The sequence below is a fragment of the Halarchaeum nitratireducens genome (assembly GCF_014647155.1).
GTDB lineage: Archaea > Halobacteriota > Halobacteria > Halobacteriales > Halobacteriaceae > Halarchaeum > Halarchaeum nitratireducens.
In genome coordinates, this window is record NZ_BMOQ01000001.1 from 332,571 (window position 1) to 383,999 (window position 51,429).

At 69.8% G+C, this 51,429-nt stretch carries 62 protein-coding genes and 3 tRNA genes (2 of these 65 running past the window's edge); 38 read left to right on the forward strand and 27 right to left on the reverse strand.

Annotated elements, in window-relative coordinates; genetic code table 11:
* On the reverse strand, positions 1-434 hold the beginning of the coding sequence (locus IEX91_RS01720) for an alcohol dehydrogenase (protein WP_229772758.1). The gene continues 583 nt to the left of window position 1, outside the view; 434 of the gene's 1,017 nt are visible here — the first part of the coding sequence; the start codon lies at positions 432-434; its stop codon lies beyond the left edge, outside the window.
* 165 nt (positions 435-599) lie between these two features.
* Here IEX91_RS01720 and IEX91_RS01725 point away from each other — a divergent pair, with 165 nt between their 5' ends.
* The 7 genes from IEX91_RS01725 to IEX91_RS01755 all read left to right on the forward strand — a co-directional run bounded on the left by IEX91_RS01725 (position 600) and on the right by IEX91_RS01755 (position 5,949).
* Entirely contained in the window at positions 600-2,246 is a 1,647-nt protein-coding gene (locus IEX91_RS01725; protein ID WP_188876760.1) for a CTP synthase, read from the forward strand.
* Entirely contained in the window at positions 2,246-3,163 is a 918-nt protein-coding gene (guaA, locus tag IEX91_RS01730; protein ID WP_188876761.1) for a glutamine-hydrolyzing GMP synthase, read from the forward strand. The genes IEX91_RS01725 and guaA overlap by 1 nt, the downstream gene beginning before the upstream one ends.
* Before the next feature lie 219 nt (positions 3,164-3,382).
* Complete coding sequence (locus IEX91_RS01735; protein ID WP_188876762.1) at positions 3,383-3,697, forward strand: cupin domain-containing protein; 315 nt, start codon at positions 3,383-3,385, stop codon at positions 3,695-3,697.
* Between the two features lie 43 nt (positions 3,698-3,740).
* Positions 3,741-4,976, forward strand: a complete 1,236-nt coding sequence (locus tag IEX91_RS01740) for a cation:proton antiporter (protein ID WP_188876763.1) — start codon at positions 3,741-3,743, stop codon at positions 4,974-4,976.
* A gap of 114 nt (positions 4,977-5,090) precedes the next feature.
* Positions 5,091-5,258 carry a hypothetical protein gene (locus IEX91_RS01745; protein ID WP_188876764.1) on the forward strand — a complete coding sequence of 56 codons (168 nt, stop codon included), beginning with the start codon at positions 5,091-5,093 and terminating at the stop codon, positions 5,256-5,258.
* Positions 5,259-5,312: 54 nt separating this feature from the next.
* Positions 5,313-5,639 (forward strand): DUF7126 family protein, encoded by a 327-nt coding sequence (locus IEX91_RS01750; protein ID WP_188876765.1) that lies wholly within the window; start codon positions 5,313-5,315, stop codon positions 5,637-5,639.
* A gap of 1 nt (position 5,640) precedes the next feature.
* Positions 5,641-5,949, forward strand: a complete 309-nt coding sequence (locus IEX91_RS01755) for a hypothetical protein (protein WP_188876766.1) — start codon at positions 5,641-5,643, stop codon at positions 5,947-5,949.
* On the opposite strand, the gene IEX91_RS01760 is transcribed toward IEX91_RS01755, so the two are convergent.
* The 3 genes from IEX91_RS01760 to IEX91_RS01770 are packed head-to-tail and all read right to left on the reverse strand — an operon-like array spanning position 5,939 to position 7,683.
* Entirely contained in the window at positions 5,939-6,232 is a 294-nt protein-coding gene (locus IEX91_RS01760; protein WP_188876767.1) for a hypothetical protein, read from the reverse strand. The genes IEX91_RS01755 and IEX91_RS01760 overlap by 11 nt on opposite strands.
* A 30-nt stretch (positions 6,233-6,262) precedes the next feature.
* Complete coding sequence (locus tag IEX91_RS01765) at positions 6,263-6,991, reverse strand: 5-formyltetrahydrofolate cyclo-ligase (protein WP_188876768.1); 729 nt, start codon at positions 6,989-6,991, stop codon at positions 6,263-6,265.
* Positions 6,988-7,683, reverse strand: a complete 696-nt coding sequence (locus IEX91_RS01770) for a MogA/MoaB family molybdenum cofactor biosynthesis protein (RefSeq protein ID WP_188876769.1) — start codon at positions 7,681-7,683, stop codon at positions 6,988-6,990. Before IEX91_RS01770 ends, IEX91_RS01765 begins: the two co-directional genes overlap by 4 nt.
* A gap of 84 nt (positions 7,684-7,767) precedes the next feature.
* On the opposite strand from IEX91_RS01770, the gene IEX91_RS01775 reads away from it, so the two are divergent.
* Positions 7,768-8,031 carry a hypothetical protein gene (locus IEX91_RS01775; protein WP_188876770.1) on the forward strand — a complete coding sequence of 88 codons (264 nt, stop codon included), beginning with the start codon at positions 7,768-7,770 and terminating at the stop codon, positions 8,029-8,031.
* Between the two features lie 152 nt (positions 8,032-8,183).
* Here IEX91_RS01775 and IEX91_RS01780 read toward each other — a convergent pair whose 3' ends face one another.
* Positions 8,184-8,807 (reverse strand): isopentenyl-diphosphate Delta-isomerase, encoded by a 624-nt coding sequence (locus IEX91_RS01780; RefSeq protein WP_188876771.1) that lies wholly within the window; start codon positions 8,805-8,807, stop codon positions 8,184-8,186.
* A 189-nt stretch (positions 8,808-8,996) separates the two neighbouring features.
* On the opposite strand from IEX91_RS01780, the gene IEX91_RS01785 reads away from it, so the two are divergent.
* Entirely contained in the window at positions 8,997-9,812 is an 816-nt protein-coding gene (locus IEX91_RS01785) for a hypothetical protein (protein ID WP_188876772.1), read from the forward strand.
* Here the strand turns inward: IEX91_RS01785 and IEX91_RS01790 are convergent.
* Genes IEX91_RS01790 through IEX91_RS01805 form a run of 4 tightly spaced genes read right to left on the reverse strand, consistent with a single transcriptional unit; the run spans position 9,809 to position 13,075 of the window.
* Positions 9,809-10,774, reverse strand: a complete 966-nt coding sequence (locus IEX91_RS01790; protein WP_188876773.1) for an amino acid ABC transporter permease — start codon at positions 10,772-10,774, stop codon at positions 9,809-9,811. The two genes, IEX91_RS01785 and IEX91_RS01790, sit on opposite strands and share 4 nt — an antisense overlap.
* Positions 10,775-11,536 carry an amino acid ABC transporter ATP-binding protein gene (locus IEX91_RS01795; RefSeq protein ID WP_188876775.1) on the reverse strand — a complete coding sequence of 254 codons (762 nt, stop codon included), beginning with the start codon at positions 11,534-11,536 and terminating at the stop codon, positions 10,775-10,777.
* Positions 11,533-12,219: an amino acid ABC transporter permease gene (locus IEX91_RS01800; protein WP_188876776.1), complete on the reverse strand. Its 687-nt coding sequence runs from the start codon at positions 12,217-12,219 to the stop codon at positions 11,533-11,535. The genes IEX91_RS01795 and IEX91_RS01800 overlap by 4 nt, the downstream gene beginning before the upstream one ends.
* 4 nt (positions 12,220-12,223) lie before the next feature.
* Positions 12,224-13,075, reverse strand: a complete 852-nt coding sequence (locus IEX91_RS01805; RefSeq protein ID WP_188876777.1) for a transporter substrate-binding domain-containing protein — start codon at positions 13,073-13,075, stop codon at positions 12,224-12,226.
* 157 nt (positions 13,076-13,232) lie between these two features.
* Here IEX91_RS01805 and IEX91_RS01810 point away from each other — a divergent pair, with 157 nt between their 5' ends.
* Positions 13,233-15,494, forward strand: a complete 2,262-nt coding sequence (locus tag IEX91_RS01810; protein ID WP_188876778.1) for an NADP-dependent malic enzyme — start codon at positions 13,233-13,235, stop codon at positions 15,492-15,494.
* Between the two features lie 63 nt (positions 15,495-15,557).
* On the opposite strand, the gene IEX91_RS01815 is transcribed toward IEX91_RS01810, so the two are convergent.
* The gene (locus tag IEX91_RS01815; RefSeq protein WP_188876779.1) at positions 15,558-16,178 is read right to left on the reverse strand and encodes a ribonuclease H; all 621 of its coding nucleotides are present in this window, start codon (positions 16,176-16,178) and stop codon (positions 15,558-15,560) included.
* Positions 16,179-16,259: 81 nt separating this feature from the next.
* Here IEX91_RS01815 and IEX91_RS01820 point away from each other — a divergent pair, with 81 nt between their 5' ends.
* Together IEX91_RS01820 and IEX91_RS01825 are read left to right on the forward strand one after the other, a co-directional pair.
* A complete protein-coding gene (locus IEX91_RS01820) occupies positions 16,260-16,772 on the forward strand; it encodes a CBS domain-containing protein (RefSeq protein WP_188876780.1) in 513 nt (170 codons plus the stop codon).
* 72 nt (positions 16,773-16,844) lie between these two features.
* The gene (locus IEX91_RS01825) at positions 16,845-17,795 is read left to right on the forward strand and encodes a DMT family transporter (RefSeq protein ID WP_188876781.1); all 951 of its coding nucleotides are present in this window, start codon (positions 16,845-16,847) and stop codon (positions 17,793-17,795) included.
* Between the two features lie 38 nt (positions 17,796-17,833).
* Here IEX91_RS01825 and IEX91_RS01830 read toward each other — a convergent pair whose 3' ends face one another.
* Entirely contained in the window at positions 17,834-18,076 is a 243-nt protein-coding gene (locus IEX91_RS01830; RefSeq protein WP_188876782.1) for a hypothetical protein, read from the reverse strand.
* Positions 18,077-18,310: 234 nt separating this feature from the next.
* Here IEX91_RS01830 and IEX91_RS01835 point away from each other — a divergent pair, with 234 nt between their 5' ends.
* The gene (locus IEX91_RS01835; protein ID WP_188876783.1) at positions 18,311-18,736 is read left to right on the forward strand and encodes a hypothetical protein; all 426 of its coding nucleotides are present in this window, start codon (positions 18,311-18,313) and stop codon (positions 18,734-18,736) included.
* A gap of 248 nt (positions 18,737-18,984) precedes the next feature.
* Here IEX91_RS01835 and IEX91_RS01840 read toward each other — a convergent pair whose 3' ends face one another.
* Together IEX91_RS01840 and IEX91_RS01845 are read right to left on the reverse strand one after the other, a co-directional pair.
* Positions 18,985-19,131: a hypothetical protein gene (locus IEX91_RS01840; protein WP_188876784.1), complete on the reverse strand. Its 147-nt coding sequence runs from the start codon at positions 19,129-19,131 to the stop codon at positions 18,985-18,987.
* A gap of 189 nt (positions 19,132-19,320) precedes the next feature.
* Positions 19,321-19,473, reverse strand: a tRNA-Met gene (locus tag IEX91_RS01845).
* Between the two features lie 114 nt (positions 19,474-19,587).
* On the opposite strand from IEX91_RS01845, the gene IEX91_RS01850 reads away from it, so the two are divergent.
* Positions 19,588-20,829 carry a DUF7115 domain-containing protein gene (locus IEX91_RS01850; RefSeq protein WP_188876785.1) on the forward strand — a complete coding sequence of 414 codons (1,242 nt, stop codon included), beginning with the start codon at positions 19,588-19,590 and terminating at the stop codon, positions 20,827-20,829.
* Here IEX91_RS01850 and IEX91_RS16690 read toward each other — a convergent pair.
* Positions 20,813-21,475, reverse strand: coding sequence for a DUF5830 family protein (locus IEX91_RS16690; protein WP_407647936.1), 663 nt, complete (start codon positions 21,473-21,475; stop codon positions 20,813-20,815). The two genes, IEX91_RS01850 and IEX91_RS16690, sit on opposite strands and share 17 nt — an antisense overlap.
* 84 nt (positions 21,476-21,559) lie before the next feature.
* Here IEX91_RS16690 and IEX91_RS01860 point away from each other — a divergent pair, with 84 nt between their 5' ends.
* Positions 21,560-22,201, forward strand: a complete 642-nt coding sequence (locus IEX91_RS01860) for a TVP38/TMEM64 family protein (protein WP_188876786.1) — start codon at positions 21,560-21,562, stop codon at positions 22,199-22,201.
* Positions 22,202-22,225: 24 nt separating this feature from the next.
* On the opposite strand, the gene IEX91_RS01865 is transcribed toward IEX91_RS01860, so the two are convergent.
* Together IEX91_RS01865 and IEX91_RS01870 are read right to left on the reverse strand one after the other, a co-directional pair.
* Entirely contained in the window at positions 22,226-22,381 is a 156-nt protein-coding gene (locus tag IEX91_RS01865; RefSeq protein ID WP_188876787.1) for an HVO_2523 family zinc finger protein, read from the reverse strand.
* Between the two features lie 135 nt (positions 22,382-22,516).
* Positions 22,517-25,672 carry an adenosylcobalamin-dependent ribonucleoside-diphosphate reductase gene (locus IEX91_RS01870; RefSeq protein WP_188876788.1) on the reverse strand — a complete coding sequence of 1,052 codons (3,156 nt, stop codon included), beginning with the start codon at positions 25,670-25,672 and terminating at the stop codon, positions 22,517-22,519.
* Positions 25,673-26,068: 396 nt separating this feature from the next.
* On the opposite strand from IEX91_RS01870, the gene IEX91_RS01875 reads away from it, so the two are divergent.
* Positions 26,069-26,263 (forward strand): hypothetical protein, encoded by a 195-nt coding sequence (locus IEX91_RS01875; protein ID WP_188876789.1) that lies wholly within the window; start codon positions 26,069-26,071, stop codon positions 26,261-26,263.
* A gap of 3 nt (positions 26,264-26,266) precedes the next feature.
* Here the strand turns inward: IEX91_RS01875 and trpG are convergent, their stop codons facing one another.
* Genes trpG through trpD form a run of 4 tightly spaced genes read right to left on the reverse strand, consistent with a single transcriptional unit; the run spans position 26,267 to position 30,100 of the window.
* On the reverse strand, positions 26,267-26,848 hold the full coding sequence (gene trpG, locus IEX91_RS01880; RefSeq protein WP_188876790.1) for an anthranilate synthase component II: 582 nt from the start codon (positions 26,846-26,848) through the stop codon (positions 26,267-26,269).
* The gene (gene trpE, locus IEX91_RS01885) at positions 26,845-28,425 is read right to left on the reverse strand and encodes an anthranilate synthase component I (RefSeq protein ID WP_188876791.1); all 1,581 of its coding nucleotides are present in this window, start codon (positions 28,423-28,425) and stop codon (positions 26,845-26,847) included. Before trpE ends, trpG begins: the two co-directional genes overlap by 4 nt.
* Complete coding sequence (locus IEX91_RS01890) at positions 28,425-29,090, reverse strand: phosphoribosylanthranilate isomerase (protein ID WP_188876792.1); 666 nt, start codon at positions 29,088-29,090, stop codon at positions 28,425-28,427. The genes trpE and IEX91_RS01890 overlap by 1 nt, the downstream gene beginning before the upstream one ends.
* A gap of 2 nt (positions 29,091-29,092) precedes the next feature.
* On the reverse strand, positions 29,093-30,100 hold the full coding sequence (gene trpD / locus IEX91_RS01895; RefSeq protein ID WP_188876793.1) for an anthranilate phosphoribosyltransferase: 1,008 nt from the start codon (positions 30,098-30,100) through the stop codon (positions 29,093-29,095).
* Between the two features lie 170 nt (positions 30,101-30,270).
* Here trpD and IEX91_RS01900 point away from each other — a divergent pair.
* The 3 genes from IEX91_RS01900 to IEX91_RS01910 all read left to right on the forward strand — a co-directional run bounded on the left by IEX91_RS01900 (position 30,271) and on the right by IEX91_RS01910 (position 32,568).
* Positions 30,271-30,345: transfer RNA gene (locus IEX91_RS01900), tRNA-Val, on the forward strand.
* A gap of 397 nt (positions 30,346-30,742) precedes the next feature.
* Positions 30,743-31,159 carry a hypothetical protein gene (locus IEX91_RS01905; RefSeq protein WP_188876795.1) on the forward strand — a complete coding sequence of 139 codons (417 nt, stop codon included), beginning with the start codon at positions 30,743-30,745 and terminating at the stop codon, positions 31,157-31,159.
* Positions 31,160-31,410: 251 nt separating this feature from the next.
* Entirely contained in the window at positions 31,411-32,568 is a 1,158-nt protein-coding gene (locus IEX91_RS01910; RefSeq protein ID WP_188876796.1) for a CBS domain-containing protein, read from the forward strand.
* On the opposite strand, the gene radB is transcribed toward IEX91_RS01910, so the two are convergent.
* Positions 32,565-33,263, reverse strand: a complete 699-nt coding sequence (gene radB / locus IEX91_RS01915; RefSeq protein ID WP_188876797.1) for a DNA repair and recombination protein RadB — start codon at positions 33,261-33,263, stop codon at positions 32,565-32,567. The genes IEX91_RS01910 and radB overlap by 4 nt on opposite strands.
* Positions 33,264-33,368: 105 nt before the next feature.
* Between radB and IEX91_RS01920 the strand changes: the two genes are divergently transcribed.
* Positions 33,369-34,091: a hypothetical protein gene (locus tag IEX91_RS01920; RefSeq protein WP_188876798.1), complete on the forward strand. Its 723-nt coding sequence runs from the start codon at positions 33,369-33,371 to the stop codon at positions 34,089-34,091.
* A gap of 27 nt (positions 34,092-34,118) precedes the next feature.
* Here the strand turns inward: IEX91_RS01920 and larC are convergent, their stop codons facing one another.
* Positions 34,119-35,480 (reverse strand): nickel pincer cofactor biosynthesis protein LarC, encoded by a 1,362-nt coding sequence (gene larC / locus IEX91_RS01925; RefSeq protein ID WP_188876799.1) that lies wholly within the window; start codon positions 35,478-35,480, stop codon positions 34,119-34,121.
* Between the two features lie 174 nt (positions 35,481-35,654).
* On the opposite strand from larC, the gene IEX91_RS01930 reads away from it, so the two are divergent.
* Positions 35,655-37,880 carry a CDC48 family AAA ATPase gene (locus IEX91_RS01930; protein ID WP_188876800.1) on the forward strand — a complete coding sequence of 742 codons (2,226 nt, stop codon included), beginning with the start codon at positions 35,655-35,657 and terminating at the stop codon, positions 37,878-37,880.
* A gap of 338 nt (positions 37,881-38,218) precedes the next feature.
* On the opposite strand, the gene IEX91_RS01935 is transcribed toward IEX91_RS01930, so the two are convergent.
* Positions 38,219-38,590 carry a 30S ribosomal protein S8e gene (locus IEX91_RS01935; RefSeq protein WP_188876801.1) on the reverse strand — a complete coding sequence of 124 codons (372 nt, stop codon included), beginning with the start codon at positions 38,588-38,590 and terminating at the stop codon, positions 38,219-38,221.
* An 88-nt stretch (positions 38,591-38,678) separates the two neighbouring features.
* On the opposite strand from IEX91_RS01935, the gene IEX91_RS01940 reads away from it, so the two are divergent.
* The 3 genes from IEX91_RS01940 to pyrF are packed head-to-tail and all read left to right on the forward strand — an operon-like array spanning position 38,679 to position 40,337.
* Positions 38,679-39,119 (forward strand): DUF2240 family protein, encoded by a 441-nt coding sequence (locus IEX91_RS01940; protein WP_188876802.1) that lies wholly within the window; start codon positions 38,679-38,681, stop codon positions 39,117-39,119.
* Positions 39,120-39,512 (forward strand): hypothetical protein, encoded by a 393-nt coding sequence (locus tag IEX91_RS01945; protein ID WP_188876803.1) that lies wholly within the window; start codon positions 39,120-39,122, stop codon positions 39,510-39,512.
* A gap of 24 nt (positions 39,513-39,536) precedes the next feature.
* Positions 39,537-40,337: an orotidine-5'-phosphate decarboxylase gene (gene pyrF, locus IEX91_RS01950; RefSeq protein ID WP_188876804.1), complete on the forward strand. Its 801-nt coding sequence runs from the start codon at positions 39,537-39,539 to the stop codon at positions 40,335-40,337.
* A 115-nt stretch (positions 40,338-40,452) separates the two neighbouring features.
* On the opposite strand, the gene IEX91_RS01955 is transcribed toward pyrF, so the two are convergent.
* Positions 40,453-40,635, reverse strand: coding sequence for a hypothetical protein (locus IEX91_RS01955; protein WP_188876805.1), 183 nt, complete (start codon positions 40,633-40,635; stop codon positions 40,453-40,455).
* Between the two features lie 160 nt (positions 40,636-40,795).
* Between IEX91_RS01955 and IEX91_RS01960 the strand changes: the two genes are divergently transcribed.
* Complete coding sequence (locus tag IEX91_RS01960) at positions 40,796-42,394, forward strand: GTPBP1 family GTP-binding protein (protein ID WP_188876806.1); 1,599 nt, start codon at positions 40,796-40,798, stop codon at positions 42,392-42,394.
* 27 nt (positions 42,395-42,421) lie between these two features.
* Here the strand turns inward: IEX91_RS01960 and mch are convergent, their stop codons facing one another.
* A complete protein-coding gene (mch, locus tag IEX91_RS01965; protein WP_188876807.1) occupies positions 42,422-43,357 on the reverse strand; it encodes a methenyltetrahydromethanopterin cyclohydrolase in 936 nt (311 codons plus the stop codon).
* 85 nt (positions 43,358-43,442) lie between these two features.
* Between mch and IEX91_RS01970 the strand changes: the two genes are divergently transcribed.
* A complete protein-coding gene (locus tag IEX91_RS01970) occupies positions 43,443-43,919 on the forward strand; it encodes a DUF3237 domain-containing protein (protein ID WP_188876809.1) in 477 nt (158 codons plus the stop codon).
* Between the two features lie 67 nt (positions 43,920-43,986).
* On the opposite strand, the gene IEX91_RS01975 is transcribed toward IEX91_RS01970, so the two are convergent.
* Positions 43,987-44,301 carry an MTH1187 family thiamine-binding protein gene (locus IEX91_RS01975; protein WP_188876810.1) on the reverse strand — a complete coding sequence of 105 codons (315 nt, stop codon included), beginning with the start codon at positions 44,299-44,301 and terminating at the stop codon, positions 43,987-43,989.
* 193 nt (positions 44,302-44,494) lie between these two features.
* Positions 44,495-44,565 (reverse strand) — tRNA-Gly (locus IEX91_RS01980).
* A 211-nt stretch (positions 44,566-44,776) separates the two neighbouring features.
* Between IEX91_RS01980 and IEX91_RS01985 the strand changes: the two genes are divergently transcribed.
* The 12 genes in view from IEX91_RS01985 to IEX91_RS02040 are tightly spaced (at most 4 nt apart) and all read left to right on the forward strand, a layout consistent with a single transcriptional unit that may run on beyond the window.
* A complete protein-coding gene (locus tag IEX91_RS01985; protein ID WP_188876811.1) occupies positions 44,777-45,628 on the forward strand; it encodes a putative RNA uridine N3 methyltransferase in 852 nt (283 codons plus the stop codon).
* A 4-nt stretch (positions 45,629-45,632) separates the two neighbouring features.
* Positions 45,633-46,652, forward strand: coding sequence for a 50S ribosomal protein L3 (locus tag IEX91_RS01990; RefSeq protein ID WP_188876812.1), 1,020 nt, complete (start codon positions 45,633-45,635; stop codon positions 46,650-46,652).
* 3 nt (positions 46,653-46,655) lie between these two features.
* Positions 46,656-47,408, forward strand: a complete 753-nt coding sequence (gene rpl4p, locus IEX91_RS01995; protein WP_188876813.1) for a 50S ribosomal protein L4 — start codon at positions 46,656-46,658, stop codon at positions 47,406-47,408.
* Entirely contained in the window at positions 47,405-47,659 is a 255-nt protein-coding gene (locus tag IEX91_RS02000) for a 50S ribosomal protein L23 (protein ID WP_188876814.1), read from the forward strand. The genes rpl4p and IEX91_RS02000 overlap by 4 nt, the downstream gene beginning before the upstream one ends.
* A gap of 2 nt (positions 47,660-47,661) precedes the next feature.
* Positions 47,662-48,378: a 50S ribosomal protein L2 gene (locus tag IEX91_RS02005; RefSeq protein ID WP_188876815.1), complete on the forward strand. Its 717-nt coding sequence runs from the start codon at positions 47,662-47,664 to the stop codon at positions 48,376-48,378.
* 3 nt (positions 48,379-48,381) lie between these two features.
* Positions 48,382-48,804 (forward strand): 30S ribosomal protein S19, encoded by a 423-nt coding sequence (locus tag IEX91_RS02010; protein ID WP_188876816.1) that lies wholly within the window; start codon positions 48,382-48,384, stop codon positions 48,802-48,804.
* Positions 48,805-48,807: 3 nt separating this feature from the next.
* Positions 48,808-49,266, forward strand: coding sequence for a 50S ribosomal protein L22 (locus IEX91_RS02015; protein WP_188876817.1), 459 nt, complete (start codon positions 48,808-48,810; stop codon positions 49,264-49,266).
* A 1-nt stretch (position 49,267) separates the two neighbouring features.
* Positions 49,268-50,242 (forward strand): 30S ribosomal protein S3, encoded by a 975-nt coding sequence (locus IEX91_RS02020; RefSeq protein WP_188876818.1) that lies wholly within the window; start codon positions 49,268-49,270, stop codon positions 50,240-50,242.
* Entirely contained in the window at positions 50,242-50,451 is a 210-nt protein-coding gene (rpmC, locus tag IEX91_RS02025; protein WP_188876819.1) for a 50S ribosomal protein L29, read from the forward strand. Before IEX91_RS02020 ends, rpmC begins: the two co-directional genes overlap by 1 nt.
* Complete coding sequence (locus IEX91_RS02030) at positions 50,451-50,858, forward strand: ribonuclease P protein component 1 (protein WP_245332938.1); 408 nt, start codon at positions 50,451-50,453, stop codon at positions 50,856-50,858. The genes rpmC and IEX91_RS02030 overlap by 1 nt, the downstream gene beginning before the upstream one ends.
* The gene (locus IEX91_RS02035; protein ID WP_188876820.1) at positions 50,849-51,175 is read left to right on the forward strand and encodes a 30S ribosomal protein S17; all 327 of its coding nucleotides are present in this window, start codon (positions 50,849-50,851) and stop codon (positions 51,173-51,175) included. The genes IEX91_RS02030 and IEX91_RS02035 overlap by 10 nt, the downstream gene beginning before the upstream one ends.
* Positions 51,175-51,429, forward strand: partial view of a 50S ribosomal protein L14 gene (locus IEX91_RS02040; protein WP_188876821.1) — the 5' portion only. 144 nt of this gene lie beyond the right edge of the window; the window shows 255 of its 399 coding nt (coding positions 1-255); its start codon is at positions 51,175-51,177; its stop codon lies off the right edge, out of view. The genes IEX91_RS02035 and IEX91_RS02040 overlap by 1 nt, the downstream gene beginning before the upstream one ends.

The following is a 51,429-nucleotide window of genomic DNA, read 5'->3' on the forward strand; positions in this document are numbered from 1 at the left end:
TCCGCGGCGTCGAGTTCGTCCGGGACGGCCGCGAGCGCCTCGTGGGGGGCGACGGTGTACTCCGCGTAGCCGCCGTCGAAGTCGAGGCCGGTCACCTTGGCGTGCTCACAGTTGATGAAGTCGCCGCGGCGACAGGCCTCGCAGGTGAAGCAGTGACCGCCGTGCCAGCCGACGCCGACGCGTTCGCCCTCCTCCCACTCCGTGACGTCGTCGCCGACGGCGTCGACGCGTCCGACGACCTCGTGACCGGGAACGCGGGGATACTCGATGCGCGGGTAGAGCCCTTCCTTCGTCATCTCGTCGCTGTGACAGACGCCGCAGGCCTCGACTGCGACGCGGACCTCGTCGCTGTCGGGCTCCGGGACCGGCTTCTCGACGACGTCGAAGTCGGCCTCCGCCTCCGGAACCTCGACCGCGCGCATGGTGTCGTTCATACCTGAGGGGTCGGGCGGCGCGCTGTTAGTGTTGCGGCTACGGGCACTACGGACCGCCTTCGGTGGACGAACGTCCGTCGAACGAGTTATTCGGTGGCGTGGCATATCGTCGCACGACGCGGACGCCTCCGAAACCGTTTTGACCGTTTCGGCCGCAGACGCGGTATGCCGCAGGAGACCGGATACGACCCCGATCTGGGGAACAAGTTCGTCTTCGTCACCGGCGGCGTGATGTCCGGCCTCGGGAAGGGCATCACCGCCGCGAGCCTCGGTCGCCTCCTCACGAACGCGGGCTTCGACGTCACCGCCGTCAAGGTCGACCCGTACCTCAACGTGGACGCGGGCACCATGAACCCCTATCAGCACGGCGAGGTGTACGTGCTCAAAGACGGCGGCGAGGTCGACCTCGACCTGGGGAACTACGAGCGCTTCCTCGACGTCGACATGACCTCCGATCACAACGTCACGACCGGGAAGGTCTACCAGGAGGTCATCGAGCGCGAACGCGCCGGCGACTACCTCGGGAAGACGGTACAGGTCATCCCGCACGTCACCGACGACATCAAGCGCCGGATCCGCGAGGCCGCCGAGGGGACGGACGTCTGTATCGTCGAGATCGGCGGGACGGTCGGCGACATCGAGGGGATGCCCTACCTCGAGGCCTTACGACAGTTCAGCCACGAGCAGGACGAGGAGGACCTCCTCTTCACGCACGTCACGCTCGTTCCGAACTCGAAGAACGGCGAGCAGAAGACGAAGCCCACGCAACACTCGGTGAAGGAACTCCGGAGTATCGGCCTCCAGCCGGACATCCTCGTCGGGCGAAACCCCGAGAAGCTCGCGGACGACGTCCGCGAGAAGATCGCGCTCTTCTGCGACGTCCCCACCGAGGCCGTCTTCTCCAACCCCGACGTCGAGGACATCTATCACGTCCCGCTCGTCCTCGAAGACGAGGGTCTCGACGAGTACGTCATGGAGCGCCTCGCCATCGCCGAGGACGCCCTCCCCGCCGCCGAGCGCTCCACCGAGTGGCGCGACATCGTCACCCGGGACGCGACGGGTGAGGTCGACGTCGCCCTCGTGGGGAAGTACGCCCTCGAGGACGCCTACATCTCGATTCACGAGTCGCTCAAGCACGCCGGCCTGGAGAAACAGGTCGACGTGAACGTCCAGTGGGTGGACGCCGACGAAATGGGCGACGAGCACGAGGAGCGCCTGCGGACCGCCGACGGCGTCGTCGTCCCCGGCGGCTTCGGGGCACGCGGCACCGCCGGGAAGCTCGACGCGGTCCGCTACGCCCGCGAGCACGACGTCCCCTTCCTCGGGCTCTGTCTGGGCTTCCAGCTCGCCGTCGTCGAGCACGCACGCAACGTCCTCGGCCTGGAGGGCGCCCACTCCGCCGAGATCGACCAGGACACGCCCCATCCCGTCATCGACCTCCTGCCCGAGCAGTACGACCTGGAGGACCTCGGCGGCACGATGCGCCTCGGCGCGCACGTCACCGAGATCGACGAGGGCACGCTCGCCGAGCGCGTGTACGGTGCCACCGAGTGCACGGAGCGCCACCGCCACCGCTACGAGGTCAACCCCGAGTACATCGAGCGCCTCACCGCCGACGACCTCACCTTCTCCGGGCACGCCGGCAACCGCATGGAGATCGTCGAGCGCGAGGACCACCCGTTCTTCCTCGGGACGCAGTTCCACCCCGAGTTCCGCTCCCGGCCGAGCCGGGCGAGCCCGCCCTTCGTGGGCTTCCTCGACGCCGTCATGGAGCGCGCGGACGTCGCCGCGGGCACGGAGGTGACGCAGTAATGGTCGACGTCGAATCCTTCGTCGACGACGCGAAAGCGGAGATCCGCGAGGAGCTCGGCGACTCGACGGCGATCATCGCGCTCTCCGGCGGCGTCGACTCCTCGACGGCGGCCGCGCTCGCCTACGAGGCCGTCGGCGAACAGCTCGTCCCCGTCTACGTCGACACCGGCCTGATGCGCAAGGGCGAGACCGAGGAGATCGAGGAGGTCTTCGGCTACATGGAGCGCCTCCGCGTCGTCGACGCGACCGAGCGGTACCTCGACGAGCTCGAGGGCGTCACCGACCCCGAGGAGAAGCGCCACGTCATCGGCGAGCAGTTCATCCGGGAGTTCGAGACCGTCGCCGAGGAGGTGGACGCCGACTACCTCGTACAGGGCACCATCTACCCCGACCGCATCGAAAGCGAGGGGAACATCAAGTCCCATCACAACGTCGGCGGGCTCCCCGACGTCGTCGACTTCGACGGCCTCATCGAACCCCTGCGCGACCTCTACAAGGACGAGGTCCGGGAGGTCGCGCGCCACCTCGGCCTCGAGGAGATCATCAGCGAACGGATGCCGTTCCCCGGGCCCGGCCTCGCCGTCCGCGTCGTCGGCGAAGTCACCCCCGAGAAGGTTCGCGTCGCCCGCGAGGCGACCGCCATCGTCGAGGACGAACTCGAGGAGTACGACCCGTGGCAGGCGTTCGCCGCCGTCCTCGGCCGCGCGACGGGCGTGAAGGGCGACAACCGCGTCCACGGCCACGTCGTCGCCGTCCGCTCCGTCGAGAGCCGCGACGGCATGACCGCGCGCGCCCAAGAGCTCGACTGGGAGACCCTCCAGCGCCTCCAGAGTCGGATCACCGGCACCGTCGAGGACTGCTCGCGCGTCGTCTACGACGTCACCCACAAGCCGCCGGCGACCATCGAGTACGAGTAAGCACCGCCTTTTTCCCTCGTCGGGTTTCCTCGGGCCTTCGGCTCCTGCGGGGACCCCCTCCTCGCACACACACGGTCCGCGTGAACGGAGCGAACGCGGGGTCGGCGAGACCGTCGGTTTCGCAGAGGGGAAAACGGCCGCGAGCGCTCCGCGACCGCGTTACCGACTCCGTTACCGGCGTCCGCCACGTCTTTCTTCTCACCCCGCGACGACTCGCGTATGGACCGCTACGACGACGTCGACACCGACGCCGGCGACGGCGAGGTCGTGACGACCGAACTCCACTACTCGCCCGACGTGCTCGTGAAGGCGTTCGCGCTCGGTCCCGGCGCGGCGGTCGACCCCCACGAGCACCCCGGGCAGACGAACGTCTTCCACGTCCTCGAAGGCGACCTCGTCGTCGTTCGCGGGGACGAGGAGGAGCGCGTCGGCGCGCCCGCCGTCGTCCCCTTCGAGCGCGGCGTCCCGCACGGCGCGCGCAACGAGAGCGACGAGGTCGCGGTGTTCACGGCGACGATGGGGCCGATGGAGTGAGCGAGCCACCACCTTTGATAGCGGTCGCGCCGCTCCCGTCGGTATGACCGGCGCCCCCGATCCGCTGCTCGGCGTGCTCGCGACGCTGACGCTCGTGCTCGTCGCCGCGCACGGCCTCGGCGCGCTCGCCGCGCGCGTCGGGTTCGCGCCCGTCGTCGGCGAACTCCTCACCGGTCTCGTCCTCGGCCCCGCGGCACTCGGCCTGCTCGCGCCCGCGCTCACGGGCCTCGTCGTCCCGATTCCGGCGTGGCTGGACGTTCTCGCGTCGCTCGGCCTCGTCCTCCTGCTCCTCCTCGCCGGCACTGAGGTCGACGTCGCGGCGCTCAGGCGCCACGCGTCCGCGACGGCCGCCGTCGCCGCCGGCGGGTTCGTCGTGCCGTTCGTCGCCGGCATCGGCGTCACCCTCCTCTTGCCCCCGGACGCCCTGCCGGCGGGCGTCTCGTCGCTCGCGGTCTCGCTCGTCGTCGGGACGGCGCTCGCAGTCTCCGCCGTCCCCGTCACCATCCGCGTTCTCGTCGACTTGGACGCGCTCGACCGCCCGGTCGGCCAGCGAACCCTCGCGATCGCCGCCGTCGTCGACGCCGTCGGCTGGCTCGTCTTCTCCGTCGTCGCGGACGCCGTCCGAACGGGCGGCGTCGACGCGCTCCGGGTCGGTCGCACGCTCCTCGTCCTCGCCGGCTTCGTCCTGCTCGCCGCGACGGTCGGCCGGCGCGTCGTCGACGTCCTCCTCGAACGGGCGGCACGCGCACGCTCGCCCGCGCTCTCCCAGTTCTCCGCCGTCGTCCTCGTCGGGTTCGCGACGACGGCCGCCGGCCTCGCCGTCGCCGTCGAAGCCGTCGTCGGCGCGTTCACCGCAGGGGTGCTCGCCGGCCGCCGCCTTGACGAAGCGGCCGGCCGCGTCCTTCACGTCGTCGCGCTCGGCCTGCTCGCCCCGCTCTTCTTCGCCACCGCCGGCCTCCGCGTCGACGTCGGGACGCTCCTCACGCCCGGCGCCGCCGGCGTCGCCGCCCTCCTACTCGTCGTCGCCGTCGCCTCGAAAGCCGCCGGCGTCGCGCTCGGCGGCGCGCTCGCTGGCCTCTCGCGCGCCGAAATCGCTTGCCTCGCGGTCGGCCTGAACGCCCGCGGCGCGATGGAGATCGTCATCGCAAGCCTCGGCCTCGCGCTCGGCGTCCTCAGCCCGACGCTCTACGCCGCCATCGTCGTCGTCGCCGTCGCGACGTCCGTGGCGATGCCGCCGCTCCTCCGCCGCGCGCTCGTGCGTCTCCCCGCCGACGCGTAGGCTCGCGGCGCGCCTCGCTCCGGCCGTAACGTCCGTTGTCCCGAGACGCGCACGGCCGCCCGTACGGGAGCGTCGGAGACCGATACCGCGTCGGTCGACGCTCCGACCGACCACGTGCTCACGCAGGAGGAAGTGCCCGGCGGTGCGCTCGTCTTCCCCGCCATCACCGCCGTCGACCACGTCCGCTTCCTCTGCCTCGCCGTGGTCGGGGCTGCCATCGGCGGCTCGGTCTCCGTCGCGCTCCTCAAGTACGGCTACGCCCTCCGCGGCCCCCGCGAGTGACCGGCCGCATCGCGTACTCGCCACCTTCTTAGGCGCTCGCGTCTATCCCCGTGCATGAACGTCGTTATCGTCGGTCCCGACCGCGGCCTCGGCGACGCCCTCGCCGCGCGCGGTGCAAGCGTCACCCGCCTCGAAGGCGTCGCGTCGGGCGAACGCCTCCGCGAGGTCGGCATCGAGGACGCCGACCTGCTCGTCGTCACGGACGTCGGCGAAGCCACCGCGATCCCCGTCGCCCTCGAAACGAACCCCGACCTCCGCACCGTGGCGTACACGGACGACTCCGTCCCCGAGTTCGTCCGCGGGCAACTCGACTTCGCCGTCGATCCGGCCGTCCTCCCCGTCGAGGCCATCGCGGAGGAACTCACGCCGACGCTCGGCTGAGATGGTCTCGCTCCCGTCGCTCCCGCGGCCGTCGGCGCTTCCGTCGCGCCCCACGCTCCCGCGAGTGCCGCGGCCGTCCCGTTCCGACCTCGCGGCTGCGCTCCGCTCGCTCCCCCGACTGTCGCTCTCGTCTCTCACGCGTGCCGCGTCACGACCCGGTACGCGCCTGCGCCCGTCCGCCGAGACCGTCGACGCGACGCTCGCGCTCGCCGCGCTCGGTGCCGGCGTCGGCGTCGTCGCCACGGCCGTCTACACGGCCGCGCGGGCCGTGTTGCCGCTCGCCCTGCTCCGCGGTCTCCTCACCCCGTGAACGACGGGAGCGGGACCGCGATCGGCCGCTCGGCGTCCGTCGGCGTGCCGTTCACGTCCGCCGCGTACGGGCTGACGTGCTCCCAGCAGACGAACGTCGAGACGCGCCCCGCCTCGTAGAGGTAGAAGTCGGCACCGGCGGGACAGACCACGCACCGCGGCGCGTCGTCCAGCGCGGCGAGCGCCGCGTCGCGGACGGCGCGCGCGGCCGGGCCGGGCCCGTCCGCCCCTCCACCCGTCGCGTTCTCCGCCCCGTCTGTCCCGCCCGCGCCGTCCGAGGACATACCGCACACTTCGGCGGCCTGACTGATAAACTATCGGTCGCTCTCGGCCGCCAGCTCCGCGAGAATCGGGATCTCGGCGCGGTCCTCGTCGCTCACGGCGTCCCAGTCGACCCCCACCGGGCGGGCGTACGGCGTGTCGGTGTCGACCGTGCGCTCGGGCGTGACGACGAGGTCCATCGGGACGTCGTGGTCGGCTACCGGCCACGTCGCCGCCTCGACCACTTGGCGCTCGTGGACCGTCGTGGCGACCGTCGTTTCGTCGTCGACGAGACCCAGATCGACGAGCACCCCGAACTCGACGTCGCTGAACCCTTCGCCCTTCCCGACGCGCGCCCCGTCCTCGCTCACTGCCACGCTCCCCGAGAGCACGAGATCGACGTGCCCCAGTGCGGCGGGGCGGACGGCCTCCGCGTACTCCTCGACGTTCGAGAGCGCGGGCGCCCGATCGTACTCCGCGGGATCGATGCGCTCGGGGTCGAGTTCGAGGAAGCACTCTGGATCGCGCAGGCGCGGCACCGCCATGTAGAGCGTCTTTCCGTCGCGGAGCGCGCGCCGCCGCGCCGGGAGCTGGGGCGCGTCCGGGTTCGCCTTCACGACGGCCGCGTCGCGCCAGGCGTCGGTCGCGGCGAGTCGCTCGGCGGCCTCGTCCGCTCCGTCGAAGTTCGGGATGCGGCCGTGCGGCGGGAAGGGGAAGCGAGCGATCCCCGCCGACTCCAGCGCGTCCCAGACGCGCTCGCGGACGTCGCTCTTCGCGTTCACGTTCCCGAGGTCTCCTCGACGTCGCTCGCGTCCGACGCACCGTCCCCGGTACGCCGCGCCAGTCCGACGAGGTGTGAGAGCTCGGGCAGGATCACCGCCGCGGTACCGAGGCGGACCGCGCTCTCGCTCCCCGGGAGGCAGAAGATCGGCACGCCGCTCGCGACGCCCGCCTCCGCGCGCGTCCCGACGACGCGCGTCCCGATTTCCTCGTAGGAGAGCCGGCGGAAGAGCTCGCCGAACCCCGGGAGGCGCTTGTCGCAGAGCGGCCGCACCGCCTCGACGGTGACGTCGTCCGGCGTCACGCCCGTCCCGCCGGTCGTCACGATCGCGTCGACGTCGCCGTCGCGGGCGAGGCGATCCACCGTCCCCTGCACGTCGTCGAAGTCGTCGTCGACGACGTCGCGCGCCGCCACCTCGTGGCCCGCATCCTCGACGAGCGCCGCGATCGCGTCGCCACTCGGGTCGTCGTCCGCATCCCGCGACGACGACACCGTCACGACGCCCACCGCCGCCGTCTCGACGTCGTGGGCGTGGTGGTCGTCATGCTCGTGGGCGTGTGCGTCGTGTCCGTGGTCGTCGTGATCCCCGCGTGCGTCGTGCTCGTCGCCACGGTCGCCGTGCTCGTCTCCGTCGTCCGCGTCCGTCGCTCCGTCGTCCGCGCGCCGCGTGTCCCGCGACTGGAAGTCGACCATGTCCCTCGTCGCCCCGCCAGCGACAAAGCCGTTGTCCGTCGCGGACCGGCAGGGATTTGGGCTCGCACTCGAATACTGCAGCGTATGGCACGCGAGCGCGACGACGAGAGCGGGACGTACCTCCACGACCCCGTCACCGTCGCCGACGACGAGGAGGGACTCGACGACCGCCAGTCGTGGATCCTCGTCGCCACGCTCGCCTTCGCCGGCCTCGTCGCCCCCGCCGCCGTCTACCTCTGGCCGCCGTCCTTCCTCGGCTTCCGGAACGCGTACATGGCCGTGGCGATGGTGCCCGCGTTGATCCTCGCCGTCGTCGCGCTCTGGTCCGTGCAGGCGACGCGCTCGTAACCACCGAGTCTCCCGATCTCGTTCCTCGACGCCGCGCTACGCACGCACGACTCGGCGCGTCCCGTCCGCGAAGCGAAGCCCACGGCTCCGCGTTGCTACGAGCCACGCCTCTCGGCTCGCTTCGCTACCGACCCGAGGACGGGAAGGCCGCGTTACTCCCGCGGACCCCCGGCGACCGGGTCCGCCTCGCCGGTGTGGTCACGGCGGAGCGCGATGTCGAACCACGGACAAAAGCGCAGTTGTCGGTAGTGACGCGGGTTCGCCCAGAGGTCCTCGTAGTCCGCCCAGAGGACCCCGCCGACCTCCTCCTCGTCGGGGTCGAGCGTCGTGTCGTGGAGCGTCGCCTGCAGGACCGCGCAGACCTCCCACTCGACGCCCTCGTCGTGGTAGTGGCGCTTGTACTCGAAGCGGTCGGTCACTTCGAGATCGTCGTACTGGTCGGGCGTCACGCCGAGCTCGTCCTCGAGGCGCTCCTTCGTCGCCTCGACCTGCGATTGGCCCTCCACGGGGTGGGAGGCGACGGTGCCGTCCCAGTGGGTGTCCCAGAGGCGCTTGCGCGCGGCGCGCTGGGCGAGGAGGACGCGCCCGTCCTCGTCGAAGAGGAGGCAGGTGAACGCCCGGTGGCGCACGCCGTCGCCCATGTGCGCGTCGAGGCGGTTGACGAGCCCCTGTGGCTCGTCGGCGTTGTTCACGGCGACGACGTCCTGTCGTGCGTTCTCGACTTCCTCCGCGGTCCGGACGTACTCGCCCTCGCTCCCGGCGTCTGCGTCGCTCATGGGGAATGGGAGGACGAGGCGCTACAAATGGTTTCGGACTTCCGTCCTCTCGGTGGGGACGAAGGCGACGCGGGCGCGCTCGGGGATGTGGACGCGCCCGTCGCCGCTCGCACGGTAGTGAACGGCGGGCGTCGACGTCGCCACTGGGTGCTAGAAACCTTCATCCGACTGATCGGTGTCGGTGCGCGTATGCCCGCTCGCCGGACCGTCTTCGCCGTCGTCCTCGTCGTGTTCGCGCTCGCCGTCGGCGGCGCGGCCGTCCTCTTCTGGAACTTCACGCAACCCGTCGAGGAGTCGTACACGCACGAGTACGAGTACCGCGCGAGCGTCACGCCGAACGCGACGCTCACGAACGCGACCCTCTACCTCCCCGTGCCCGCCGAGGCGAACGGGACGCGGGTCGGCGCGGCGGTCGTCGACCCCCGGAGCGTCCCGAACGCCAGCGTCACGCGCGACGCGACCCTCTCTTACGCGCTCGTTGACACCCCAGCGGGCCCGATGCTCGCCGTCGACGCCGCCCGCATCCCCGCGAAGACGCGCACCGCTCCCGACCCGACGCCGCTCCCGACGAGCGACGGTCCGGCGAGCGACGGCCCGACGACGACCGCCGACCCCGCGCCCGCCCCCGGAAACCACAGCGTCACCGACCCCTACACGGTGACCGTGACGCTCCGCACGAACCACCCCATCGACACGCGCTCGCCCGTCGGCGACGAACCGGTGCTCGTCCCGCGGCGGAACGCCGTCGAGGTGTCCTGTGACGACCCCGGCGCGGGCGACGCCACCTGTCGGAACGTCGAGAGCGCCGTCTACGCCGACTACGACGCGCCGGCGAACGCCAGCGTCGAGGTGTTCGTCTCGCTCACCGGCTCGAACTGGTGGTTCGCCGGCGGCTGGACGGGCAACGAGTACCACCAGTACGGGAGCGTCGATCTGACCGGCTCGCAGGACGGGTGGGCGTCGATGAACGTCACCGAACGCGTCGGCTTCGGGACGTACCGCTAGCGCCCGGCGTCGCTGCTGCCGACGCCCGGGATCGCGACTTCGGCCTCCACCTTCGACATCCCGTAGGATGCGGTGACGACGAGCACGAGGTAGAAACCGGCCGCGAGGACGTAGGCGTTCGTGTACGCGAACGTCTCCGAGCCGATCGAGTCCGCCTGTGTGAATATCTCCGGGACGGTGATGAACATCGCGAGCGAGCTGTACTTGATGAGATAGACGAGCTCGTTCGTCCACGACGGGATCGCGTACCGAAGCGCCTGCGGGAGGACGACGTAACGGATACCGCCGAGTTTGTCGAGGCCGACGGCGCGCGCCGCCGTCAGCTGGCCGGGGTCGACGCTCTCCACCGAGCCCCGGATGTACTCCGCCTGATAGGCCGAGGAGTTGATGACGAAGCCGATGATGGCGATCCAGACCGCCTGCGCGGGGACGATGCCCTGCCCGACGCCCGGCACCTCTCGGATGAACTTCGAGAGGAACGGCGCGCCGTAGTAGAGCAAGAAGAGCTGCGCGACGAGCGGTGTGCCGCGAATGAGCTCGATGTAGACGAACGCGACATACTTGGTGACGCGGCCGTAGACGCGCGCCGCCGCGAGCGGCACCGCGACGACGAGCCCGACGAGGGTGCTGATGACCGTCAGGACGACGGTGAGCCACGCCGCGACGGCGAGCTGTGGGCCGTACTGGCTCGCGAATCCCACCATCCCGACCGCCCAGCCGACGAGGTCGAAGCCGGTCGCGACGAGCGGGACGCCGTCCCCGACGGCGCCGAGCGTCGCGCCGAGCGACTCGGTCGCCGTGGCGAACGACTGTGGGACGAGCGGCTCCGTCGGTCCGACGACGACGCCGCCGAGCCACGAGTTCAGCCACCGGAAGCAGAGCCAGAGCCAGATCGCGCCGCCGATGGCGTACGTGAGGCCGCGCTCTAAGTCGGCGTGGCGGCGTTCGCGCTCCGCGGACATCTACGACTCCGACCCGCCGCCGTGCAGTTCGGTGAGCCGGCGGAGGAACTGCTCGGTGCGTTCGTGTCGCGGGTCCGTGAACAGCCGCTCGGGGTCGCCGTGCTCGACGAGACGGCCGTCTTCGAGGAACATGATGTCCGTCGCGACCTGCCGGGCGAACCCCATCTCGTGGGTGACGCAGAGCATCGTCATCCCCTCGTCGGCGAGCTCGCGCATCACGCCGAGGACCTCGCCGATGAGCTCGGGGTCGAGCGCGGACGTCGGCTCGTCGAAGAGCATGAGCTTCGGGTCCATCGCGAGCGCGCGAGCGATGCCGACGCGCTGTTTCTGCCCGCCGGAGAGCTCCGCCGGGTAGGAGTCGGCTTGGTCCGCGAGACCGACGCGTTCGAGCTCGTCGAGCGCGCGATCGTTCGCCTCCGCCTTCGACTTCCCGAGGACGCGACGCGGGCCGAGCGCGACGTTCTCCCGCGCGCTGAGGTGCGCGAAGAGGTTGAAGTCCTGGAAGACCATCCCGACCTGCCGGCGCAACTCGTTGACGTCCATCGCCATGACGTCCTCGCCGTCGAGGCTGATCGTCCCCCCCTCGAACTCGGTGAGGCGGTTCACGCACCGGAGGAGCGTGGACTTCCCGGAGCCGCTCGGGCCGATGAGCACCTGCACGTCCTGTGCGTCCATCGTGAAGTCGATGCCGTCGAGGACGAGCTCGTCGCCGTAGCTCTTCTGGAGGTCCTCGACGGTGAGGAGGTGGTCGTTCCGGCTCACTGTGAGGCACCCCCGTCCGGGACGCCGAAGGCGTCGTCCACGTAGTCGAGGACTCGGTTCCCGACCAGCGTCAACGCGAGGTAGACGGCGGCCGCCGTCACGAACAACTCGGGCGTCGCGGTCGTCTGCTGCGGGATGAGGTTGTACATCTGGTAGAAGATCTCCGTGTAGCTGATCGCGAACGCGATGCTGGTGTCCTTGAGGACGATCGTGTACTCGTTCTGGAAGCCGGGGACGAAGCGTCGGAGCCCCTGCGGGATCATCACATGCCGGATGGCGCCGAGCTTCGAGAGGCCGACGGCGCGCGCGGCCTCCATCTGGCCGCGGTCGATGGACTGGAGCGCCCCCCGGAACACCTGCGCTTGGTAGGCGGCGCTCCGGACGCCGAGCGCGGCCGTCGCGGCGACGAACGCCGGCGAGAGCCCGAGCCCGAAGTACGTGATGAACATGATGACGAGGATCGGCGTCCCGCGAACGGCGACGCCGGCCTTCCGGGCGAGCCACGCGCTCCGCCGCCCGCCGTACACTTCGAGCGCGCCGAGCGGGACGCCGACGAGGAATCCCGCGAGGAGCGCGGTCCCGGTGAGTCGGACGGCGGGCCAGACGCCCCGGAGGAGCGTGCCGAGGTTCTGCCAGACGTACGTCCAGTCGGCCGTGGCGAGCGACAGCGCGGCGGCGGTCATGGGGTTACTCGCTCGTCGTCGTGGTGCCGCCGGAGGCGAACCACTTCTCGGTCAGGTCGGCGTACGTGCCGTCGTCTCGGACGGCCTGCAGGCCGCTGTTGAGCGCGGATTCGAGGTCCCCGTCGTTCTGGCGGACGCCGAAGCCGTACTGCTCACCGGTGTCGACGGTCGCGGAGACGACGACGTCGCGGTTGTCGACGAACGTCTCGGCGACGGGCGTGTCGATGACGACGACGTCGATGTTGCCGTTCTCGAGGTCGGAGACTGCGAGCGGGTACTTCGGGTAGGCGTTGTAGTTCGACTGCTTCAGCGTTCCCTCGTCGATGAGGTCCTGAATGAGGCTCTCGCCGGTCGTCCCGGACTGTGCGCCGACCGTGTGACCGGCGAGGTCTTCGAGCGACTGCGGCTGGAAGCTCGACCCCTCGCGGACGAGGAGCGCTTGGTTCGCGTCCCAGTAGGGGTTCGTGAACCCGATGGACTCCTTGCGCTTCTCCGTGATCGTCATCCCGGCGGCGATGGTGTCGATCTTGTCCGTGGTCAGCGCCTGGATGAGCGAGCCGAACTCGTACTGCTCCCAGCGCTGGAGGGTGTATCCGTCCGCCCGCTCGACGACGGCCTCGAGGAGGTCGACGTCGAAGCCGACGAGCTCGCCGTCCTGCATCATCTCGAACGGCTGGAAGCCGGGGGCGGTGCCGGCGACGATCTGCGTCTGCTGCGTGCCGGACGTCGTGCTCCCGGTCGTCGTACTCTCGGTCGTCGTGCCTCCGCTGTCGCTCCCGCCGGTCGACGTACAGCCGGCGAGGGTGAGCGCCGCGCCGCTCGCGCCGAGCGCTTCGAGGTAACTCCGTCTGTCCATGTCCACGCGATCGGTCGGGGTCTACATAAATTGCGGCAACTCCGGCGGCGAGTCGTTCGACGCCCGACACGCACCAGCGGCGGGTATTCGACGAACGACGAATGCCTGTATCGACGCAGTCCATAGGTTTTTGGCCCGCCGCGTCGGCGTAGTGGACATGGGATTGGACGAAGACGCGTTGGAGTACCACGAGCGCGAACCGGCGGGGAAGGTGGCGATCTCGACGACGAAGCCGACGAACACGCAGCGCGACCTCTCGCTGGCGTACTCGCCGGGGGTCGCCGCGCCCTGTCGGAAGATCGACGCCGACGAGACCGACGCCTACCGGTACACGGCGAAGGGGAACCTGGTGGGCGTGGTGTCGAACGGGTCGGCGGTGCTCGGCTTGGGCGACATCGGCGCACAGGCCTCAAAGCCGGTCATGGAGGGGAAGGGCGTCCTCTTCAAGCGCTTCGCGGACATCGACGTCTTCGACGTCGAACTCGATCAGACCGATGTTGACGCCTTCGTCGCCTCCGTCGCCGCCATGGAACCAACCTTCGGCGGCATCAACCTCGAAGACATCAAAGCCCCGGAGTGCTTCGAGATCGAGCGACGCCTCCGCGACCAGATGGACATCCCCGTCTTCCACGACGACCAGCACGGCACCGCCATCATCTCCGGTGCCGGACTCCTCAACGCCCTCGACGTCGTCGATAAGGACGTCGAGGACGTCGACATCGCGATCTCGGGCGCGGGGGCCTCCGCGATCGCGTGCGCGAAGTTCTACGTCTCGCTCGGCGCGAAGCGCGAGAACATCACGATGTGCGACTCCACGGGGATCATCACCCAGTCGCGCGCCGACGACGGCGACGTCAACGAGCACAAGGCCGAGTTCGCCCGCGACGTCCCCGACGGCGACCTCGCGGACGCGATGGCCGACGCGGACGTGTTCATCGGCCTCTCCGCGCCCGACATCGTCTCTCCGGAGATGGTGCGCTCGATGGCCAACGACCCGATCATCTTCGCCATGGCGAACCCGGACCCGGAGATCGGCTACGAGGAGGCGAAGAACGCCCGCGACGACACCGTCATCATGGGGACGGGGCGCTCGGACCACCCGAACCAGGTGAACAACGTCTTGGGGTTCCCGTTCATCTTCCGGGGCGCGCTCGACGTGCGGGCCACGGAGATCAACGAGGCGATGAAGGTGGCCTGCGCGGAGGCGCTGGCGGATCTCGCGCGGGAGGACGTGCCGGATCAGGTCGTGAAGGCCTACGGCGACCAGCCCCTCCAGTTCGGCCCCGAGTACATCATCCCGAAGCCGGTCGATCCGCGTGTGCTCTTCGAGGTCGCGCCCGCCGTCGCCGACGCCGCCATGGAGTCCGGCGTCGCCCGAACGGACCTCGATCTCTCGGCGTACCGCGAGCGTCTGGAGGCGCGTCTCGGGAAGTCCCGCGAGATGATGCGCGTCGTCCTCAACAAGGCCAAGAGCGACCCGAAGCGCGTCGCCCTCGGCGAGGGCGACGACGAGAAGATGATCCGAGCGGCCTCCCAGATGGTCGAGGAGGGGGTCGCCGACCCCGTCCTCATCGGCGACCGGGAGACGATCGACGCGACGATCGCGGACCTCGGCCTCGACTTCGACCCCGAGGTCGTCGACCCCGAGGCGGCCGATTACGAGGCGTACGCCGATCGCCTTCACGAACTCCGCAAGCGCGACGGTCTCACGCGGAGCGAGGCGACCGAGCTCGTCGAGCGCGATCCGAACTACCTCGGGAGCGTGATGGTGGAACAGGGGGACGCGGACGCCCTCCTCACCGGCCTCACCCACCACTATCCCTCGGCGCTCCGACCGCCCCTGCAGGTCATCGGTACCGCCCCCGACGCCGAGCACGTCGCCGGCGTCTACATGCTGACGTTCAAGAACCGCGTGCTCTTCTGCGCCGACACCACGGTCAACACCGCGCCCGACGCGGACGTCCTCGCTGAGATCGCGGAGCACGTCGCCGCGCTCGCCCGCCGCTTCAACGTCGAACCGCGCGTGGCGATGCTCTCCTACTCGGACTTCGGCAGCGTCGAGACCGAGGGGACCGAGAAGGTCGCAGAGGCCGCCGCGGCGCTGCGCGACGATCCGAGCGTGGACTTCCAGGTGGACGGCGAGATGCAGGCAGACACCGCCGTCGTCGAGGACATCCTCGCGGACACGTACGATTTCGCCGAGCTGGACGGGCCCGCGAACTGCCTCGTCTTCCCGAACCTCGAAGCCGGTAACATCGGCTACAAGCTCCTCCAGCGACTCGGCGGCGCGGAGGCCATCGGCCCGATGCTCACCGGCATGGACGAACCCGTCCACGTCATCCAGCGCGGCGACGAGGTCAAGGACATCGTCAACCTCGCCGGAGTGGCGGTCGTGGACGCGCAGGAAGAGGACGACTAACGGTCGCGGTTCGTTCTCATTGATCGGCGCGCGTTCGGCGGACCCCGGTTCGCCCGGGCCCGCCTAATCCCCCGCGTGGCGGTTCGCCCGACTCGGCGGCGGGATCTGTGGCTCCTCGGATTCGACGCCGGGCAGGAGACAGCGGGGCGCTTCGTCGTTGACGTGCGCGTACTCCTCGGGCGCGTTGGCGAGGACGTGCGCGGGGTTCTCGCCGCTCCGCAGGTCGGCCGCGCGCAGTTCGCCGAAGCCCGCGACGCGCGCACGGATCCCGCGCCAGTGGTTCGCCGCTTCCGCCGGCACCGCGGCGTCGCGGACGGGTCGGTACTCCGACCCGCGGCCCGCCAGCACCGCGAGGTTCACGTCGCCGGCGAGGGCGCTGTGGTCGACGAGCACGCCGACGTTCGCGTCCGCGGGCGCGCGGTGCGCGAGCACGTCCAGTCCGAGGTGGAGCGCGCGATACTCCGCGACGTTGTTGTCCGGGGCCGGATCGGGGACGGCGAGGCGCGCGACGCGCTCCCCGCTGGCCGTCTCGATGATGACGCCGAGCCCCCCGCCGTCGCGGGCGAACGACCCGTCCGTCGCCACGTAATACTCCCGGTGGTGGGTCCGCGGGTGGTGGGCGATGTGTGGGGTCGGTGCGTCGTCGAACAGCTCGCGTAACCGTTGCCGGCCCACGGTGGCCATGCGGATGGCTACCCCCCGCGAGGACTTAAACGGTGCGCCGCCCCGCAACTACTACGATCCCCGGCCGCCGACGTGTCCGGTATGGCGCTCACCGCCCGCGACCTGATGACGACGGACGTCGAAACCGTTGCTCCCGACGACGAGATCAGCGAGGTGCTGACGAAGCTCTCCCGGCGCGACTTCACAGGGTTCCCCGTGGTCGATGGCACCGACCTCGTCGGCGTCGTCACCGAACACGACCTCGTCGACATCTTCCAGCCGAGCGGGCGCACCCTCTACGTGCCCTTCGGTCTCCCCCCCTTTCTGGAGAGCCTGACCTACGCCCTCGATCTCTCGTGGGACGAACTCGACGTCGAACTCGACCTCGTGAAGAACGCCGGGCGGCCGATCCGCGAGGTGATGTCGCGTGACGTGCGGACCATCGGCCCGGACGCGCCCATCGACGACGTGCTCGCCGTCCTGGTCGACGAGGACGAGGACGTCAACCGCATCCCGGTCGTCGAGGACGGCGCGCTCGTCGGTATCGTCGCCAGACAGGACGTCCTCGGTGCCATCTACCGCGAGCGGACGGCCGACGCGGCCGACTCCGAGTAACGCTCTCCGTCCCGACGGCCGCGGCCGCGGTCGCATCGAAACGTTGAGTGGTCCGCGACGCCTCCCGCCGCCGTGTCCCGATACCGTGACGCCCTCCTGTTCTGCGCCCTCGCCGTCGCGTGGGGGTCGGCCTTCGTCGCCATCAAGGCCGGCCTCGAACACGTCGCACCGGTCTTCTTCGCGGCGCTCCGCTACGACCTCGCAGCCGTCCTGATGTTCGGGTACGTCGCCGCGCGCGCCGACCGGTGGCGCCCGCGGACGCGCCGCGAGTGGCTCACCGTCGCCGTCGGCGCCGCGCTCCTCATCGCCGCCTATCACGCGTTCCTCTTCGTCGGCGAGGCGCGCCCCGGCGTGACCGCCGCCGCGGCCGCCGTCGTCGTCAGTCTCAGCCCCGTCCTCACGACCGCGTTCGGCCGCGTCGTCCTCCCCGACGATCGGCTCTCCGCGCTCGGCGCTCTCGGGCTCTGCTGTGGGTTCGTCGGCGTCACGATCATCGTCGTCCCTCCGACGGTCGTGACCGCGGGCGACCTCTCCGCGATCCTCGACTCGAACGCTGTCGGCACGCTGCTCGTCCTCTGCGCGACCGCGGCCTTCGCGCTCGGGAGCGTTCTCACCGAGCGCCTCGACACCGGACTGCCGCCCGCGACGATGGAGGCGTGGTCGATGCTCCTCGGCGCGCTCTCGCTCAACGCCGCGAGTCTCGCGCTCGGCGAACCGCAGACGATCCCGCTCACCGTCGACGCGCTCGGCGCGCTCGCGTACCTCTCGGTCGTGGCGAGCGCGTTCGGCTTCCTCCTCTACTTCGATCTCCACGAGCGCCTCGGCTCGGTGGAGGTGAACCTCGTCTCGTACGCCGCACCGATCGTCGCGGCGCTCGTCGGCTGGTGGCTCCTCGGCGAGTCCCTCGACCTCACGACCGCCCTCGGCTTCCTGATCGTCTTCGCGGGGTTCTGTCTGCTCAAGCGCCGCGCGCTCTACGCGGAAGTCACGCGACTCGATGGCCGCGGTCGGCGCGCGGACTGAGCACCATACGAGTCGGTCCGGAGAACGAGAGACGGGAGCTAGTCGGCGTGGTACTCGCGGCCGACGACGAGCGAGACGACGTGGAGGGCGATCAGTAGCGCGAACGCGTATCGCGTCCCGGTCGTCTGCAGGCCGCTGACGACGAGCGGGACGTAGAGGAAGGGGAGGGCGATGGCGCTCCAGAAGCCGAGCGCCTCGATCGGTCTGCGGAGGAGGGCGACCCCCTCCGCGTGTTCACCGAGTCGCCGCAGCGGGGTGTCGTGAAGTGGGTGGTTCGACATGGTCGGGCTGACCTCACTTCGAGCGTGGGGCCCCGACTGCATATAGGGGCGCGATGCTTCCGGTCGTTTCACGCTGTCAGGGGGCGTAAACTCATCTCCCGGCGTCGTTTCATGACGGGTGCTACGCCCTCGAAAAAGTTTATCGAGCGATCTGAGGGAGTGACACCGATCCGCCGAGTCACCGGGGCCGCGGGGGCCGGTACTGGTTTCACGGGGCCGCGAGAACCACCGGTCATGAGTGACGGTCTGACCGTCCCGCCGAACTGGACGCGCGACGATCCGGACTGGGAAGAGGACGTCGGGCGAAAGTACGATCCGCGTACCGTCGTCGAGTACGAACACCTCGACCACCCGCTCCGGGTCGTCCTCTCGCCGTCGCGCGTCCCGGCGGACGTCGCCGACGACGAGCGCGGCTATCGGGTCGACGTCCGGTACGGCGACGTCGAGACGGCGATCGAGACGTTCGAACTCGCGGCCGTCCCCTCGCTCTCCGAGGCGCACGGCGTCGCCGCGGACTTCATGCGCCTCTACACCGAGTTCGGCGCGGGCGGCGATCGCGTCGGGCGCGTCGTCGAAGACATCGCGGCCGTCAAGGCCGACGCGTGGGAGTCGGACCACGACGCGCTCGTCGGTGACGTCCACGTGACCGCCCTGTCCTGACCCGCGCTCGTCGGTGACGACTATCGCGCGTCCGGTACCCCGTTCACCCGTACCGAACGTGGTGCTCTGCGTCTCCGCGTCCGCCCACTCCCCGATCGACACCGTCACCGTCTCGTTCGCGTCGGCTCCGGCCACCGAACCGGCGCCCGTGTCCCCCACCGTCGCCGTGGCTGTGGTCGTCGTCGCCGCCTCGGGTGGCGTCGTCTCGGTCGGTGCTGGCGGCGTAGTCGTCGACGTGACCGCGGTCGTCACCGTCGGCTCGGGTGGCGTGGCACTCGCGTCCGTACCTCCGACAGTCGACCGGTCCCGCCGAACAGCGCCGCCCCGCCAACCGCGACGACCACGAGCGCGAGCGCGAGCACGACGCCGACGATCACGCGTCCCCGGATGTCCATACGACGGCCTCCCGGTCCGTGCGCAGTTGTTAGCCGCTCGAAAACGCGGCTCAGACCGCTCTCAGGATGCGAAGTGGGGACGCGACGACGTACAACGCGGGGGAGTGCGGCCGCCACGGACCGCTCCGTTTCGTCCTGGAGCCGCTGGGTTGCGCGGGTGCTCCGTGCGTCGTTGAACCGTGAGTAGAGTGCCCGGGGAGGGGTTCGAACCCTCGGCCTCCGCATGTCCCAGGTTCGAGGCTCGGCGGGCCTCGGGGGACACGCACAGCCACCGAATGGCTGCCGCACCGAATCTCGGAACCCTATGAGTGCGGCGCTATGACCAGACTAAGCCACCCGGGCTCACCCGTCCATAATCGGAGGTCGCGTATTAAAGTTCTCTTTCGACAGCGCACCGCGGTCACACGGCCCACAATACGGCGTCGATTTTATGCTCGGGCGCGCGTACGACGGCGTATGGACGTACCCGCCGCCGTCGCGTCGGCGCTCGATGAGGAGTCGGTCGCCGCCCGCGTACCCCTCCGCGGTGACGACGCGCTGTTCGTCACCCCGACCCGGACGCTCGTCTATCACGCCGACGGCCTGCTCAGCAGCGAGTCCGTCGAGGAGCTCGGCCACGACGCCGAACGCGTCGCCGTCGACGACGGCCGACGGAAGACCACGCTCACCCTCGACTACGGCCTCGACGGCGAGCGCTCCGTCGTCGTCCCCGCGGGCCGCGTCGACGACGTCCTCCATCCCGTTCTCGCGGGCGTGCTGAACGCCGCAGGGGTCACCGACCCCGGCGAATCGGTCTCCCGAACCTACCACTTCAACGAGCTCACGCTCGCCGTTACCGACCGCCGCCTCGTCCGCCACGTCGGCGCGGCCGTCTGGGACGAGGACTACGACGAGATCGATTACGCGGACGTCACGGGGTTCGACACGGAGGAGGGGAGCGTCGCGAGCCAACTCGTCCTCGAAACGACGGGACGCACACAGCGCATCAAAGTGCCGAACGAGCAGTTCCGCGACGTCCGCGAGACGGTCGAGGAGGCGCTCTACGAGTTCCACGGCGTCCCCTCACGCGCCGCGTTCCACGAGGCGATGCGCGAAGAGAGCGCGGACGAAGCGTCCGGTGCGGCCGGCGAGTCCGACGACGCCGACGACGCGGACGCCGCCGTCGCCTTCGCGGACGCCGGCATCGACGCCATCGGCGAGCGACGCGGAGAGCGACGCGACGCGGCCGCGGGCGGGGACCGCCACGCCCCCGAGCGCGACGCGAGCGCGGCCGCCGTCGACGCCGACCGCATCGAGACGACCGCGACGGACGACGCGAATTCGGCGGGCGACCCAGACCCGGCGGACGACACGGGTCCGGCGGACGACGCGAACCCGAGAGTCGATGCGACAGGCGCGACGCCCCGTGACGACGCGACCGCGTCGGAGGCGGAGGCGGGCGATTCGATCGCCGCGGCCGGCGCGTCCGTGACGTCCGACGGAGACGAGACGCCCGAGCGCACCGCGCCGTTCGACAGCGACGCGCTCGTCGCCGAACTCGAAGCCGCCCGGGACGCCATCGCGGACCAGCGCGACCGCGCGGAAGCACAGCGAGACACCCTCGAACGCCAGCGCCGGGCGATCGACGCCCAGCTCGACGCGCTCGACGAGCAACGCGAACGACTTGAGGACGCCCTCGACGCTATTCCCGACCGGTGACCTTCCGGATGCACGACGAGCCGAACGGCCCGATTTCGCCCGCGTCGAGTCGGATGAAATACCCCTCGGAGAGTCCGGTCCCACAGCGCCGACAGGAGAACTCCCCCTCTTTCGTCACGACGTCCGCACCGAAGCGGACGTAGCCGCCGCCCTGGGGGCGGACGGTCGCGCCTTCGCGATCGATGAGCCCGCGCTCCTCCGCGGCCTCGATGATCTCCCGAACGATCCGCGGGTGCGTCGACACCGTTTCGACGCGGTCCATCAGCGCCGCCATCGACAGCTCGTCGTCCTCCAGTCGCTCGATCAGCGCGACGCCGAGCTCGATCGGATCCGGGTCCGCGGGCGGCTCGATCGGGTCTGCGTCCCCGGCCGAGCGTCGACCGTCCCCGGCGGCGCTCTCGTCGCGTCCGCTGTCGCGCTCGTCGGAGCTATCGCGCTCGTCGTCGAGCCTCCGCTCCCTCTCGCCCTCGTCTCCGCCGTCGCTCGCCGCGTGCCCGCGCGTCTCACCGCTCTCGTCTCCCGTCGCGTCGTCCGCGCGAAACCGCGGGTCGCTCAGCGAGGTCTCAGCGCTGTCCGGCTCCCGTGCGTCGCCGTCCTCGTCGCTCGCGGGCTGTTCGGTCGCGTGCCCCGAGTCCTCTCGCGTCACTACGCCACCCTGCGGTCGCCGACCACATAGCGCCTGCGGACGGGAGAAGAAGACCTATTCCCGCCGCTCGCGTAGCCGCGGATCGTGCCTCCGAGTCAGCGCGCGCGCGCCGTCGCCGTCGTCGCCGTCGCGCTCGTCGCCACCGCCGCCCTCCTCGTGTCGCCGGCGGCGGCGCTCGACCGCGTGCACGCGCTCCTCACGAGCCCGTGGTTTCCCCTCCTTCTCGTCGCTCTCTACGCGCTTCGCCCCCTCTTCGCGTGGCCGATAACGGTCCTCTCCGCGCTCTGTGGCTATCGATACGGCCTCGTCCTCGGCCTCCCGATCGCGCTCTGTGGCGCCGTCGCCACGAGCCTCCTCCCGTACTACGCGGGGCGTCGGGTCCCGACCGACGGCGGCGGCCTCCTCGGACGGCTCACCGCGGGAAGCACGGCGTACTTCGAGCGCGCCGGCGGCGTGCGGGGCGTCGCGGCCGCCCGTCTCGTCCCCACGCCCGCGGAGGCCGTCTCCGGTGCGGCGGGTGCCGGCGGCGTTCCCGTCCGCGCGTTCGCGCTCGGGACGCTCCTCGGCGAACTCCCGTGGACCGTCGCCGCCGTCGTCACCGGCACCGGCCTCGATCGCTTCGTCGTCTCGGCCGTCGAGGTCGACCCCCGCCTCGTCGCCGGGATCGCGGCCGTCGGCGTGCTCGCCGTCGTCGGGCCCGCGTACGCGTGGTGGCGCGAGCGCTGACCCGTGTCGGGACGCCGACGCGGGTCAGCGCGTCCAGAAGGTGTCCCCGCAGTCGTAGACGACGCCGTGGCTCGGGCAGACGTACTTGCAGTGGCGCTTGTACAGCGCCCGGTCGCACATCGGGCACGGCCGTCCGCTGGCCTCCGCCGCGTCGCTCGCCTCGCCCCCGGCGTCGCTCATACGCGACACTCGCGGCTCGGAGGCAAGAGCGTTACGCGTGTGCCGACGGAACCCGGTGCGAGCGAGGACGCGAGCGGAGACGGACGGAGGAGAGGAGAACCGTGAACGTGCGGACCGACTCAGCGTCGCGTCAGCTTACGAGCACTCCGACCAGCCACACGACTGGCAGGTCTTGCAGCCCTCGGAGTAGTAGAGGTCCATCGCGCCGCAGTCGGGACACTCGGGGCTCTCGCCGGCCGCGAGGAGGTCCGCGGTCGCGTCGTCGTCGGCCGTGCCGGACTCGGCGGGCTCGCCGACGTCTGCGTTCGGGGAGACGGCGTCGCCGACGTCGACGTCGGCGCTCGCCGCGCCCGCGCCGTCCGTCTCGACGCTCGCGGCGTCATCCTCAGCGAGCTCGGTCAGGTTCTGCTGTTTGGGCACCTGCTTGTCGATCTCGCCGTCGAGGTAGCGGCGCATCGCCGTGCCGATCGCGTCCGGGATGGAGTTGATCTGCTCGCCCTTGTCCCACGCGACCTTCGGGCTGCGGATGCCCTGGAGCTCGCTCGCGATCTCGTCGGGGTCCACGCCGGCGCGCAGCGCCGTCGAGACCGTCTTCGCGAGCGATTCCGTGAAGGAGGCCGTGAAGCCGCCCGAGTTGCCGATGTTGGCGAAGAGCTCGAACGGCCGGCCGTTCTCGTCCTCGTTGATGTTCACGTAGAGCTTCCCGTAGCCCGTGTCGATGCGCTGGGTGACGCCGTAGAGGACGTCCGGGCGCGGGCGCTTCTGGGCGCCCTCCGGGGCGACGTCGATCTCGACGAGCTCGTCGACGTCGTCGCCGACCGCCGCGCGGACCTCCTCGTTGTCGAGGAAGCCCTCGAGGTCGCCGAACGTCTCGCGGATGCTGTCCAGCATCGCCTCGGCGGCCTCGTCCTCCTCCATGTCGCTGAACTCGGTGTTGTCGGCGCGCGTCGTGAGGACCTGCTTCGAGCGCGTCCCGTCGCGGTAGACGGTGACGCCCTTTCCGCCGTGCTCGTAGATGTACTCGTACACCTCGCGCATGTCCTCGACGGACGCGGAGTTCGGGAAGTTACACGTCTTCGAGATGGCGGAGTCGACGCCGTCCTGACACGCGCACTGGACCGCGGCGTGCTGGATGCCCGTGAGGTCGGCGGTGACGACGAAGAGCTCGCCGATGGCGTCCGGGACGGTGGAGAGCCCGGAGACGCCGTCGAACTCGTTGTTCGCCATCTGCGCCTGGGCCTCTTCTTTCACCGCGTCCACGTCGACGTCGTTGGCCTCCAGCGTCCGGAGGAAGTAGTCGTCGAACTCGACGAGCATCTCGTCGCCCTGCACGTCGTCGCTGACGTTCTTGTAGTAGGCGACGTTGTAGATCGGTTCACAGCCGCCGGTGGTGTTGCCGACCATCGAGGTCGTGCCCGTCGGCGCGATCGTCGTCGTGTTGTGGTTGCGGATCGCGTACCCGTCCGCGTACGCCTCGGGATCCTCGCCCGTGTGGTGCTCGAACCACTCGGCGTACTCCGTCGGGTTCGCGTACTTCGAGTTGTCCCACTCGTCGAAGGAGCCGCGCTCCTCGGCGAGCTCGTGGGAGGCGGTCTTCGAGCCGTGGTTGATGTGTTGCATCACCTGACTCGCCACCTCGTTCGCGGGCTCGTCGCCGTAGCGCATCCCGAGTTGGACGTAGAGCTGTGCGAGACCCATGATGCCGAGGCCGATCTTGCGCATCTCGGAGACCTTCTCCTCGATCTCCGGGACGGGGAAGTCCGACATCGTGACGACGTTCTCCAAAAAGCGCGTGCCGGTCTCGATGCGGTAGTCGAACTCCTCGACGTCGAGGGCCTCGTCGAGGAAGCGCGAGATGCCCTCGTCGAGGCTGTCGTACTCGTGTTCCTCGCTCCAGACGCGCCAGTCCGGCGCGTCGTCGGCGACGATCGTCGAGAGGTTGATGTGCCCGAGGTTACAGGCCTCGTACTCCTCGAGGGGCTGCTCCCCACAGGGGTTCGTGGCGAGCATCTCGTGTTCGGGGTGTTCCTCGACGTCGAAGGAGTGCTCGGTGTTCGCGCGATCGAGGTAGACGACGCCCGGCTCGCCGTTCTCGTGGGCGCCCTCGACGATGCGCTCCCAGATGAGCTCCGCGGGGATGGAGAACTCCTCGCCGACGTCGACGTACTCGCCGAGGTCGTAGCGCGCGTACATCTCCTTCGTCTCCGCGGTGGCGATGTGCGGCTCGCCCGTCCGCGGGTTCGTGAAGGTGAACTCCTCGCCGTTCTCGAGGGCGTCCATGAAGTCGTCGGAGACGCCGACGGAGATGTTGAAGTTCGAGAGGTGCCCCTCGACGGCGTTCCGGAGATGCTTTGGCACCTTTCCGTCCTCGTCGATGAGGTCGCGGGCCTCCTCCAGGGCCTCGCTGAACGTCGTGTACGTGTAGTCGTCGGGGTCGTTGAGCTTCAGGCAGTGGGCCAGCGAGACGTCTTTGTTCTTCGAGTGGATGAACTCGATGACGTCCGGGTGGCTGATGCGCATGACGCCCATCTGCGCGCCGCGGCGCGCGCCGCCCTGCGCGATGGTCTCGCACATCTGGTCGAACGTCTCCATGAACGTCATCGGACCGGAGGCGATCCCGCCGGTGGAGCCGACGGGGTCGCCGAAGGGACGCAGCTGCCAGAAGGCGTACCCCATCCCGCCGCCAGACTGGAAGACCTCCGCGGCCTCCTTGGCGGTCTGGTGGATGTCGGTCAGATCGTCGGCGGGCGAGTCGACGAAACACGCCGAGAGCTGCTGGAGCTCGTCGCCCGCGTTCATCAGCGTGGGCGAGTTCGGCATGAAGGCGAGCCGGCTCATCAGCTCCTCGAAGCGCTCCGCCGTGTCCTCGACGTGCGCGCGGACGTCGTCGGGGAGCTCGGGGACGACCGTCTCGTAGGCGAACTTGTTGACGTTCTCCTCGGTGAGGTCGATCTCGACGTCGTCGTCGACGGCGACGTCATCGCCGAAGACCTCCGCGACGAGCTCGTCGCGTCGCGGGTGACCCGGTTTCACCTGATCGGGCGTGACGGTCACGTCGACGCCCTGCTTTTCGGCCTCGAAGACGGCCTCGGCGAGCGCGATGTTCCGCGCGACCCGCGGGAAGAGGTCCTCTTGGTCCTCGATGAGGTCGCCGTCGGCGTTCTGGCGGAGATAGCGCGCCGGCAGGATGTTGTTGTACGCGTTCTCGGTCATCCGCTCGGCGAGCGTGTCGCCGTCGACGCGCTTTATCGGCAGGGTGATCTCGTCCGCGCCGATGTCGTTCGAGCTCATGCGTCGCGCCTCCGTGCTGTTCGGGACGTACAGGTGGGTTTCGGGCTCATAGGTATGGGGTGGTAAGAGGTCGTTCGAGACGACCCATCGTTACTGGCGGATCCGGCATAGGTGTTGCGTCACGTCGAGTCGGACGCGACTCCCTCACACCCGCACCGGTCTCGCGCGTGCTACGTCCGTATTCGCGGGAGGGCCATAACCCCTCGTAAAGCGGTGTGAAAGTGGCCGACCAGACGCGGCTATCCGACCGCAGTCTACGGCTTTTCAGTTTCGCGCGTCGGTCCGCGCGGCCGCCGCGACGGCCCGCGCACCGACACCCGCTCAACGCCCGCCCGGCGGGGATCACGGTTCGGAGACGCCCCCAGACTTTTCGTCTCACCCGCCGACGGACCGCGTATGGCACCACTCGCATCGACGCTTCCGTTCGTCCTCGGTCTCCCCGGTGGCGACCTGGGTTCGCTCGTCGTCGCGCTCGTCGTCGCGCTCCTCGCCGTCTTCGTCGGTAAGTTCGTCCTGAACGTCGCCTCGAAGCTCATCGTCATCGCCGTGATCGTCGTCGGCGCGCTCTGGCTCGTCTCGACGTTTCTCTGAGCCTCACACGCCCGCGAGGAAGTTCGAGACGACGTCGTGGCCGACGCCCGTGAGCACGCTCTCCGGGTGGAACTGGACGCACTCGATCGGGTGCGTCTCGTGGCGGATCCCCATCGGGAGCGTCTCGCCCGCGTGCTCCGTCGTCGCCGTGACGGCGAAGCAGTCGGGGATCTCGGTACAGATCAGCGAGTGATAGCGCCCCGCCTGGAACCCCTGTTCGAGGTCGCGGTAGACGCCCGCGCCGTCGTGGTCGACGGGGTAGGCCTTCCCGTGGACGGGCGCGGGCGCGTGCCCGACCGACCCGCCGTACTCGTACGCCGCGGCCTCCATCCCCAGACAGACGCCGAGGGTCGGCACCTCGTGGCTGAGGCCGGTGAGGACGTCCGCGGTGACGCCGACGTCCCGCGCGTTCTTCGGGTGGCCCGGACCCGGCGAGATCACGATCGCGTCCGGCTCCTCGGCCGCGACCTCGGCCGCCGTCGCCGTGTTCTTCAGCACCGCCGTCTCGACGCCACGGTGCTCGCTGACGTACTCGACGAGGTTGTACGTGAACGAATCGAAGTTGTCGACGAAGACGACCTTCATCGGGACGCCTCCTCGGGGGTCCGCGCGATCGCGTCCAGCGCGTCGAGCACCCCGCCCATCTTCTTCTCCGTCTCCTCGTACTCGCTCGTCGGATCGGAGTCCGCGACGACGCCGGCGCCCGCGCGGACGCGCACGACGTCCGCGCCCGCCGTTCCCGCGCCGTGCTCGACCGTCGCCGTGCGGATGCAGATGGCGACGTCCGCGTCGCCCGTCCACGAGACGTACCCCACGCCGCCGCCGTAGATGCCCCGCGGCGCGCGTTCGAGCTCGTCGATGAGCTCCATCGCACGGACCTTCGGCGCGCCGGAGAGCGTCCCCGCGGGGAACGCCGCGCGGATCGCGTCGAAGGCGTCGAGGTCGTCGCGCAGGCGGCCGGTCACCGTCGACTCGATGTGCTGGACGTGGCTGTACTTCAGTACGCGCATGAACTCGGGGACGCGCACGCTCCCGGCCTCGCTCACGCGCCGGACGTCGTTGCGCGCGAGATCGACGAGCATCGTGTGCTCCGCGCGCTCCTTCTCGTCCGCGAGCATCTCGCCCGCCAGCCGCCGGTCCTCGACGGGGCTCGTCCCGCGCGGACAGGTGCCCGCGATCGGGTTGTTGAGGACTTCGCGGCCGTGGACGCTCGTGAGCGTCTCCGGGCTCGCGCCGACGACCGTCCGCTCGCCGTGCTGCAGGACGTACATGTACGGCGAGGGGTTGATCTCGCGGAGCGCCGCGTAGAGCCCGAGCGGGTCGAGGTCCCCCTCGCGCTCCCGCGTCCGCGAGATGACGCCCTGATAGATCTCGCCGTCGAGCACCGCCTCCTTGGCGCGCTCGACCGACGCCTCGTACTCGTCCCGTGGCCCCGCGCTCTCCGCCACGGGATCGAAGCCGCCGGTCTCGGGCTCTCCGGCCTCCGCGAGCGCGTCCTCGACGCGTTCGACCTCCGCGACCAGGTCGTCGTAGATCGCCCCGACGTCGTCCTCCGCCGGGTCGACGACGGGCGTACAGACGAGCGAGAGCGTTCCGGTCGCCCGATCGAAGCGCAAGACGCGCGTCGTGAGGACGAACTCCGCGTCCGGTACGCGCGTCGCCGGGCGCTCGACACCGACCTCGTCGAGCCAGAGGTCGTAGACGGCGTCGTAGGCGACGAACCCCACGAGGCCGCCGTCGAGCAGTTGGCGTTCGCTCTCGGGGAAGCCCCGGCGCTCGGCGTCCGGGAACGCCCCGCGGAGCTGATCGAGGACGTCGCCGTCGCCCGGCGTCACGCTCGCCGCCGCGCGCGTGTCCGCGAGGCGCTCGACCGTCGTGCCGTCCGGCGTCGCGCTCACGACCGCGTCCGGGGCGTAGCCGACGAACGAGTAGCGCGCGTGTCGATCGCCCACCGCGTCGCGCGGCCGGAACGCCCCGCCCGGGTCGGAGGCCGCGGTCTTCTCCGCGGATTCGAGGAGGAACCCGTAGTCGCCGTCCGCGAGCGCCGCGTACGCGCCCAGCGGCGTGACCGCGGCGTCGATCTCGGCCTCGGCGTAGACGACGCCCGGACCGTCGCCGGCCGCGCGCTCTGCGAACGCCTCGCGAGACACGTCGAACGCCATCAGGCCGACACCTCAGCACCGTCGGCGGACGCGCCTGCCGCGTTCGACACGAACGCCCGCACCGCGTCGTGGTCCTTCACGCCGCCCTCGGACTCGACGCCTGACGCGACGTCGACCGCGTAGGGGTCGACCGCCCCGACCGCCTCCGCGACGTTCGCGGGCGTGAGCCCGCCCGCGAGGATCACGGGGACGTCGAGGGACGCCGCGAGGTCGTGCGTCGCCGTCCAGTCGTGCGTTCGGCCGGTACCGCCCGCACCCGATTCGTCCGTCGAGTCTACCAGCAGCGCGTCCGCGGCGTCGGCGTACGCGCGTGCTGACTCGGGCTTCGCCGCGTCGACCGTCTTGACCAGCGCGGCGTCGCAGTCGCCGGCGAGCCGATCGATCGCCCCGACGTCGACGTCCCCGTGGACCTGCACCGCGTCGGTCCCCACCCGTTCGTGGAGCGCCGGGATCGACTCGATGGGCGCCATCGTGACGAGTACCGTCGAGACGAACGGCGGCACCGCCCCGACGAGGGTCGCGGCGCGCTCGGGACTGATCTCGCGGGGCGTGTCCACCGGCACGTCCACGATGAACCCGAGGGCGTCCGCGCCCGCGTCGACGGCCGCCGCGACGTCGTCTGCGTTCGTCAGTCCGCAGACCTTCGTGCGGGTCCGTCCGGGCATCGTCACTGCTCCACGCTCGCGCCGCGGAGCGCGTCCAGCGTCTCGGCGGCCGCACCGGTGTCGATGGCGTCGCGCGCGGCGTCCACGCCGCCTTCGAGGGTGTCCGCCTCGCCGGCGACGTAGACGGCCGCCCCCGCGTTCGCCAGGATGACGTCGCGCTTCGCGCCCGTCACGTCGCCCTCGACGATCCCGCGCAGGTCGGCGGCGTTCTCCTCGGGCGTGCCGCCCGCGATGGCGCCGATCGGCGAGCGCGCCAGCCCGAGGTCCGCGGGCGTGAGCGCGTACTCTTCGACGTCGTCGCCGTGGACTTCCGCGACGACGGTCTCGTCGTGGATCGTGATCTCGTCGAGGCCGCTCCCGTGGACGACGAGGGCGTCTTCGGCCGGCATCTCCGTGAGCGCGCTCGCGATCACGGGGACGAGGTCGGGATCGTAGACGCCGAGGACTTGGGCGTCCGCGCCCGCCGGGTTCGTCAGCGGCCCCAGCACGTTGAATATCGTCCGCATCCCGAGCTCGCGTCGGGGCCCGATGACGGCCTTCATCGCGGGGTGGAACGCGGGCGCGTGCATGTACCCGATCCCGTAGGTCTCGATGTGGTTCTCCACGGCGTCGGGCGCGGCGTCGAGGTCGACGCCGACCTCCTCCAGGACGTCCGAGCTCCCCGAGGACGAGGAGACGGAGTAGTTGCCGTGCTTAGCCACGGGAACGTCCGCCGCGGCGACGACGATCGCGGACGTCGTGGAGACGTTGATCGTGTTGTAGTCGTCGCCGCCCGTCCCGCAGGTGTCGACGAGCGGGGACCGGTCGGGATCGATCGTGATCGCGGCGTCGCGCATCCCCTGCGCGAAGCCCGCGATCTCCGTCTCCGTCTCGCCCTTCGCGCGCAACCCGGCGAGCAGCGCGCCGATCTGCGCGTCGCTCGCGCCGTCGAAGACGGCGGTCGCGGCGGCGCGTGCCGCCTCCAGCGTGAGGTCCTCCCCGTCGGTGACGCGTTCGATGTAGTCCTGCATGGTGGACACCGGTGTACGATATCGGCTTATGATGTACAAGTCTGTACACCGGTATAAGCCTGTCGCGCTCACGGCGGGTGAGAGTCGTCCCCTCGCCGGCTCCGGTTCGAAACCTTCAACTGTGACCGGGGGTAACGGAGAGATGCGTTCGGAAGCACGCGACGCCGTGCGGGTTGGTGGTCTAGTCAGGCTATGACACCTCCTTGACATGGAGGAGGCCGGCGGTTCAAATCCGCCCCAACCCACTTTCTGACGAACCAACGACGACAAGCAACGCGAGGAGTCTGTTGTTCGTCGAAAGTGTTCGGGCGAATTTGAATCAGGGAGGTCACGCGCAGCGCCAGCGAGCACGTCCGACCGAGGTTCAAATCCGCCCCAACCCACTCGACCTTTTGCTGCGCGCTAACTCCGTTAGCGCTAGCAAAAGCTCGGCCAAAAGCACTCCTCTTCACTTCGCTTCGCTCCGTTCGGTCGTCGGCCAGCGCGCGAAGCGCGCTGTGAATCCCCTCGCTCGGGCTTTTCAAGCCGCTCGCTCGGCGAACGCGATCCTCGTGGTCTGTTCAGCCCGGTCGTCGTTGCAGGACCCCTCTCCGTTTTCGTCGTCCCGAAGACACTTACCGATCCGCTCGACTAGTCTCGATTGTGTCACGTTCGGGCCTCCTCGTCGCTTTCGTGGCGTGCCTCGCGGTACTCGCGGGGTGCTCGGGCGCGCCCGTCGGCGACCACACGCAGACGCAACTCCGGACGTACGCGCTCCCGATGCACGCGGTGAACCACGATGACGCGAACCACACCGTGCGCGTCTCGATCCACGCCCACGGGGACGCCCGCAGCGACGAGAACGTCACGCTCGCACCCGGAGAGCGCCAACGCGTCACGACGCTCACGTCGACGAACGCGGACGCGGGGACGACGTACCGCATCGAGGCGCGACTGGACGACGAGCGCGTCGCGCGGAACGTCACGGTCACGGAGGCCGTCGCTCAGCGGGGGACGACGGCGACGCTCGTCGTCACCGACTCCGGCGGCCTGCGCCTCGCCGTCGCGGCGTCGCCTTGACCGATACGCGCCTATCTGCCGAGGGTCGCGCCGCAGTCGGGGCAGGTCCCATCGAGGTGGGTGACCGGGGCGTCGCACTCCGGACAGAACTCGCGGTAGCAGACACGCTCTCCCATGGTTGGGCTTACCACTCACACTCGGAAACGTCTTTCGGCGCACCGCTGAGGGCTGCCACGTCGGTTCCGCGAAACGGCGGTTCGCGGGCGCCTGCAACAACCCTTTAGACCCTCCCGGGCCAACTCCGCGGGTACATGGACATCTCCGATATCGCAACGCAGGACTACACCGAGGTCGACGCCGAAGAGCGACTCGGGAAAGTGCGGGCCCTCTTCGAGGACGAGAACCCGAAAGGCGTCATCGTCACGCGCGCCGGCGGCGCGGAGTACGAGGGCGTCATCACGCAAAAACAGCTCCTCAGCTCGCACATCGAGGACGACACGCGCGCGATCACCCTCGCCAACCCCAGCGGCAACGCCCCGAAGCTCACGCGTACCGAGAACGTCCGCGACGTCGCCCGGAAGCTCGTCGAGGGCGGGACGAAGATCGCGCCGGTCTTCGAGGCCGACCAGCTCTGGGGGATCGTCACCGAAGACCACATCCTCGAGGCGGTCCTCGACAACCTCGACGCGCTGACCGTCGAGCAGATCTACACCGCGGACGTCGTCACCGTCGACGAGGACGCCACCGTCGGGACGGTCATCAACCGCCTGCGCGAGCACGGCATCTCGCGGCTCCCCGTCCTCGACGAGGACGGCGACCTCACGGGCGTCGTGACGACCTACGACCTCGTCCACTTCGTCACGCGCGATATCGAGAAGACGACGCGCGGCGACCGGCGCGGCGAGGTCGAGCGGATGCTCGATCTCCCGGTCGCTGACGTCATGTCCGAGCCCGTCACGACGATCCGCCCCGACGACAGCGTTGAGTCGGCCGTCCGCACGATGCTGGAGAACGACTACGCGGGCCTCATCGTCACCACGGAGAACGAACCCGACACGGTGGCCGGCGTGCTGACCAAGACCGACGTGCTGCGCGCGCTCTCCTACACTGAAGAGGAGCACATGGACGTCCAGATCACGGGCATCGATCTCCTCGACGCCCTCGCCCGCGACGACGTCCGCGAGGGGATCGAGAAGGTCACGGAGAAGTACTCGAAGCTCCACGTTCGCCACGCCCACGTGCGCTTCCACGAGCACAAAGAGCGTCTGCGCGGCACGCCGCTCATCCAGTGTCAGATCCGCCTGCGGACGAACAAGGGCCAGATCGCCGGCACGGGCGAGGGGTACGGCGCGGACAACGCCTACTACATGGCGCTCGACACGCTCGAACGCAACGTCCTCGAAGTGAAGGGCGTGCAGGCGGACGAGGAGTACCAGGGGCAGCTCCTCCGCAAGCTCGGCGAGCTCTAGAAGTCGGTACCGCCCGCGGGCGCCTCGAGTCCCCGATCCGTAATCTCGAAGCGCGCGCGCTCTCCCGTCGGCTTCGCTCGGTGCTTCTCTAAGATCGCCCGTCTGGCGTCGCCGCGGAACCGTTCGAGTCTGACGACCGTCGCCGTCCAGTGTTCGAGGGTGTGCCCGCCGAGCGGGCGCGTCCGGTCGGCGTCCGGGTCGGTGTACACCTGATTCGTGACGAGCGCCGCGAGCTCGTGCTTGCGCGCGAGCGAGAGGAAGTGCGTCACCTGCCGTGCGACCTCGCGTAGCGCCTCGCCGTTCTCGCTTCCGGCCTCGGTCCGCCGCAGCCGGTAGAAACCCGTCGCCGAGTCGAGGACGACGAGGTCCGCGCGCTCCGCGAACCCCTCCGCGTCCTTCACGGCCTCGGCCTGCTCGTCGAAGTCGTGGGCCTCGCTGACGACGATGCGCTCGGCGGCGGCGTCGGGGTCGTCCGCGACCGCCGAGAGCACCTGTTCGAAGCGATCCGGCGAGAGCCCCTCGGTGTCGACGTAGACGGCGGTCCCGCCGCTCGCGGCGACGTGCGCGGCCGCGGCGAGCGCGACCGTCGTCTTCCCCGCGCCCGGCGGGCCGTACACCTGCGTGACCGCCTCTCGCTCCAGCCCGCCGCCGAGGAGGTCGTCGAGCGGCGTACACCCCGTCGTCAGTGCACTCATTCGTCGTCAGTAGCGCGCCGCTCGGGAAAAACGCGCCGATACCCGGGGTCGCGCCTCCACCCACGCCCGGGAAGGTTTTTGCCCGCGCTCGTCGTGCGTCCCGTCGTGATCGTCGTCGACACCGACGACTTCGAGGTCTACCACGAGGTCGTCGGCGAACTCCGCGAGCGCGGTGTCGCGTTCACGACCGTCGAGCCCGGGGACCCCCTGCCCGCCGACACCGACGCCGTCATCACGGGCCCCGGAGACGACGTGGACGTCCCCAGTGACGTCGTCGTCGCGGACCCGGACGATCCCCGCGTGGCCGTCGAGGAGGCCCTGACCCTCCTCCGTGGCGGCGGGCGCACCGTCGTCGGTGTCGACCCTGGGCCGCGACCCGGAATCGCCGTCCTCTCGGGCGATCTCGTCGTCGCCGTCTTCCACGTCCCCGTCGCGGACGCGGCGGACGTCGTGCTGGAGGAAGTCGCGGACGCCCCCGATCCGCTCGTCCGCGTCGGCGACGGCGCCCGCCGCCACGGCGCGCGGATCATCGACGGCCTCGACGACGTGACGGTCGAGCTCGTCGACGAGACGGGGACGACGCCCTACCTCGGACGCGGCGCGCGCGGGATGGACGACGTGCTCGCCGCCGTCAACATCGCGCGCCTGACGGGCGACGTCGTCGGCGGGCGCAGCTTCGAACCGACCGCCGGCGAGCTCGACGTCATCAAGCAGCGCTCGCGCGAGCGGTCCGCCGAGAACCGCACCATCACCGAGGACCTCGCCCGCCGGGTCGCCACGGGCGAACTGACGCTCGACGAGGCGCTCGAACGACACGAGGGCCAGTAGCGTCAGCGTTCGGCGGACGCCCCGTGATCAGTCCCCCGCGCGAGCCGTGCGCACCGCCTCGACCGCGCGGCGCATGACCTCTCGGACGGGGAGGTCGGTCTCGCGCGCGACCGCGTGGGCGTCGTCGTACTCCGCGCTGTAGTCGTAGACCTCGCCCTCGGCGTCGCGCGCCACCTTCACCGCTACCTCGTGGACCTCGTCGCCGACCGCGACCTCGGCGGTCTCGAACTCCCGATCAGCGATCCAGCGGTGGCTCGCGCCGGTCTCGCGGATCCCGAGCGTCCCCGTCTCCTCGGCGAGACGGCGCGCGATTGCCCCCGCGTCGGCGGGTTTCGCGACGACCTTCACGAGGTGGCCGGGCCGGGACTTCTTCATCGTCAGCGGGACGACGGAGATGTCGCGCGCCCCCGCCTCGGTGAGCGTGTCCTGGAGACCGCCGAGCACCTCCGGCGGCGCGTCGTCGAGGTTCGTCTCCAAGACGACGACGTCGTCGCGGACGAGTCCGTTCCGCGTTCCGTCTGCCGCGGTCCCGTCGGTCGGCTCGGTCTCCGTCTCGCCTTCCCCGCCGAGGACGGCGCGGAGGACGTTCGGTCGCTCGCCGAGATCCATCGACCCCGCACCGTACCCCGACTCCGAGACGCGCAGCGCCGGGGCGTCGTCGACGCCCTCGGCGTAGTGGGCGAGGAGCGCCGCGCCGGTCGGCGTGAGCAGTTCGGCCTCGACGGGCCCGCCGCGGAGGCGCCACGACGCGCGCTCGGCGATCTCGACGACCGCGGGCGCGGGGACGGGGTACGTGCCGTGGTGCATCGACACCTCGCCGCTCCCCGCGAAGACGGGCGTCGTCACGATCCGATCGGGATCGAGGTCGTCGAGGAGGAGCGCGACGCCGACGACGTCCGCGATGGCGTCGTCAGCCCCGACCTCGTGGAAGTGCGCGTCGTCGAGATCGGTCCCGTGGACGGCGGCCTCGGCGCGACCCAACACTTCGAAGACCGCGAGCGCGTCCGTCTCGACGCGCTCGGGGAGGTCCATCGCTTCCACGAGAGCGACGACGTCGGCGTACGTCCGGTGGGGGCCGTGCCCCTCGGCGTCGTCGTGACCGTCCGCCACGTCGCCGTGGTCGCCCTCCGCGCCGATGTGATCGCTCTCCCCGTCGCCGTGGCCGTGATCGCGTTCGCCGGGTGTCGCATTCTGCGCCTCAGCGTCGTGCGCGACCGTCACCGACGCGGCGCGGACCCCTCGTTTCGTTACCGTCGTCACGTCGTAGGAGACGCCGAGGGCGTCCTCGACGCGTTCGAGGGCGGTCGGGTCGGCGCCGGCGGCGACGAGCGCACCGAGGAGCATGTCGCCGCTCGCGCCCGTGCGGCCGTCGAAAGCGAGCGTGGTCATACCGGCAGGGGGTGCGCGGCGGCGAAAAGCGTGCCCCTTCGGCGACACCGGCCGATGTTCGTGCGAGCGTCAGCGCTATGTGTCCGGATGTGATACCGTGACACATAGGGCTCGTCCGGGGGAAGACGTTTCCCTCGCGCGGCGAGAAACCATCCACATCGGACACCCCTGACAATGAACGAAGTCCAACTCGAGGTTGCGAAGGCGTACCCGAACGACTCGGGACGCGGTATCGCGCGCCTCGACCCCGACACGCTGTTGCACCTCAAGCTCAGTCCGGGCGACATCATCGAAATCGAGGGCGGCGACACCACCGCCGCGAAGGTCTGGCGGGCCGACCGGCAGGACTGGAACACCGACACGGTCCGCATCGACGGCTTCACTCGGCAGAACGCGGACGTCGGCATCGGCGAACGCGTCGAGATCCGGAAGGCGGAGGCCGAGAAGGCCGACTCGCTCGTCCTCGCGCCGCCCGAAGAGGCGAGCGTCCAGTTCGGAAGCGATGCGGCCGGCATGGTCAAACGCCAGATCCTCAAGCGCCCGGTCGTCTCGCGAGACATCGTTCCCGTCATGTCCTCCACGAACCACCCGTTCATGCGCTCCCCGGGGCAGGCGATCCCGCTGATCGCCGTCGAGACCGAACCCGAGGGCGTCGTCCTCGTCACCGAGGACACCGACGTCGAACTGCGCGAGGAGCCCATCAGCGGCTTCGAGCGCACCGGCGGCGGTATCACCTACGAGGACATCGGCGGCCTCCAGAACGAGATCCAGCGCGTCCGGGAGATGGTCGAGCTCCCGATGAAACACCCCCAGATCTTCCAGAAGCTCGGCATCGAGCCCCCGCAGGGGGTGTTGCTCCACGGGCCGCCCGGCACCGGGAAGACCCTGCTCGCGAAGGCCGTCGCCAACGAGACGTCGGCGAGCTTCTTCTCCATCGCCGGCCCGGAGATCATCTCGAAGTATTACGGCGAGTCGGAACAACAGCTCCGGGAGATCTTCGAGGACGCGAAGGAGGACTCGCCCTCCATCATCTTCATCGACGAACTCGACTCCATCGCACCCAAGCGCGAGGACGTCACGGGCGAGGTCGAGCGTCGCGTCGTCGCCCAGCTCCTGACGATGATGGACGGCCTCGAAGGCCGCGGCCAAGTGATCGTCATCGCGGCGACGAACCGCGTCGACGCCGTCGACCCCGCGCTCCGGCGCCCCGGTCGCTTCGATCGGGAGATCGAGATCGGCGTCCCCGACGAGGTGGGCCGCGAGGAGATCCTCAAGATCCACACGCGCGGCATGCCCCTCTCCGACGACGTCAACCTCGGTCACCTGGCCGGCGAGACGCACGGCTTCGTCGGCGCGGACATCGAGAGCCTCACGAAGGAGGCCGCGATGCGTGCGCTCAGACGCTACCTCCCCGAGATCGACCTCGACGAGGAGGACATCCCGCCGAGCCTCATCGACCGGATGATCGTCAAGCGCGAGGACTTCCGCGGCGCCCTCGGCGAGGTCGAACCGTCGGCGATGCGCGAGGTGCTCGTCGAACTACCGAAGATCTCGTGGGACAACGTCGGCGGACTCACCGAGGCCAAACAGGACATCCAGGAGGCCGTCGAGTGGCCGCTGAGCAGCCCCGAGAAGTTCGACCGGATGGGGGTCGACCCGCCCGCGGGCGTCCTCCTCTACGGCCCGCCCGGCACCGGGAAGACGCTCATGGCGAAGGCCGTCGCCAACGAGACGAACGCGAACTTCATCTCGGTCAGGGGCCCCCAGCTCCTCTCGAAGTGGGTCGGTGAGTCCGAGAAGGCCATCCGTCAGACCTTCCGGAAGGCCCGGCAGGTCTCCCCGACGGTGATCTTCTTCGACGAGCTCGACTCGCTGGCCCCCGGTCGCGGGCAGGAGGTCGGCAACAACGTCTCCGAGCGCGTCGTCAACCAACTCCTCACCGAGCTGGACGGCCTGGAGGAGATGGGCGAGGTGATGGTGATCGGTGCGACGAACCGCCCCGACATCATCGATCCCGCGCTCATCCGCTCCGGGCGCTTCGACCGCATGGTCATGGTCGGCCAGCCCGGCGTCGAGGGCCGCGAGCGGATCCTCGAGATCCACACGCAGGACACGCCGCTCGCCCCCGACGTCTCGCTGCGCGAGCTCGCCGAGATCACCGACGGCTACGTCGGGAGCGATCTCGCCTCCATCGCCCGCGAGGCCGCCATCGAAGCGCTCCGCGACGACGACTCGGCCGAGGAAGTCGAGATGCGCCACTTCCGCGCGGCCCTCGAAAACGTCCGGCCCACCATCACCGAGGACATCCTCGACTACTACGACCAGGTCGAGGAGCAGTTCAAGGGCGGTAACACGCCCGGGCAGGACCGCCGGCAGGGCGGTCACATCGGGTTCCAATAGTCCCTCTTGCCAGCCCCGGCTTCCCCGGGGCCGACAAAGGCGACGACGAAAGCACCTTCGGACCTCCTCTGGGTCCTCGGACCTCCGCGCCTCCGGTACCGGTGCGAGTGAACCGCGCGACTACCGGATCTGTCTGTCCCCTCGTCGCGCGGCTGCGAGCCCGCGTGATTCGGCCGACCCACATCGGCGTCGACGCGGCCGTCCGCATATCTCCTCGCCGACCCTCCCGTCTCAGTAGACGAACCCCGCCACGACGTGACCGACCGCGTCCCCGCACCGAGAGAGGCCCGTCGCCGTCGCTCGACGGGTGAGAGAACGGAGGAGAGAGGCGGTGGTTGTTACTCGACGAGGACCGCGTTGACCTGCCCGTCCTGTCCGGGGCGGGAGGTGACGCGCGCACGCCCGGCGGACGTCTCGATGACCGCGCCCTTCGTGATGATGTTCCGGCGGGCGTAGTTCGGGTTCGCGTCGTTCTCGACGACGTCCTCGATGGTCGCGTGCTCGGTTTCGCCGTCGTCGGTGACGTTGGCGACGTCCGTGGAGAGCGCGCGGACCTTCGTCCCGCTCCCGCGGGCGTCGACGACGCGGAAGCGGCCCTCGCCGACCGTCGTCTCCGTGGGGGAGCGACCGAGCTGGTGCTTCTTCTTCTTCGAGTGCGGGCGGGTTCGCGCACCCGTCTTCGTGCGCTTGGAGCGGCCCTGGTTCTGCATACCCCGAGATGGCGTCGTTACGTACTAAAACCGTTCGATCCGGTGGGGACCCGCCGTCTTTAGGCCGTCGCGCGCGCTCTCCGGACACATGAGCCTCCGCGTCGCCGTCGGCGCGCCCTTCGTCTCCGAGGGACGCGACCGGCTCGGCGAACACGAGTTCGTCGTCGCCCTCTCGCTCGACCGGGACTGGATGAGCCCGGATCAGGCCAAACGCCTCGTCGACGTCGCGACGGGCGAGGGACTCCTCGAACGCGACGAGGGCGACCTCGTGGCGGCGTTCGACCTCGACGCGGTCACCATCCCCGAGGAGTTCTCGCCCGACGAGTCGCTGTTTCAGGAGCGCTCGGCGTTCGAGACCGCGCTCGACGCCGTCGTCTCGGCCGGGGCGGACCGACAGGAGACCGTCGCGGCCGTCAACGCACTCCAGCGGGACTTCGGCGTGACGGCCGACGTCGCCGCCGTCCTCCACGCGCGCCGGGAGGGCGTCGACGTCGCCGCGGCCGCCCGCAAGGCCGGGGAGGACCTCTGAATGGTCGAGCGCGAACTCGACGACGGCACGCGGATCGCCCAACTGCTCGCCTCGGAGATCACGGGCCGCGAGGCCGGCCCGTTCGCGGACGCGGCCGTGACGGACGCCGACCCGGACGTCGAGGCGACACCCGCCGGGGCGCGAGCGTACGACGTCACGCTCGGCGACGTGCGCGTCGCGTCCGTCTTCGTCCTCCCCGAGCGCGTCCGAGTCGAGTTCGCGGTCGGTCTCGACGCCGCGAAGCGCGCCGCGGACGACGCGGACCTCCGAGCGCGTCCCAGCGCGACGACACCGCCCTCGCTCCTCGTCTTCGTCGAGGACGGTGCCGAGGCGAAACGCGTTCTCCCGGCGTTCCGGGCCGCGCTCGACGCGGCGCGCGAACAGTACGTTTAGGCCCGCCCGACACGCACCGACGCCATGGGCTTCTTCGAGGACCTCGCGGCGCGTATCGACTCGCGGGACACGATGGTCTGCGTCGGACTCGATCCCGATCCCGATCGCCTCCCCGACGAGGTTCGGGACGCCGCGTTGCCGCGCTGGCAGTTCAACCGTCGGATCATCGACGCCACGCACGAGTACGCGGCCGCGTACAAGCCGAACGCGGCCTTTTACGAGGGCGTTGACGGATGGCGCGCGCTCGCGGAGACGATCGCGTACGCCCACGGCAAGGACGTCCCGGTGATCCTCGACGCCAAGCGCGGCGACATCGGCAACACCGCCCGACAGTACGCGAAGGCGCTCGACCGGGCCGACGCGATCACGGTCAACCCCTACATGGGCCGCGACAGCCTCCAGCCGTTCCTCTCCCGGGAGGAGAAGGGGATCTTCGCCCTTTGTCGCACCTCGAACCCCGGCGGGAAGGACTTCCAGAACCTCGAACTCGCGTCGTACGACGAGTACCTCTACGAGCACGTCGCGCGGCGCATGGCCGAGTGGGACGAGCACGGAAACGTCGGCCTCGTCGTCGGCGCGACCCGCCCCGCGGAACTCGAACGCGTCCGGGAGCTCGCACCCGACCTGCCCTTCCTCGTGCCGGGCGTCGGCGCGCAGGGCGGCGACGCCGAGGCCGCGGTCGAACACGGCCGCACCGCCGACGGCGTCGGCGTCGTCAACTCCACGCGCGGGATCATCTTCGCGGGCGAGGACCGAGAGGACTGGGACCGCGCGGCCGGCGCGGCCGCCAAGCGACTCCGCGACCGACTGAACGAGTACCGCTGACGCCCGCTGGCGCGCCCGTCAGACACGTCGCTGCACGGTATCGCCGCACGCGACCGAATCGCACCGCCGTCGCCACGCTCGTGGGACCAGCCGCGCGCGACCGTCTCACCGCGCGCTATCGCGGTCCGGGAAAGCCGTTCTCGTCTCCCCCTCTCGATCGGCGTTCCTCCGCCGCACACTCCTCGCAGAGCCCGAGCCCCGGATCGTAGTGTGCCCGACAGACGACGGCCCCACAGCGCTCGCACGCGAACTGCGCCTCCGCGGCCTCGCAGATCTGACAGAGTCCGGTGACGCTCATACGGTCCCGCAGGCGACGACGATACATCAACCCGGGGGCCGGCGCGGGACGCGGACCGACGTCCGATCGACGACGGTTCTCCGTGAATACGGACGCCTCGGGTCGTCTCCGGAGTCTTCCCCGGGGAAGGCTTTTGTTAGGTGGTCACTAACACGCACCCATGAGCGTCGACCGATCCGTCCTGCATCGCGCGCTCGAACGCGGCGAGCAGGAGGGTGGGCACGTGGAGTTCAAAGAACGCCTCACGCGCGAGGTCCACCTCGCCGAGGGGCGACTGGAGAGCCTGGCCGCCCAGCTCCGTCACCGCGTCCTCTCCGGCGACGGCGAGGCGCAGTACGTCGTCGGCGTCACCGACGACGGCGGCATCGCCGGAATCGACCCCGAGGCCTTCTCGGAGACTCTCGACGTCCTCAGCCTCCTCGCCGAGGAGGCCAGCGCCCACATCGACGACGTCCAGACGTGGGGGACGGAGGGACGCGGGCTCGTCGGCGTCGCCACGGTCCGCGACGGCGGCCAGCTCACCGCCGACGACGATCACGTCATCGTCGGCACCGCCGGCCACGTCGACCACGGGAAGTCCACGCTCGTCGGCTCGCTCGTCACCGGCCGGGCCGACGACGGGGACGGCGACACCCGGAGCTTCCTCGACGTCCAACCCCACGAGGTCGAACGCGGCCTCTCCGCCGACCTCTCGTACGGCGTCTACGGCTTCGACGGCGACGGGCCGGTCCGCGTCGAGAACCCCCACCGGAAACACGAGCGCGCCGCCGTCGTCGAACGCGCCGACCGCGTCGTCTCCTTCGTCGACACGGTCGGTCACGAACCGTGGCTCCGCACGACGATCCGCGGCCTCGTCGGGCAGAAACTCGACTACGGCCTGCTCGTCGTCGCCGCCGACGACGGCCCGACCGATACGACGCGCGAACACCTCGGCGTCCTCCTCGCCACCGAACTCCCCACGATCGTCGCCATCACCAAGACCGACCTCGTGGACGACGCCCGGGTCGAGGAAGTCGAGCGCGACGTCGAACGACTCCTTCGCGACACCGGCCGGACCCCGCTTCCCGTCGAGCGCCACGGCGTCGACGCCGCCGTCGAGGAGACGGACGACGCCGTCGTCCCCATCGTCCGCACGAGCGCCGTCGGCGGCGACGGACTCGACGTTCTCGACGAACTGTTCGAGCGCCTCCCGAAGACCGCCGCGGCCGGCGGCGACTTCCGCATGTACGTCGATCGCTCGTACAGCGTCACCGGCGTCGGCGCCGTCGCCTCCGGGACGATCAAGTCGGGGACCATCGCGGCCGGCGACGAGCTCCTCCTCGGTCCCTTCAGCGACGGCTCCTTCCGCGAGGTCGAGGCCCGCAGCATCGAGATGCACTACCACCGCGTCGACAAGGCCGAGGCCGGTCGGATCGTCGGCATCGCGCTCGCCGGCGTCCGCGAGTCCGAACTCGAACGCGGCATGGTGCTCGTCCCGCGCGACGCCGACCCGACGCCGACGCGCGCCTTCGAGGCAGAGGTGATGGTCCTCAACCACCCCACGCGGATCGACGACGGCTACGAACCCGTCGTGCACCTCGAAACCGCGAGCGAGGCCGCGCGCTTCCACCCCGAGGGCGGCCAGCTCCTCCCCGGCGACACCGGGCGCGCGACGGTCGAGTTCAAATTCCGCCCCTATCTCGTCGAGACGGGCCAGCGCTTCGTCTTCCGCGAGGGTTCGAGCAAGGGCGTCGGCACCGTCACCGAACTCCTCGACTGACTCCGGGCACTCCGGGCGACCGCGCGGCTAGACCCCGAAGCTCTCGGCGAGGACGTCCTCGCTCGTTCTCCCGAGCGCGTACGTCGGTCCGCCGACGACGTTCACCGTCACCTGCGCGGGCCCGAAGACGCCCGCCGCGACCTCCGAGAAGTCCCACTCGACGTCGTCGAAGACCTCGCCGAGCGGTCGCTCGTACTCCTCGCTCGCCGTCGACGGCACGGCCTCGAACGCCGACGCGTCGTCCGTCTCCACCGTCATGTACACCTGTCCGCCGTACGCGAGCGCGTCCATCTCCCGAGCGATGGCCGTCGACTCGTCGCCCGCGACCGGTGCGACCGGCGCGCGACCGTTCACCGACCGGATCGATCGGGGATCGTACCCCGCCTCGAAGAGACGGAAGGTCGCCATCTCGGCCGCCCGCGCCGCCGCGGAGACGCTCCCCGAGATCGACCCCGCCGCGTACGTCGGGAGGTAGAGCCCGTCCGTGTTCACCTCCGCGCGATCCGCGATCACGCGCGCGACGCCCTCGTCCGGGAGGTCGTCCGACTCCAAGGTCAGCACGGAGAGGTCGAACGCGTCCGTGTAGCCGAGCTCACGGAACTCCGCCTCCTCGGCGACGAGCGCGCGCGCCGGCCCCGACCCCAGCGCTTCGAACCCGTCCACCGAGAGCTCCCACCCCGCCTTCTGCGAGCAGAGCAACGCGAGATCCGGACGATCGCACGCGAGTTCGACGTGCGTGAACGGGGCGCCCGCCACGTCCGCCATCCCCGTCTGTACCGTCGCCAACCCCGCCGTCTGTATCTCCGCGAGGAGGAGACCGGCCTCGATCCCGCCCGCGTGGTCGACGCCGAAGTCCAAGACCGTCGCGCCGTTCTCCAGGTCGAACGCCCCGACGTCGAGTTCGCCCGCGAACTCCACCGCCTCGTCGGCCAACTCGACCGCCATCCGGTTGATGCTCTCCATGCCCCCGCGTTCGGCCGTCCCGCGGTAAAACGTTTGCAGTGCACGCCGCCGATAGCTCCATACGCGCACGCGTCCGGGCATACGTATGGCTGACACGAGACGCGATCGGCCGCCCGAGCCGACCTTCGAACACGCCTTCGACGTCGAGGCCGAGATCGACCCCGCGATCGAGATCGGCGACACCGGCGACGGCCACCGTCGCATCATCCCCATCGCCGGCGGGACCGTCAGCGGCCGCGTCGAGGGCGAGGTGTTGGCCGCCGGCGCCGACTACCAGCTCTTCCGCGCCGACCGTCCGAGCACCCTCGTCGCAAAGTACGCCATCGAGACGACGGACGGCGATCGGATCTACGTCGAGAACGAGGGGATTCGGTTCGCGCCGCCCGAGGTCAGCGAGCGTATCCGCGACGGCCGCGACGTCGACCCGGACCAGGTCTACTTCCGATCGGTCCCCTCTTTCGAGACCGCCCCCGACCTCCAGTGGCTCACCCGCAGCGTCTTCGTCGCCACCGGCGTCCGGATGCCCGACGGCGTCCACCTCGCCGTCTACCGCGTCGCCTGACGGCCCCGACCGACCCACTCGGCTCGTCGCGATTTGAGGCGATTTCACCGTCGCCGTCCCGCGCCCGTCACTCCGTCCGACGCCGCGCCTCCCTCCCCAGCTCCCGCTCCACGTCCGCGACCTTCTCCGCGGCCGATTTGTCGGACGTCCGCTTGTCGTCGATCTTCAGGAACGTGCTCACCCGATCGCCCGGTACCGCCTCGTGGGCCGCCTCGACCGCGTCGAAGAGCGTCCCGACGTCGCCGGCCTCGATGGTCGTCCCCATCGGCGTCGTCTCGTAGGAGACGTCGAAGTCGTCCAGCGCCTCCACGGCTTTCGCCACGTCGGCCGCCATGCTCCCCTCTCGAACCGGTGCGACGCTCAGCAGTGCGATCACCGTCATAGCCGGAGGGACGACCGGCTACGTCTTTACTTTCACGCGTGTGCGAGCGTCGAACGCTACGCTCGGGGGTGTGGTGGAATCGGGATGCGGGGTCTCTGGGACGTACGTACGCCCTCGGCGCGCTTCGCTGAGCGCCCTAGTCGATCGACCGAGCGGCGTACTTCGCCGGAGATGGGTTCGGAGAAGACGGGGATGCACTGGCTGGGATTTGAACCCAGGTTGTGACCATGGCAAGGTCACGTGATACCACTACACTACCAGTGCGCGTCTGCAACTCATCCGAGGTGCCGGGTATAAAAAAGGCTTTCGAACCGGCGTCGCGCCCTCGTCGTGTTCGGACCGGTCGTGCCCCCTCCTAGCACACGTGTGCGGCAGTGAGACGGCTTCACGAGGCCGTACGCGTAACGACACCCTTTTTAGCGCCCCGTCGGTAGTGGAGTCACAGTCTCGTGACGAGACGTGGACGCGAACAGGCATGACACGCAGCGTACTCGTGCCGTCGTCCATCTGCCGGGAAGCCGAGGACAAACGCGAGGCGACTCGCAAGCTCGGCTACGTGGCCCGCGCGGCCGCGGTCTTCCGGGCGGATCGCCTCGTGGTCTTTCCGGACCCCGAGGGGGAACGCCGCTGGGGCGTCGGGTTCGTCGAAACGGTGTTGCGGTACGCCGCGACACCACCCTACCTCCGAAAGGAGGCCTTCGACACCCGCGACGAACTGGAGTACGCCGGCGTCCTGCCGCCGCTCCGCCTCTCGTCATGGACCGGCTCCGAATCGAGCGGTTCGGGGTCGCATCGAGAAGGGATCGTGACCCAGGTCGGATCTGAAGGGCGCGTTCGGGTCAATTGCGGAATGCAACACCCGATCTCCCTCCACCTCCCCGACGGTATGGAGGTTTCGGAGGGGGAGCGCGTGACCATCAGGGTATCTTCGCGACGACCGGTCCGAGCGAAGATCGCCTCGGAGGCCCCACCGGGCTTCCAGGTCTTCACTCGGGCCATCGGGAACGAACTCGACCGTCCGGACGCCGGCGTCCGGGTCGCCACGTCACGCTTCGGGGTGCCAGTCGGCGCCGCGAACGTGGGCGACCTGGCTCGGCGCGTCCACGAAGACGGACTGACCGTGGCGTTCGGCTCGCCCGAACGCGGGCTTCCGCCCATGCTCGGCCTCACCGCCGAGGCGGTCAGCGAGTTCGACCCCGCCCAGTCCACCCGCGCACCCGGGGGGTTCGACACCTGGCTCAACACCATCCCCGACCAAGGTAGCGAGGTCGTGCGAACCGAAGAAGCGATGTTCGCCTCACTCGCATGCCTGACGCTCACGGAGTGATACGATGCCACAACCAAATCGACCACGCAAAGGCTCTCTGGGGTTCGGTCCCCGTAAGCGCGCGGCGAGCGAAGTCCCGCGCTTCAACAGCTGGCCCGACGACGACGGCCAGCCCGGACTTCAGGGATTCGCCGGGTACAAGGCAGGCATGAGTCACGTCGTGATGGTGGACGATAAGTCCAACTCTCCCACCGAGGGAATGGAGACGACCGTCCCCGTCACCGTCGTCGAAACACCCACGATGCGCGCCGCCGCGGTGCGGGCGTACGAGGACACGCCGTACGGCAAGAAGCCGATCACGGAAGTCTGGTCCGAGGACCTCGACGCGGACCTCGACCGGACCCTCGACGTCCCCTCCGAGGGCGCGCGCGGCGATTACGGCGCCATCGAGGAGCTCGTGGAGAACGGTGCGGTCGACGACCTCCGCGTCGTCACCCACACCGTTCCCGCGGGCCTCAGCGGCGTCCCGAAGAAGAAGCCAGACGTCATGGAGACGCGCGTCGGCGGCGGCTCGATCGACGAGCGCGCCGACTTCGCGCTCGAACTCCTCTCTGAGGGCGGCGAGCACGAGTTCGGTGACGTCTTCCGCGCCGGCGAGTTCCTCGACGCCTCCGGCGTCACCAAGGGCAAGGGCACCCAGGGCCCCGTCAAGCGCTGGGGCGTCCAGAAACGCAAGGGCAAGCACAAGCGCCAGGGCTGGCGGCGCCGCATCGGGAACCTCGGTCCGTGGAACCCCTCCCGGGTTCGCTCGACGGTTCCCCAGCAGGGCCAGACCGGCTACCACCAGCGCACCGAACTCAACAAGCGCCTCGTCGACTTCGGCGACGGCGACGACGAGGCCGTCGACGCCGCGGGCGGATTCCCGAACTACGGGGACGTCTCCGGCTCGTACGCCCTCATCAAGGGTTCGCTGCCCGGCCCCGAGAAGCGCCTCCTGCGCTTCCGCCCGGCCATCCGACCCAACGAATCGCCGCGCCTCGACCCCGAGGTGCGCTACGTGAGCACCGCGTCGAACCAGGGCTAAATTATGCAGGCAACAGTCCGTGGCCTCGATGGCGACGACGCCGGCTCCGTCGACCTCCCGGAGGTCTTCGAGACGGCGTACCGCCCCGACCTCATCCGTCGGGCGGTCCTCGCCGCACAGGCCAATCGAAAACAGCAGTACGGCGCTGACGAGTACGCGGGTCTGCGAACCCCCGCCGAATCCATGGGCAGCGGACGCGGTATGGCCCACGTCCCGCAGACGAACGGACGTGGCGCGCGTGTCCCGCAGACCGTGGGCGGCCGGAAGGCGCACCCGCCGAAAGCAGAGAAAGACCAGGGCAAGACGGTCAACAAAAAGGAGCGCAAGCTCGCCGTCCGGTCCGCCATCGCGGCGACGACCGACGCCGAGCTCGTCGCAGAGCGCGGTCACGAGTTCGACGACGACCTCGAACTCCCGCTCGTCGTCTCGGACGACTTCGAGGACCTCGTGAAGACGAAGGAGGTCGTCTCCTTCCTCGAGGCCGTCGGCGCACACGACGACGTCGAGCGCGCGGACGACGGGAAGACCGTCCGCGCCGGGCAGGGCAAGCTCCGCGGTCGCAAGTACCGCGAGCCCAGCTCCGTCCTCTTCGTCACGTCGAGCGAGACCGGTCCGTCGAAGGCCGCCCGCAACCTCGCGGGGGTCGACGTCGCGACCGCCGCCGAAGTGAACGCCGAGGACCTCGCGCCCGGCGCCCACGCCGGCCGGCTCACCGTCTGGACCGAGAGCGCGCTCTCGGAGGTGGCCGAGCGATGAGCGGTATCATCGAATATCCACTCGTCACGGAGAAGGCGATGGACGACATGGACTTCGGTAACAAGCTCCAGTTCATCGTCGACGTCGACGCGACGAAGACCGACGTCAGCGAGGAGATCTCCTCGCAGTACGACGTCACGGTCGAGTCCGTCAACACGCAGGTGACGATGGACGGGACGAAGAAGGCCATCGTCAAGCTGTCCGAGGAGGACGACGCGCAGGACGTCGCCTCCCGGATCGGGGTGTTCTAACAATGGGACGCAGGATTCAAGGTCAGCGACGTGGCCGCGGGACGAGCACGTTCCGCGCGCCGTCGCACCGATACAAGGCGGAACTGTCGCACAAGAAGCCCGAGGGCGACGTGCTCTCCGGCGAGGTCGTCGACATCGAGCACGACCCCGCGCGGAGCGCCCCCGTCGCTCGCGTCGAGTTCGACGACGGCGATCAGCGCCTCGTCCTCGCCGCCGAGGGCGTCGGCGTCGGCGACACGCTCGAGGTCGGTATCTCGGCGTCCGTCGAGCCCGGTAACACGCTCCCGCTCGCCGAGATCCCCGAAGGGGTCCCCGTGAGCAACGTCGAGCACCAGCCCGGCGACGGCGGGAAGTTCGCGCGCGCCTCCGGCGTCAACGCGGACCTCGTCACGCACGAGCGCGACGCCGCGGTCGTGCAGCTCCCGAGCGGTGAGGTCAAGCGCCTCTCTCCGGACTGTCGCGCCACCATCGGCGTCGTCGCCGGCGGCGGTCGGACGGAGAAGCCGTTCGTGAAGGCCGGCAACAAGCACCACAAGATGAAGGCCCGCGGGACGAAGTGGCCGCGCGTCCGTGGTGTAGCGATGAACGCCGTCGACCACCCGTTCGGTGGCGGCGGCCGCCAGCACCCCGGTCGCCCGAAGAGCGTCTCGAAGAACGCACCGCCCGGACGGAAGGTCGGGGACATCGGCTCCCGACGCACCGGCCGTGGAGGGAACTAACGCATGAGTACGGAATACCGCACCGGCCGCGAGGGTGAGTTCACCTACCGCGGCTACGAGCTTGACGAACTCCAGGACATGGATCTGGAGGACGTCGCGGAACTGCTCCCCGCGCGACAGCGGCGAACCATCACCCGTGGCCTCTCCGAGGAGCACGAGAAGGTCCTCGAGAAGGCACGAGCGCGCGACGCCGAGGAGACGGCGAACAACCCGATCCGCACGCACCTCCGTGACATGCCCGTCCTCCCCGAGTTCGTCGGGCTGACCTTCGCGGTCTACGACGGACAGGAGTTCGGGCGCGTCGAGGTGCAACCGGAGATGATCGGTCACTACCTCGGCGAGTTCGAGCTGACGCGTAGCTCGGTCGAACACGGGCAGGCGGGTATCGGCGCGACCCGCTCCTCGAAGTTCGTGCCGCTCAAATAACCCATGGGAATCAGCTACAGCGTGGACGCCGACCCGGAGACCACCGCGAAGGGGATGCTCCGCGAGCGGCCGATCAGCCTGAAGCACAGCAAGGCCATCGCCCGCGAGATCAAAGGCGAGACGGTCGCGGACGCCGAGGAGTACCTCACCGCGGTGCTGAACGAGGAGAAGTCGGTGCCGTTCAAACAGCACAACACCGGCGTCGGACACCGCTCCGACATCGAGGGCTGGGACGCCGGCCGCTATCCGGAGAAGGCGACGAAGGACTTCCAGAAGCTCCTGACGAACGTCTCGAACAACGCCGAACAGCAGGGCTTCGAGCCCGCTGCGATGGTCATCACGCACGTCGCCGCCCACAAGGTCGGCGAGACGCAGGGTCGCAAGCCCCGTGCGATGGGTCGCGCGACGGCGTGGAACAGCCCGCAGGTGGACGTCGAACTCATCATCGAGGAGGCAGAATAACATGGCAGACGAACTCGAATTCATCGAAGAGGGGCTTCAGCGCTCCCAGATCGACGAGTTCTTCAAAGAGGAACTCGCCCGCGCCGGCTACGGCGGCATGGACGTCGCCCACACGCCGATGGGAACGCAGATCGTTCTCATGGCGGAGAAGCCCGGGATGGTCATCGGGAAGGGCGGGAAGAACATCCGGAAGATCACGACGCAACTCGAGGAGCGCTTCGACCTGGACGATCCGCAGATCGACGTCCAGGAAGTCGACGAGCCCGACCTGAACGCACAGATCGTCGCGGACCGACTCGCGAACGCCCTCGAACGAGGGTGGTACTTCCGCAAGGCCGGTCACACGACCATCGACCGCATCATGGACGCGGGCGCCCTCGGCGCCGAGATCGTCCTGAGCGGGAAGGTCACCGGCAACCGCGGCCGCGTCGAGAAGTTCAACCGCGGCTACATCAAGCACAACGGCGAGCCCGCCGAGTCCATCGTGGACCACGGGCAGGGCGTCGCCGTGATGAAGCTCGGTACCATCGGCGTGGACGTCAAGATCATCCCGCCGGGAGCCGAGTTGCCCGACGACTTCGAGATCGACGAGGACGCCGACATCGAGGACCTCATTGTCGATGAGGAGGAAATCGAGGGCGAAGGCGTCGAGGAGCTCCTCGAAGGCGAGGAGCCCGCGGACGTCGAGGCAGGCGGTCCCGAGGGCGAGGCCCCCGGCGAGGACGCCCTCACCGAGGCCGACGACGACACCGCCCAGGAGGAGATCCTCGAGGAGGCCGTCGAGTCCGAGGAGGGCGCGAGCCCGACCTCGCCGTCGGACTCCGAGGAGGCCGTCGAGGAGGCCCTCGACGAGCTCGAGGAGGAAGTCGAGCCCGAGGACTTCGACGAGGTCGAAGCCGACGTCGAGGAGGAGGCCGACGCGCTCCTCGAAGAGATGGACGAAGCCGAGTCCGAAGACGAGGAGGGTGAGGACTGATGGCGATTCTCCACACCCAGGAGATCCGCGACATGACGCCCGCCGAGCGCGAGGCCGAGCTCGAAGAGCTCGAGACCGAACTGCTTAACGAGAAGGCCGTGAAGGCCGCCGGTGGGGCGCCGGAGAACCCGGGCCGTATCGGCGAGCTCCGGCGGACGGTCGCGCGGATCAAGACGATCCAGCGCGAAGAAGGCGACCTCGAGGAATAATGACGCTGACGCCCGAGACGCTCCCGCGACACGAGCTCGTCGGCCTCCCGGTACGGGTCGTCGACTCGCCCGACCGTTCGCAGGTCGGAATCGCCGGACGGGTCGTCTCGGAGACGACCAACACCCTCGTGATAGAGGTTGTCTCGGGCACCAAGCGCGTTCCGAAAGGTGGAAGAAGGTTCGAGTTCCGACTCATAGATGAAGCCGCGGCCCGCGCTCGGAGCGCATCCGACGCCGCGCCGGCACCGAGCCGACGCGACCGCAAGGGGGCCGGGACCGCGTCCCAACCCGACTCGTGCGGCGGCACGACGGGCGAGGACGCGGCCTACGTTACGGTGGATGGCGACATACTGCTCTCACGGCCCGCACTACGCTCCGAAAACGGAGTCGAATCACAATGGCGATAGGACTGAACGTAGACGCGCCCGAAGGCGACTGTGCCGACGATGACTGCCCGTTCCACGGCAGTCTGTCCGTTCGCGGACAGGTCATCGAAGGCGAAGTCGCTTCTACGGCAATGGACAAGACCGTCGTCGTCGAACGTGAATACGACGTATTCGTCCCGAAGTACGACCGCTACATGAAGCGTCGTTCTCGGGTTCCGGCACACGCGCCGGAGTGCTTCGATATCACAGAAGGCGACACGGTACGCATCGCAGAGACACGACCGCTCTCGAAGACCAAATCCCACGTGGTCGTCGAGCTCACGGAGGGTGAGAACTGATGGAAGCAATCAAAGCAGACGTCACACCCGGACTGGAGAAGGGTTCCCTCATCACGTGCGCCGACAACACGGGCGCACGCGAGCTCAAGATCACGTCCGTCTCCGGCTACCAGGGGACGATCAACCGACACCCCAAGGCGGGGATCGGTGACAAGATCACCGTCTCGGTGACGAAAGGGACGCCCGAGATGCGCCGGCAGGTGCTGGAGGCCGTCGTGGTCCGCCAGCGTAAGCCGATCCGGCGCCCCGACGGC

What these genes read in the sequence shown, in the direction of transcription:
- IEX91_RS01725 (WP_188876760.1), top strand. Translation starts at nt 600, where the DNA reads ATGCCGCAGGAGACCGGATACGACCCCGATCTGGGGAACAAGTTCGTC.
- guaA (WP_188876761.1), top strand. Translation starts at nt 2,246, where the DNA reads ATGGTCGACGTCGAATCCTTCGTCGACGACGCGAAAGCGGAGATCCGC.
- IEX91_RS01735 (WP_188876762.1), top strand. Translation starts at nt 3,383, where the DNA reads ATGGACCGCTACGACGACGTCGACACCGACGCCGGCGACGGCGAGGTC.
- IEX91_RS01740 (WP_188876763.1), top strand. Translation starts at nt 3,741, where the DNA reads ATGACCGGCGCCCCCGATCCGCTGCTCGGCGTGCTCGCGACGCTGACG.
- IEX91_RS01750 (WP_188876765.1), top strand. Translation starts at nt 5,313, where the DNA reads ATGAACGTCGTTATCGTCGGTCCCGACCGCGGCCTCGGCGACGCCCTC.
- IEX91_RS01755 (WP_188876766.1), top strand. Translation starts at nt 5,641, where the DNA reads ATGGTCTCGCTCCCGTCGCTCCCGCGGCCGTCGGCGCTTCCGTCGCGC.
- IEX91_RS01760 (WP_188876767.1), bottom strand. Translation starts at nt 6,232, where the DNA reads ATGTCCTCGGACGGCGCGGGCGGGACAGACGGGGCGGAGAACGCGACG.
- IEX91_RS01770 (WP_188876769.1), bottom strand. Translation starts at nt 7,683, where the DNA reads ATGGTCGACTTCCAGTCGCGGGACACGCGGCGCGCGGACGACGGAGCG.
- IEX91_RS01775 (WP_188876770.1), top strand. Translation starts at nt 7,768, where the DNA reads ATGGCACGCGAGCGCGACGACGAGAGCGGGACGTACCTCCACGACCCC.
- IEX91_RS01780 (WP_188876771.1), bottom strand. Translation starts at nt 8,807, where the DNA reads ATGAGCGACGCAGACGCCGGGAGCGAGGGCGAGTACGTCCGGACCGCG.
- IEX91_RS01785 (WP_188876772.1), top strand. Translation starts at nt 8,997, where the DNA reads ATGCCCGCTCGCCGGACCGTCTTCGCCGTCGTCCTCGTCGTGTTCGCG.
- IEX91_RS01790 (WP_188876773.1), bottom strand. Translation starts at nt 10,774, where the DNA reads ATGTCCGCGGAGCGCGAACGCCGCCACGCCGACTTAGAGCGCGGCCTC.
- IEX91_RS01800 (WP_188876776.1), bottom strand. Translation starts at nt 12,219, where the DNA reads ATGACCGCCGCCGCGCTGTCGCTCGCCACGGCCGACTGGACGTACGTC.
- IEX91_RS01805 (WP_188876777.1), bottom strand. Translation starts at nt 13,075, where the DNA reads ATGGACAGACGGAGTTACCTCGAAGCGCTCGGCGCGAGCGGCGCGGCG.
- IEX91_RS01810 (WP_188876778.1), top strand. Translation starts at nt 13,233, where the DNA reads ATGGGATTGGACGAAGACGCGTTGGAGTACCACGAGCGCGAACCGGCG.
- IEX91_RS01815 (WP_188876779.1), bottom strand. Translation starts at nt 16,178, where the DNA reads ATGGCCACCGTGGGCCGGCAACGGTTACGCGAGCTGTTCGACGACGCA.
- IEX91_RS01820 (WP_188876780.1), top strand. Translation starts at nt 16,260, where the DNA reads ATGGCGCTCACCGCCCGCGACCTGATGACGACGGACGTCGAAACCGTT.
- IEX91_RS01830 (WP_188876782.1), bottom strand. Translation starts at nt 18,076, where the DNA reads ATGTCGAACCACCCACTTCACGACACCCCGCTGCGGCGACTCGGTGAA.
- IEX91_RS01835 (WP_188876783.1), top strand. Translation starts at nt 18,311, where the DNA reads ATGAGTGACGGTCTGACCGTCCCGCCGAACTGGACGCGCGACGATCCG.
- IEX91_RS01840 (WP_188876784.1), bottom strand. Translation starts at nt 19,131, where the DNA reads ATGGACATCCGGGGACGCGTGATCGTCGGCGTCGTGCTCGCGCTCGCG.
- IEX91_RS01850 (WP_188876785.1), top strand. Translation starts at nt 19,588, where the DNA reads ATGGACGTACCCGCCGCCGTCGCGTCGGCGCTCGATGAGGAGTCGGTC.
- IEX91_RS01865 (WP_188876787.1), bottom strand. Translation starts at nt 22,381, where the DNA reads ATGAGCGACGCCGGGGGCGAGGCGAGCGACGCGGCGGAGGCCAGCGGA.
- IEX91_RS01870 (WP_188876788.1), bottom strand. Translation starts at nt 25,672, where the DNA reads ATGAGCTCGAACGACATCGGCGCGGACGAGATCACCCTGCCGATAAAG.
- IEX91_RS01875 (WP_188876789.1), top strand. Translation starts at nt 26,069, where the DNA reads ATGGCACCACTCGCATCGACGCTTCCGTTCGTCCTCGGTCTCCCCGGT.
- trpG (WP_188876790.1), bottom strand. Translation starts at nt 26,848, where the DNA reads ATGAAGGTCGTCTTCGTCGACAACTTCGATTCGTTCACGTACAACCTC.
- trpE (WP_188876791.1), bottom strand. Translation starts at nt 28,425, where the DNA reads ATGGCGTTCGACGTGTCTCGCGAGGCGTTCGCAGAGCGCGCGGCCGGC.
- IEX91_RS01890 (WP_188876792.1), bottom strand. Translation starts at nt 29,090, where the DNA reads ATGCCCGGACGGACCCGCACGAAGGTCTGCGGACTGACGAACGCAGAC.
- trpD (WP_188876793.1), bottom strand. Translation starts at nt 30,100, where the DNA reads ATGCAGGACTACATCGAACGCGTCACCGACGGGGAGGACCTCACGCTG.
- IEX91_RS01910 (WP_188876796.1), top strand. Translation starts at nt 31,411, where the DNA reads ATGGACATCTCCGATATCGCAACGCAGGACTACACCGAGGTCGACGCC.
- radB (WP_188876797.1), bottom strand. Translation starts at nt 33,263, where the DNA reads ATGAGTGCACTGACGACGGGGTGTACGCCGCTCGACGACCTCCTCGGC.
- larC (WP_188876799.1), bottom strand. Translation starts at nt 35,480, where the DNA reads ATGACCACGCTCGCTTTCGACGGCCGCACGGGCGCGAGCGGCGACATG.
- IEX91_RS01930 (WP_188876800.1), top strand. Translation starts at nt 35,655, where the DNA reads ATGAACGAAGTCCAACTCGAGGTTGCGAAGGCGTACCCGAACGACTCG.
- IEX91_RS01935 (WP_188876801.1), bottom strand. Translation starts at nt 38,590, where the DNA reads ATGCAGAACCAGGGCCGCTCCAAGCGCACGAAGACGGGTGCGCGAACC.
- IEX91_RS01940 (WP_188876802.1), top strand. Translation starts at nt 38,679, where the DNA reads ATGAGCCTCCGCGTCGCCGTCGGCGCGCCCTTCGTCTCCGAGGGACGC.
- IEX91_RS01945 (WP_188876803.1), top strand. Translation starts at nt 39,120, where the DNA reads ATGGTCGAGCGCGAACTCGACGACGGCACGCGGATCGCCCAACTGCTC.
- pyrF (WP_188876804.1), top strand. Translation starts at nt 39,537, where the DNA reads ATGGGCTTCTTCGAGGACCTCGCGGCGCGTATCGACTCGCGGGACACG.
- IEX91_RS01955 (WP_188876805.1), bottom strand. Translation starts at nt 40,635, where the DNA reads ATGAGCGTCACCGGACTCTGTCAGATCTGCGAGGCCGCGGAGGCGCAG.
- IEX91_RS01960 (WP_188876806.1), top strand. Translation starts at nt 40,796, where the DNA reads ATGAGCGTCGACCGATCCGTCCTGCATCGCGCGCTCGAACGCGGCGAG.
- mch (WP_188876807.1), bottom strand. Translation starts at nt 43,357, where the DNA reads ATGGAGAGCATCAACCGGATGGCGGTCGAGTTGGCCGACGAGGCGGTG.
- IEX91_RS01970 (WP_188876809.1), top strand. Translation starts at nt 43,443, where the DNA reads ATGGCTGACACGAGACGCGATCGGCCGCCCGAGCCGACCTTCGAACAC.
- IEX91_RS01975 (WP_188876810.1), bottom strand. Translation starts at nt 44,301, where the DNA reads ATGACGGTGATCGCACTGCTGAGCGTCGCACCGGTTCGAGAGGGGAGC.
- IEX91_RS01985 (WP_188876811.1), top strand. Translation starts at nt 44,777, where the DNA reads ATGACACGCAGCGTACTCGTGCCGTCGTCCATCTGCCGGGAAGCCGAG.
- IEX91_RS01990 (WP_188876812.1), top strand. Translation starts at nt 45,633, where the DNA reads ATGCCACAACCAAATCGACCACGCAAAGGCTCTCTGGGGTTCGGTCCC.
- rpl4p (WP_188876813.1), top strand. Translation starts at nt 46,656, where the DNA reads ATGCAGGCAACAGTCCGTGGCCTCGATGGCGACGACGCCGGCTCCGTC.
- IEX91_RS02000 (WP_188876814.1), top strand. Translation starts at nt 47,405, where the DNA reads ATGAGCGGTATCATCGAATATCCACTCGTCACGGAGAAGGCGATGGAC.
- IEX91_RS02005 (WP_188876815.1), top strand. Translation starts at nt 47,662, where the DNA reads ATGGGACGCAGGATTCAAGGTCAGCGACGTGGCCGCGGGACGAGCACG.
- IEX91_RS02010 (WP_188876816.1), top strand. Translation starts at nt 48,382, where the DNA reads ATGAGTACGGAATACCGCACCGGCCGCGAGGGTGAGTTCACCTACCGC.
- IEX91_RS02015 (WP_188876817.1), top strand. Translation starts at nt 48,808, where the DNA reads ATGGGAATCAGCTACAGCGTGGACGCCGACCCGGAGACCACCGCGAAG.
- IEX91_RS02020 (WP_188876818.1), top strand. Translation starts at nt 49,268, where the DNA reads ATGGCAGACGAACTCGAATTCATCGAAGAGGGGCTTCAGCGCTCCCAG.
- rpmC (WP_188876819.1), top strand. Translation starts at nt 50,242, where the DNA reads ATGGCGATTCTCCACACCCAGGAGATCCGCGACATGACGCCCGCCGAG.
- IEX91_RS02030 (WP_245332938.1), top strand. Translation starts at nt 50,451, where the DNA reads ATGACGCTGACGCCCGAGACGCTCCCGCGACACGAGCTCGTCGGCCTC.
- IEX91_RS02035 (WP_188876820.1), top strand. Translation starts at nt 50,849, where the DNA reads ATGGCGATAGGACTGAACGTAGACGCGCCCGAAGGCGACTGTGCCGAC.